Raw genomic sequence first — 55,915 nt, forward strand, 5'->3', positions numbered from 1 at the left:
GCGCGACGCCTTCCTCTTCAACTTCGTCGAGCTCTACAATCAGACCCGATTGCTATGCCTCGATCACAAGGCTCCCGCCGAACTCCTCGCCAAGCTCTCGGGACACAACACGAAGGCGGGGATCCAAGCCGCATTTCGGGATAGGGCGAGGCCGTGAGCGGCCCGCAGACTCAGCTTGGGTCCCCGCCTTCGCGGGGAAGGACGGACCAGAGGGGCGGCCGTCGATACTGTCGATCCGACCTAGATCCTCTCGGCCGCTTCGCGGCAGACCTCCAGCAGCCAGCCGTTGGGCGAGTCGGGGCCGTCGCTGGCCCGCATCACCGCGCCGAACGGGGTGGGCGGCGGCGGGGCCGGCGGCTCGATCATCACCACCTTGCCGCGCTCGGCGGCGGTTTCGGCCAGGCGCTTTGGCAGGATGCAGATCATGTCCGAGCGGCTGATCATGCTGAGCGCGCTGAACGAATCCTGCACCGAGAACGGCTGGTAGGAGTCGTCGCCCAGCGCGTAGCGCTCGCCCCACGAGGTCACGCGGCGCAGGCCGATGTGGCCCGCTGAGGTGCGGTCGGGATCGTCGTTGCCGCCGGTAACACCCAGCCGGGGCACGCGGGCCAGCGCCTCCAGGTCTATACCGTCGGCCACGGCCGGATGCCCGACGCGCACGACCCAGACGCCGGCCTCGTCGAACAGGCGGGTGTGGGTGAAGCGTCCCGGCACCGACTCGAAGCAGCCGATCACCATGTCGAGGCGCCCGGTGTCGAGGTCCTCGGTCATGCCGGCATAGAGGCTGCGGAAATGGACCTGCACGTTGGGGGCCACGGCCATCACCCGTTCGGCGATCAGCGGGCCGAGCACGTAGGAGATGTAGGTCCCCGCCGCGACGGTGAAGGCGTGCTGGTCGACGCGCGGGTCGAAGCGCTGGGCTGAGACGGCGGTCTCCAGCAGCTTCAGCGCCGTGCGGGCGGTGTCGGCGATCTCCATAGCGCGTGGCGTGGGGCGCAGGCCGGTCTGGCCGCGGACGAAGAGATCATCGCCGACCATCTCGCGCAGGCGCCGCAGGGCGTGGCTGACGGCCGACTGCGACAGGCCCAGGCGCTCGCCCGCACGCGTGGCGTTCTTCTCCTCCAGCAGGGTGACGAACACCCGGAAGAGATTGAGGTCGGCGGTTTTGAAATTCGCTGAATTCATGACTGACGTGAAGAGATATCATTTCCCTCATGACCGGCGGAGTCCTATTTCGCCGCTCAAGGTTCGCGATCGAACGGACCTCCCTTTCGATTCCCCGAAACTCGAAGACATGTGGAGCAGCGCGTGAGCGACGCTGAAGGTTACGACGCCATCGCCGAGGCCGAGGTCGAGGCTGCCCGCAAGCGGCAAGGCAGGACGCTGGGCCAGCGGCTGCGCCTGCCGCTGATGATCGGCGTGCCCGCGCTGATCCTGGCGGGCGTCGGCGTCGTGCTGCTGACCGGCGGCAAGTCCGAGGCCACCGACAACGCCTACATCCAGGCCAGCCGCACGGCGATCAGCGCCAGCATCGACGGCCGGGTGGTCAGCGTCGAGGTTCACGAGAACCAGGCCGTCAAGAAGGGCCAGGTCCTGTTCCGCCTTGATCCGGCCGACTACGAGGTCGCCGTGTCGGAAGCCGAGGCCGCCCTGGCCCAGGCGCGCTTCGACGTCCAGGCCCGCCGCGCGGTCTACGCCCAGCGCCTGGCCGACCTGGCCGCGGCCGAGGAAACCGCCGGCTACGCCAAGCGCGAGGCCGCCCGCCAGCGTGACCTTGCCGCCGCCGGCGTCGCCACCCAGGCCCAGGCCGACGAGGCCCGCCACGCCGCCGACCAGGCCCAGCGCCAGATCGCCGTCGTCCGCCAGCAGATCGCCACCGCCCTGGCCGACCTCGGCGGCTCGGCGGACGCGCCCACCGAGCGCCAGCCCAAGGTGCTGGAGGCCCAGGCCCGCCTCGAACGCGCCAAGCTCGATCGCTCCTATGCCGCCGTGGTCGCCCCGACCGACGGCGTGGTGGCCAAGGTCGAGCAACTTCAGGTCGGCGCCCGGGTCAGCGCCTCGCAGGCGGTGTTCTGGCTGGTCTCGGGCAAGCCCTGGGTCGAGGCCAACTTCAAGGAAGACCAGCTGGCCCACATGCGCGTCGGCCAGCCGGCCAGCATCAAGGTCGACGCCTACGACGCGCCGCTCAAGGCCCACGTCGCCAGCTTCAGCCCCGGCACCGGCTCCAGCTTCGCCCTGCTGCCGGCCGAGAACGCCAGCGGCAACTGGGTGAAGGTGGTCCAGCGCGTGCCCGTACGCCTGACCCTGGACGACGCCGCCCCGGCCAACCTGGGCGCGGGCCTCAGCGCCAAGGCCACCGTGGACGTCCGTTCGGGTCGCGAGTGATGAGCGCCGCGCGGGCCCTTTCCGGCCACGACCGCGACGTCGCCAACCGCGGACCGATCACCGTGTCGGTCATGCTGGCGACGATCATGATCTCGCTGGACACCACGATCGCCAACGTCGCCCTGCCGCACATCCAGGGCAGCGTCTCGGCCTCGGCCGACCAGATCACCTGGGTGCTGACCTCCTATATCGTGGCCGCCACGATCATGACGCCGCTGACCGGCTTCATGACCGAGCGCCTGGGCCGCAAGATGGTGCTGAACGTCTGCATCATCGGCTTCACCATCGCCTCGATGCTGTGCGGCATCGCCACCAGCCTGGCCGAGATCGTCATCTTCCGCCTCTTGCAGGGCCTGTTCGGCGCGGCGCTGATCCCGCTGTCGCAGGCCGTGTTGCTCGACATCAACCCGCCCCACCGCCATGGCCAGGCCATGGCCGTCTGGGGCGCCGGCGCGGTGCTGGGGCCGATCCTGGGCCCGGCTCTGGGCGGCTGGCTGACCGACAATCTCGACTGGCGCTGGGTGTTCTTCATCAACCTGCCGGTCGGCATCCTGGCCTTCTGCGGCGTGTTCTTCTTCCTCTCCGAGAAGAAGGGGACCGAGAAGAAGCGCTTCGACATCCTGGGCTTCGCCAGCCTGGCCATCGCCATCGGCGCCTTCCAGCTGATGCTCGACCGGGGACCCGGCGAGGACTGGTTCGGCTCGGCCGAGATCTGGACCTACCTGGTGATCTGCGTGATCTGCGTGTGGATCTTCGGCGTGCAGCTGGCCACGGCCGACAAGCCGTTCATCTCGCGGGCGCTGCTGGCCGACGCCAACTTCGTCACCTGCTGCATCTTCGGCTTCTTTATCGGCATCCTGCTCTACAGCACGCTGGCCCTGCTGCCGCCGATGATGCAGACGCTGCTGGGCTATCCCGTAGCCTTCACGGGGCTGGTCTCCATGCCCCGGGGCCTCGGCTCGTTCATCGCCATGTTCGCCGTCGGCCAGTTGGTCGGGCGGATGAACATCAAGCTGATCCTGACCATCGGCATGGCCATCAGCGTCGTGTCGCTGTGGCAGATGAGCCAGTTCAGCCTGGGCATGGACACCCACCTGATCATCGTCTCGGGCTTCCTGTCGGGGGCTGGGACGGGCCTGATCTTCGTGCCGCTCAGCACCATCGCCTTCGCCACGGTGAAACCGGAACTGCGGGCCGAGGGCGCGGGCCTGTTCACCCTGGTGCGCAACATCGGCTCGGCGGCCGGCATCTCGATCATGCAGGCCCTGTTCGTCAGCGGCATCGAGAAGCACCACGCCGTGCTGGTCGAGCACGCCCGGCCCGACAATCCGGTCTACCAAGCCTACGCCAAGAGCGTGTTCCTGACCCAGAACGCCATGGCCGCGTTCAACGGCGTCATCAACCGCCAGGCCTCGATGCTGGCCTATCTCGATGACTTCCGCCTGATGCTGCTCATCACCGTGGCCTGCTCACCGCTCATCCTGCTCATGCGAACCCCGAAAGCCAAAGGGGGCGAGACCGTTCATGTCGCCGACCACTAAGACCGCCCGCCGTCTCGCCGCCCTGGCCGGGGCTGTCAGCCTCGCCGCGCTAGCCAGCGCCTGCACCACGGTGGGTCCTGATTTCCAGGCTCCGGAAGCGCTCAGGACCAACGCCTATGTCGGCAAGGACGAGGCGCTCCCGGCCATGGCCGGGCTCGACCGCACGGGCGTTGGCCCGTGGTGGAGGGCGCTGGGTTCGCCCGAACTCGACGCCGTGATCCGCCAGGCCCTGACCGACAACCCGTCGCTGGCGCAGGCCGACGCCACCCTGGCCGGCGCCCAGTCGGCCCTGGCGGTCGCTCGCGGCCAGGCCGGCCCGCAGGCCAGCGCCAACGCCGGGATCGACCGCGAGCGGGCCAACCTGCAGGCCTTCGGCTTCACCGGCTTTGGCGACATCAAGCTCAGCAACCCGACCTTCAGCCTCTATTCGGTGGGAGCGGGCGTCGGCTACGACCTCGACCTGTGGGGCGGAAACAAGCGCCGCATCGAGGGCGCGACGGCGCGGGTCGAGGCTGAAGGCCGCCGCGCCGAGGCGGCCTACCTGTCGCTGACGGCCAATATCGCCTTGCAGGCGGCGACGATCGCCGCGCTGCAGGCGCAGATCGCCAGCGTCGAGCAGATGATCGCCGACGACGAGGCCAATATCGAGCTCGTCCGCAAGGCCGACGCCCTGGGCGGGGCCACCCGCCTGGCCGGCGTCTCGGCCCAGGTCCAGCTGGAGCAGGACCGCGCCCTCCTGCCGGACCTGCATGGCGAACTGGCGGCCGCCCGCCACGCCCTGGCGGTGCTGGTCGGCAAGGCGCCGGCCGACTGGGCCCCGCCGGCCTTCACGCTGGACACCCTGAAGCTTTCGGCGCCCGTGCCAGTCGTCCTGCCCTCGACCCTGGTGCGCAGGCGGCCGGACATCCTGGCGGCCGAGGCCGAGCTGCACGCGGCCACCGCCGACATCGGCGTGGCGACAGCGGATCTCTATCCGAACCTCAAGCTCAGCGCCTCGCTGACGCAGGGGGCGCTCAAGCCCGGTGACCTGTTCAGCTACGACGCCAGCGGCTGGGATGTGGGGGCGGGCCTGACCGCGCCGCTGTTCAACGGCGGCGCCCTGAAGGCGCGGCGCGAGCAGGCGAGGGCGGCGGCCCGCGTCGCCTCGGCCCGTTACCAGCAGACCGTGCTGACCGCCTTCGGCCAGGTGGCCGACGCGCTGGCGGCCCTGTCGGCCGACGAGGCCGCGCTCGAAGCGCAAGGGCGTGTCGAGCGCCAGGCAGGAGAGCGCCTGCGGCTGGCCCGCCTGGCCTTCGATCGCGGCGGCGGCACGATGCTGGAGGTGATCGACGCCCAGCGGACCCTGAACGCCGCCCGCCAGTCGCGGGCGCGGATCGAGGGGCGCAAGCTGGCCGATGCGGTGCGGCTGTTCGCGGCGACCGGGGCCGATTGGCGGACGGCCTGAGACCTCAGACCACCGTCAGACGGGGCCCCGCATCGCGCCACGGCGCCGGCAGGGCGTCGCAGCGCTCGACCTCGGCGTCGCGCACCCATTCGCGGAAGCGCCAGTAGACCGGCGCCAGGCGCTCGGGCGTGACGGCGATCGGGGTCATGCCCTTGGCGTCGTAGAACTCGAGCGCCAGGCCCGTTTCGAAGTCGACGATCCCGACCGACAGGTTGATCAGGCCGCGCTTCTGGAAGCCGCCGACGGCGGCCAGCAGGAAGGGAGCCAGGGCGTCCATCGTGGCGGACGTCTCGACATAGGCGAGGTTCCACCACCAGTCGGGCGCGTCCTCGGGATCCGGGCGCAGGCGCCAGGCCGGCTGGCGCGGCAGGTCGAAGCCCAGGTGCGACAGGCGCTTGAACGGCGGCTTTTCGTGGGAGCTCCAGCCCAGCTCCAGGGTCACGCGCTCGGAGCGGCCGAACATGGCGGCGACGACCGCGCGGGCGGTGTCGAGCTCGCGCAGCAGGCGGGCGGCAGGCGTGAAGGGCTGGGGAAGACGGTCGGGGGCCGTGGCGTCGGGGATCAGTTCGATCCGCGTCCAGGCCGGCCCCCGGAAGTCGTGCAGGCGCTCGACGCCGAAGACGTCGAGCATCCGCTGGCGGGTGGGATGGAGGCTGGCCTCTCCCACGGTCCGCCTCAGGCGATGTCGATGCGGTAGCTTTCGATGACCGTGTTGGCCAGCAGCTTCTCGCACATGGACTTGACCTCGGCCTTGGCGGCTTCGGCGTCCGTGGCGTCGAGGTCGAACTCGATGACGCGGCCGACGCGGGCGTCCTTCACCGACGGCCAGCCCAGACCATGCAGGGCGTTCTCGACGGCCTTGCCCTGGACGTCGAGCACGCCGGGCTTCAGGAACACGTGGACGGTGGCTTTCAACTTAAATTCCTCCCTCGCGAAGCGGGGGAGGGGGACCGCGAAGCGGTGGAGGGGGCGTGAGCCGTCCACGGCGATCGGGATCTTCCCCCTCCGTCGCCTGTCGGCGACACCTCCCCCTTCAGGGGGAGGATCAAATGACTAGTGCACGCCGCCTTGGATGACGGTGGGCATTTCCTTCATGATGCCGAGGCGGCGGGCCACCTCGGTGTAGCTCTCGATGACGTTGCCGAGGTCACGACGGAAGCGGTCCTTGTCGAGCTTCTCGTTGGTCGTCGAGTCCCACAGGCGGCAGCTGTCGGGGCTGATCTCATCGGCCAGGATGATCCGCGAGAAGTCGCCCTCGTAGACGCGGCCGAACTCGATCTTGAAGTCCACCAGCGTGATGCCGACGCCGCCGAACAGGCCCGAAAGGTAGTCGTTCACCCGCAGGGCCATGGCCATCATGTCGTCGATCTCCTGGGTGGCGGCCCAGTTGAACGCGGTGATGTGCTCCTCGGAGACCATCGGGTCGCCGAGCTTGTCGTCCTTGTAGTAGAACTCGATGATCGAGCGCGGCAGCGGCTGACCCTCGGTCAGGCCCAGGCGCGTGGCGATCGAGCCGGCGGCGATGTTGCGCACCACGACCTCGAGCGGAACGATCTCGACTTCCTTGATCAGCTGCTCGCGCAGGTTCAGGCGGCGGATGAAGTGGTTCTGGACGCCGATCGCGTTCAGGCGAGTCATGATGTACTCGCTGATACGGTTGTTGATCACGCCCTTGCCTTCGAGGACGGCCTTCTTCTGCGCGTTGAACGCAGTGGCGTCGTCCTTGAAATACTGGATGAGGGTGCCGGGCTCGGGGCCCTCGTACAGGATCTTGGCCTTGCCTTCGTAGATCTTCTTGCGACGGGTCATGGCTCTCGTCGAGGCCCTTCCTGCGAATAAGCGCGCCGTCCTTGCCCGGAAGACTCCCGAGAAAACGAAAAGCGCGCGCGGCGGATAGCTGCGCGCGGCGTTCGACTCAAGGCCGCTCACTGAAAAATGTCCGCCGGAACCTACCCGAACGCCGGCTTTTCCGCAAACACGGCCTGCCATCGTGGTAAACCTTCGCCCTGCGGCGTCGCGGGCGATTGCCCCCCGTCGCTGGGCGGGATATGGAGCCGCCACAAGAACACTTCGTCTCGCGGACACACCATGTTCGCAGGGGACGAAACCGAACTACTCTCTTACACTGGAGCGCCGTACTACCGCCCTGGGTTGCACCTTTCGGCGGTAGGCGTTTCGGGAAACTTGGGGCTTTCATGACGACCTTCGACGACCGCGAACAGGCTTTCGAACGCAAGTTCGCGAACGACCAGGAGCTGGAGTTCAAGGCCACCGCGCGCCGCAACCGCCTGCTGGGCGAATGGGCCGCCGGCCTGATGGGCCTGGCCACGGTCGAGGAATACGCCCGCGCCGTCGTGAAGTCGGACTTCGAGCAGCCCGGCGACGAGGACGTGTTCCGCAAGGTCTTCGAAGACCTGAAGGGCTCGGGCGTCGCGGCCTCGGAAGGCGAGGTCCGCATGAAGATGGCCGAACTGCTGGCCTTCGCCCGCGAGCAGCTGCGCGCCGGCGAATAAGCCGGTCCGCCGAAAGGCGACCACGAAGAGGCCCGGCCCGGTTCGCACCGGCCGGGCCTTTTTCTTTGGCCGCTATCGCGCATCTGTGAACTTGCGCACCTTTAGGTTGTCAAAAAACTGCAATCGTCCTCAGGCTTTATCGGGCGGCGAATTCGCCCGCGAGGCGCATCGTCGACAACGGGGCGGCGATCAAGCGACCGCTCCGATAACCGGAGGACGCAAACATGGCTGACGACGTCGGCAACCTGCATTCCCAATCGGCCGAGATCGGTCCGGTCGGCCTCTACCTGGTCAAGCTCGAGGTCGGTAACGTCGGCACGCCCGGCGCCCCGATCGTCAATCTGGCTCTCACCGTCGACGCGCCCTCGGGCAATGTCAGCGGCATCGCCGAGATCAGCCAGGCCATCGTTGGCGGCAATCACCGCTTCCCGGTCTCGGGCCACATCTATCAGACCGGCTTCGGTCAGGCCGAACTGCTGGTCTCGCTCACGGGCGAGTTCGTCTACAGCGTGCCGCCGCCGGCCATCGGTTCGTTCCTGGCCAAGTTCAAGGCGGCCCTGGTGGTCGACAAGAGCTGGAACGGCAAGGGCGGCTTCGACTATCTCAATGTGCACGTCGAGAACGTGCCGGTGAAGAACGTCAGCGCCTGATCGCGATTTTCTCCTCCCCCGTTTACGGGGGAGGAGAATTCAAGCCAGCCATGTCCTCAGCCGCAGCCAAGCCTCGTGCTTGGCCTCGAAGCCCATGGCCGCGTGAGCGGGGCTTGAGGAGGGCAGGGGGACGAGCGCCAGGCGTTCGGTGCGCCCCGCCAGCAGCCGCGCGCCGGCCTTGGCCGCGGCGGCCCCGTTGAACGCCACGGCCCGCAGTCGTGGCAAACTGTCCACCAGGCCCGTGAGGTCGTTGTCGGCGGCGTCCTTGATCGCCGCGTCCAGGCTGCCGGGGCGCATCGCCTCGGCGTGGACGTCCCACAGCCCGACGCCGGACGCCAGCAGCGCGGCCAGGCGCTCGTCATAGGGCAGGGCGGCCAGGTCGCGCTCGACCGCCGCGCCGATCAGCCGCCAGAAGCCGTTGCGGGGATGGCCATAGTATTGCGCGGCCGCCAGCGACGCGTCGCCAGGCAGGCTGCCCAGCACCAGCACGCGCACGCCGGCGTCGACCACCGGAGGAAAGCCGCGCTTGCGGACCTCTCCGGTCACGCCTGGCGGGGCTTGCCGGCCGGCGGGCTGTCCTTGAGCCAGCCGGTGACCATCAGCCGCGGCGCGCCGGCATAGGGCGCGACCGGCGCCACCGAGTGCTGCCTGGGCACCTTGAAGATGGTCATGGTGTTGAAGGCGGGCGCAAAGCCGCGCTCGATGTCGCCCTCGGCGTCGTGGAACAAGAGCTGGCCGCCCCAGTCGCTGCGCCATTCGCGGGTCAGGCTGATGGTGTAGGCGGCCCGTCGGTCGCCCTCGCCGGTGTCGTCGTGGCGGGTGAGGAAGTCGCCCGGTCGATACAGCGTGGCCTGGGCGTCGAGCTTGGTGATCCCCGGCGCGCCGATCACCTGGGCGCCGAAGGCGATCATCTCCGGCCCGTTGAGGAAGTCGGTCAGGTCGTGGATCGGGTGTCCCGGATTACGCCCGGTGAGGTAGGCGTTGATCATCGGGTAGCCGAGATAGACGTAGGCGAAGCCGGTGCGGGCCCGCAGGGTGGCGGCCTTTAGCTTCTCGCCGATGGCCGCTCCGCCCAGGCGCTGCACCGTCGCGCGGTCCAGCACCTCGGCCTTGCCGGTCTCGGTGGAGCAGATCACGTCCCACTCGATGCCCTGTTCGAGCATGCGGGCCAGGATGTCGGCCACGGCCGGCTCGAACAGTCCCGGGATGCGGACCATGCCGTCCCGGGCGTAGGCGGCCGCGAGGGCCGCCGGATCCAGCGCCGGATTGAGACGAAGGATCGGCGGCTCGCTCAACGGGATCAGGCCTGTTCGCCGAAGACGCGCTTGAAGATCACGTCGACGTTCTTGGTGTGGTAGCCGAGGTCGAACAGATCTTCGAGCTCGCTGTCGGTCAGGGCCTTGGAGACCACCGCGTCGGCCTTCAGGAAGTCGAGGAAGCGGCCTTCGCCGCGCCACACCTTCATGGCGTTGCCCTGCACGGCGGCGTAGGCGTCTTCGCGCGACACGTCCTTGTGCGTCAGGGCCAGCATGACGCGCTGCGAGAACACCAGGCCGCCGAGCTTGTCGAGGTTCTTGGCCATGTTGTCGGGATAGATGTTGAAGCGCTCGATGACGCCGGCCAGGCGACGCAGGGCGAAGTCGAGGTGGATGGTAGCGTCGGGGCCGATGCCGCGCTCGACCGACGAGTGGCTGATGTCGCGCTCGTGCCAGAGGGCGACGTTCTCCATCGCCGGCACCACGGCCGAGCGGACCAAACGCGCCAAGCCAGTGAGATTCTCGGTCAGGATCGGGTTGCGCTTGTGTGGCATGGCCGACGAACCCTTCTGGCCCGGATCGAAGGGCTCTTCGGCTTCGAGGACTTCCGTGCGCTGCAGGTGGCGGATCTCGGTGGCCAGGCGCTCGATCGACGAGGCCACGACGCCGAGCGCGGCGAAGTAGGCGGCGTGACGGTCGCGCGGGATGACCTGGGTCGAGACCGGCTCGACGGCCAGGCCCATCTTGTCGGCCACGTGCTGTTCGACGCGCGGATCGACATTGGCGAAGGTGCCGACGGCGCCCGAGATCGCGCAGGTGGCGATCTCGAACTTGGCCATCGCCAGGCGCTCCTTGGCGCGCTGGAATTCGGCGTAGTAGCCGGCCAGCTTCAGGCCGAAGGTGATCGGCTCGGCGTGGATGCCGTGGCTGCGGCCGACGCAGACGGTGAACTTGTGTTCCAGCGCGCGGCGCTTGAGGGCGGCCAGGACCAGATCGACGCCGTCGAGCAGCAGGTCGGTGGCGCGCGACAGCTGCACGGCGAAGCAGGTGTCCAGCACGTCCGACGAGGTCATGCCCTGGTGCAGGAAGCGGGCCTCGGGGCCGACGATTTCCGACACGTGGGTCAGGAACGCGATGACGTCATGCTTGGTGACGCGTTCGATCTCGTCGATGCGGTCGCTGTCCCAGACCGCGTCGCGGCCCTTCTCCCAGATGGTCTCCGCGGCGAGCTTGGGGATGACCCCAAGTTCGGCCATGGCGTCTGCGGCATGGGCCTCGATCTCGAACCAGATCTTGTACTTGGTCTGGCTGGACCAGATGGCGGCGGCTTCGGGGCGGGCGTAGCGGCTGATCATGGGCCGGGGGTTTCGTCGCGTGAGGCCGCTGAGTCAAGGGAAGCGGGTTATTACTTAGTGCCGCCGGATCCTCCCCCTGAATGGGGAGGTGGCCCGGAGGGGGAAGTTTCTGACGAGCTGGCGAACCTGTCGAAGGGAGTGGTCGCATCCCCCTCCGTCGGCTTCGCCGATACCTCCCCCTTCAGAGGGAGGGTCTTGAAGGTCACCCCCGCGACTTCATGTGCTTGACCATGCCGATGGCCGCCAGGGCGTAGTGCACGCCGGCCCAGGCGTAGAAGCACAGCGAGACGATGATGCCCTGCTGGGTGGCGCGGGCCATGGCGCCGCCGCAGGCCTTGGCCGCCTCGACCGGCGCGCCCTTGGGGGCGATGCCGCCGGGGCAGGCGCTCGCGAAGTCGATCGGGCCGGGCGAGAACATGCCGCCGAGGGCTGCGAAGATGCCGCCGGCGTCCGGATGGTTGAAGTGGAAGCCGGCCAGGTGGTCGATCAGCCAGCCGGTGAACACCGGCCCTCCGCCCAGGGCGATCAGGTTGAGGAAGAAGAACAGCAGGGCCGTGGCGGTGGCGCGGCGACGCGGCTCCACCGAGTTCTGCACCACCCCGAAGGTCGGGGCGAGATAGACGTAGTGGAAGACGCCTGGGATCAGCAGGATCAGCGCCGTCATCTGCCACTCGGTCTGCAGGTAGGCGATGATGTAGATCGGCGTGCAGACGATAAGGCCGATGGCCGGGGTCAGGGCGTACCACTTGGCGCTGCGCTTGCCGGCCCAGTCGCTGAGGAAGCCGCCGACCAGGGTGCCCAGGCCCGCCGAGAAGCCGCCGATCAGGCCGACGATCAGACCGACCTGCGCCAGGCCCAGGCCGAAGGCCCGCACGAAGTAGGGCGGCACGAACGCGCCCGAGCCGTAGGAGCCGAACGAGGCGATGGTCACGCCCAGCACCATGTGCAGCACCGGCCACTTGCCGAACAGGATCTTGGTCACGGCCCAGAGCTCGGAGAACTCCTTCTTTAGCGAGAAGGGCGGCTTGGCGGGCTCGACCGGGGTCACCGCTTCCGGCTCCAGGGGCGTCTCGACGACGTCGGAGTGGCCGCGCGGCGGTTCCTTGACGATCAGCTTGACCAGCAGGGCCAGCAGGATGCCCGGCAGGCCGACGATGACGAAAGCCGCCCGCCAGGACAGCTCCTGGGCCAGCCAGCCGCCCGCGACGGCGCCGAACATCGTGCCCAGCGGAATGCCGAAGCTGTAGATCGACAGGGCCGAGGCGCGCTGCTTGGGCGCGTAGTAGTCGCTGATCAGCGAGTGGCTGGGGGGCGAGCAGCCGGCCTCGCCGACGCCGACCCCGAAGCGATAGAGCGCCAGCTGGGCGAAGCTGGCCGCCGTGCCGCACAGCGCGGTGAAGCCCGACCAGATCACCAGCGAGATCGAGATGATGCTGACCCGGTTCCAGCGCTCGGCCAGGCGGGCGATCGGAATGCCGAGGATGGTGTAGAGCAGGGCGAAGTAGAGGCCGCCCAAGAGGCCAAGTTGGGTGTCGGTCAGATGCAGGTCGACCTTGATGGCCTGGCCGATGGTGGCGATGATCGTGCGGTCGATGAAGTTGAAGGTGTAGGTCGCCAGCAAGAGCGCCAGCACCGAGGCCTTGTATCCCTTGGAATAGAGCGGCTGCTCGCCGCCCGGCGCACGCGCCTGGCCCATACTGACTCTCTCCCTTCAAACGTTTGTTCTATTTGCGCCGACTGTGACCCAACGGCAGGGGGAGCGCCACCCCCTTTTCGAAGCTTCGGAATGGTGGCGGCTTTGCGGCGCGCGGATGAACCGCAGATAACAGGAGAGGGCGGGAAGGTTCAGGAAAGCGAGCGCCTACTAGCGTCACAAAAGGCCGGTCGAACGGCCGCCGCGTCGGAGGTCTCTCATGCAAGCCGCCCCCCGCAAGACTGAGCAGGAATCACCCGCCCGCGAGGCGAAGATCGTCTCGCTGGCCGAGTTCAACCACGCCCGCTCGATGAAGGCGCTCGACCGCTGGGACACCGGCGTCCCCGCCGACCCGTACCCCTTCGCCTACTGCTTCCCGAGGTCGGATCGCTAAACAAGATCCTCCCCCTGTGGGGGAGGTGGCCCGAAGGGCCGGAGGGGGGACGTTTTCAGCTTCCGCGGCGTCGGAAGTCACTCCCCCACCGATCGCTGCGCGATCGCCTCCCCCACAGGGGGAGGTTCGCTGACTACCCCACCATGTCCTCGCGGATGGTCTTGCGGGCCGCCCAGAACAGCGCGAACGCCACCAGGCCGAACATCGTCGAGACGATCAGCGCCCAGCGCACGCCCTGTGCCTCGCCCAGGCCCATCGGTCCGGCGAACATGTCGCTGAGGGCGCCGACGGCGACGGGGCCAAGGCCCAGCCCGATCAGGTTGATCACGAACAGCAGCACGGCCGAGGCGGTGGCCCGCATGGACGGATCGACGATGCTCTGGGCCGTGGCGTAGACGGGTCCGTACCACAGCGTGCCCAGAAGGATCGGGATGGTGAGGATGCCGATGGCGGCGGTCACCGAGTCCAGGCTGACGGCGGCGATGTAGAAGGGCAGGGTGACCAGCGAGGCGATTGCCGGCACGGTGACGTAGGCCCTCAGGTCCTTGGCTCCCATCTTGTCGGCCAGTTGCCCGCCCAGCCAGGCGCCGATGACGCCGGCCGTGCCGCCGATCAGGCCCAGCGCCAGGCCCAGGAAGCCGGCCGACTTCAGCCCGAACTGCGCGGCCAGGGCGGCGACGTCGGCGCCGTGGTTGCGGAAGAAGTACGAGGCGATGAACGGCGCCTGGCCGTAGCCGACGAAGGCCTTGATCGAGGCGGCGAAGGCCACCAGCCAGAAGGTTTTCTTGGTCATCAGCACGGCGAGCGCCGCGCCGAAGCTGACCTGGTGAGCGGCGCGGCCGGCCAGATCGGCGGCCAGCTGCTTGCGGGGCTCGACCAGGGTGAAGGCCGCGATGATGGCGAACAGCACGCCCGGCGCGCCGGCGACCATGAAGGCCGCGCGCCAGCCGTAGGCGTCGGCGATCAGCCCGCCCATGGCCATGCCGGCCAGCGTGCCCAGCGGCGTGCCGATCGAATAGAAGGCGATGGCGCTGGCCCGCTTCTCCTTCGGGACATAGTCGGTGATCAGCGAGTGGGCCGGCGGGGTGCAGCCGGCCTCGCCGACGCCCACGCCGATGCGGGCGGCGATCAGCTGCCAGACGTTCTGGGCGAAGCCGCACAGCACGGTGAAGGCGCTCCAGGCCAGGATCGAGGCGGCGATGATCCGCGGCCGGTTCTTGCGCTCGGCCAGGCGCGCGATCGGGATGCCCAGCACGGTGTAGAAGATTGCGAAGGCCAGGCCCGTCATCATGCCCAGCTGCCAGTCGGCCAGCCCCAGATCCCGCTTGATCGGCTCGGCCAGGATGTTGACCACCTGCCGGTCGAGGAAGTTCAGCGTGTAGATGATCAGCAGCACCCAAAGGGCATAGCGGCGATAGCCGCTCGACACGGGCGCGATCACCGGCGACGGGGTTGCCGTCTCCGCCATGGGCGTTCCTCCTCGAACAGTTGTTCTAATCGTTGAGGCGACTGTAGACGCGCGTTAAGCCGGAAGGCCAGTCTGCATCGAACAGGAGACCGTCATGGAACTCGTCATCGGCACCAAGAAGTGGTCGACCTGGTCGCTGCGGCCCTGGCTGGCGCTCAAGCGGACCGGCGCGCCGTTCAAGGAGATCGAGATCGAGCTGCGACGCGGCGACGCCACCGAGGCCGACATCGCCAAGCACTCGCCCAGCAAGCTGGCTCCCGCCCTGAAGGACGGCGACCTGGTGGTCTGGGACTCGCTGGCGATCTGCGAATACCTGGCCGAGAAGTTCCCCGAGGCCAAGCTGTGGCCGGAGGATCCAGAACTGCGCGCCCTGGCCCGCTCGGCGGCGGCCGAGATGCATTCGGGCTTCTCGTCGCTGCGCGGCGAGTGCCCCATGGACCTTGGCCTGATCAAGCACGCCGACCTGTCGGAAGCCACGCAGAAGGACGTGCGCAAGATCACTGAGCGCTGGAACCAGCTGCTGAAGCGCTCGGGCGGGCCGTTCCTGCTGGGCGAATGGTCGATCGCCGACGCCTTCTACACCCCGGTCGCGACCCGCTTCCGCACCTACGGCGTGCACCTGTCGGACTACGGCGACGCCGGCGCGGCGGGCGCCTACTGCGAGCGCCTGCTGGAGACGCCGGAATTCCTGGCCTGGGAGGCCGGGGCCTAGGGGCCGTACTCAATTGCCTTGGCTATAAAGATCGTCATCCCGGCCGGAGGTCCGCGTAGCGGGCCGCTTATCCGGGATGACGATCGGTTAAGTGCTGATCTCAAGGGCTTTTCTCTCCTGTCTGGACTTTAGGCCGTCGGGAAGAAGTGCATGTAGGGCTCGGCCTCCTTCAGCGTGCGCGCATAGGAGGGCCGGGCCTTCAGTCGTTCCAGATAGGCCGCGGCGTTGGGGCGCTGCGGCGCCAGCGGCATGACCTTGTCGGCGTAGAACATCGCCGGCGCGGTGGCGCAGTCGGCCATCGAGAACGCCTCGCCGGCCGCCCAGGTGCGCCCCTCCATGTCGCGTTCGACGATGTCGAGGGCGGTGGCAAGGTGGGCTCTCGCCTCAGCCAGGCCATGCGGGTCCTTGGCGTCGACTGGCCGGATGCGGTCGTTGACGATCTTCTGCATCGGGACCTGCACCGACAGATCGAAGAAGCGGTCCCTGGCCCGCACTTCCAGCGCCAGGTCCGGATCCTGCGGGATCAGGGAGGCGGCGCCCCGGTGATGGATTTGCAGGTACTCGATCAGGATCGAGCTCTCGGGCACGACCGCGCCGCGGCCCGTATCCTCCAGCACCGGCATGCGCGCCATCGGCCATAGGGCGCGGAGCGCCTCCGCCGAGGCTTGGTCGCCGAAGTCGACCATGCGCAGCTCAAACGGCAGGTCCAGTTCGTACAGCGCCACCAGCGCCTTGTGGCAGAACGACGAGAGCGGGTGGGCGTGCAGGATCAGCGCCATCGGTTTCCTCCGTTGGCGCATTGGCGCGGAAACGGAGAGCGTCGTCTACAGCCCGAACGCCTTCAGCAGCCGGTCGGCGGCGGCCGAGGCCGGCAGATCGCCGGCCCGCACAGAGCCTTCGGTTTCGTCCACCAGCGCGGCCACGGCCGGCGCGGCGCGGAAGGCCTCGGCCAGGCGGTCGTTGACCATGGCCCACATCCAGCGGGCGTCCTGGTCGGCGCGGCGGGCGGCTCTCGCGCCATTGGCGGTCATCACCTCACGGTGGCGCTGGACCTGGCCCCACAGTGTGTCGAGACCGGACCCGGTCAGGCCCGAGGCGGTCAGCACCGGCGGCGTCCAGTCGAGATGGGCGGGCGTGAGGATGTGCAGGGCGTTGCGATAGTCGCGGGCCGAGCGCTCGGCCTTCGTGGGATCGGCGTCGGCCTTGTTGATCACCAGGAGGTCGGCCAGCTCGATCAGACCCTTCTTGATGCCCTGAAGTTCGTCGCCGCCGCCAGGGATCAGCAGGGCGACGAAGATGTCGACCATGTCGGCGACGACGGTCTCGGACTGGCCCACGCCCACGGTCTCGACGATCACCACGTCGAAGCCGGCCGCCTCGCACAGCAACATGGCCTCGCGGGTCTTGCGCGCCACGCCACCCAGCGCCCCGCCGGACGGGGAGGGGCGGATGAAGGCGTTCGGATCGACGCTCAGCCGCTCCATCCGCGTCTTGTCGCCGAGGATCGAGCCGCCGTGGCGGCCGGACGACGGATCGACCGCGAGCACCGCCACCCTATGGCCGGCGGCGGTCAGGGCGCAGCCCAGGCTCTCGATGGTGGTCGACTTGCCCGCGCCGGGGACGCCTGTGATCCCCACGCGCTGGGCGCCGCCGGTGCGCGGCATCAGGCGCTGGAGAAGCTCGCGGGCGGCGGCCTGATGATCGATCCGGCGGCTCTCGACCAGGGTGATGGCGCGGGCCAGGGCCGCGCGCTCGCCAGCCAAGAGGCGGCGTTCGAGATCGGCGATGTCGAGGACGGGCGGAGGCACGCCTCCGACTTAGAGGACGACCGCCGTGCCGGAAACCGAAACCATCATCATCTGCCCGTTGGGGCCGACGGTGTTGTAGTCGAGGTCGACCGCCAGGATGGCGTTGGCGCCGACCTTCTGGGCTTCCTTCATCAGGCCCTTCAGGGCGTCCTCGCGAGCGCGTTCCAGCACCCGCTCGTAGGAGCTGGAGCGGCCGCCGATGAAGTCGCGGATCGAGGCCAGCAGGTCGAGCACGACGTTGGCGCCCAGGATCGCCTGGGAATAGACCGCACCCTTGTACTCCTTGACCGGACGGCCCTCGATGAACGGGGTGGTCGAGATCAGCATGCCTGCGGGTCCTTCGCTCATGGCGCATAGTTAAGCATAAACGGGGCGCGCCGCGAGGGGCTCCGGCGTTGCACGCGTGACGATACGGCGAAGTTTCCCCTCAGGCGGGAAACCGGCTTTCGGCAAGCCTGGCCTTGAGGCAGATTGCCCGCGCTGAAGCTGGGGGGGCTGGCCGTTGTTCTTCGCCAAATCGCATCTCGACCTGCACAACATCCGGGGCAGCGTCGAGCGCACGGTCAAGCTGTCCGACAACATCGTCGGCGTGGGACCCGTGGGCATCGGCCTGGACGGCATCCTCGCGTGGTTCGGCGGGGCGGGCTCGCTGTACTCGCTGGGCGCGGGCGGGGTGCTATTGTTCGACGGCGTTCGGGCCAGGGCCGCGCCGATGGTGCTGATCCAGATGACAGCCGTGCTGCTGATCGACGCCCTGCTGCCGCTGGGGCCGCCCGGCCTGGGCGCGGTGGCCGACACCCTGTTCACCGGCCAGAAGTGGGCCGGCGGCATGTTGATCAAGCACATGGACGACACGATCTACTTCGAGGGCGCGCGCAAGGAAGCCCAAGGCACGGCCGAATATCGCGACCTGCTCGAGCGGATCCGCTCGGGCAAGGAAAAGCGCCGGGTGGTGTTCCTGGGCTGACAACCAAGCTTGCGGCGAGGCGTTGAGACAGCATGACCGACGAAGCCGTACTGCAAGGCGAAGTAATCGATGAGGGCCCCGCCGGCCATCGACAGCGGGCGCACAAGGCCTGGCGCAACGCCGAGACGATCAAGCGATTGTCGGACCGGCTGATCGGCGTCGGCCCCATCGGCATCGGCCTCGACGGCGTGCTGGCCTGGGTGCCGGGCGCCAACACCGCCTACAGCCTGGGCGCGGCGGCCGTGCTTGGATATCACGCCTGGCAGGCCCGCGCCTCGCTGCCCACCGTGGCGCGGATGGCCGCCTACATGCTGTTCGACAGTTCGACCAGCGCCGTGCCCGTCGTCGGCTGGGCGATCGATACGCTGTTCCCCGGTCACCTGATGGCCGCCAAGGCCCTGCAAAAGGACATCGAGGCCCGCCACGGCGCGCCCGAGGACGTCGATCTCAAGCGCCGGAAGAAGAAGGCGAAGGCTGGAAAGCGCTAGTCGGTCAGCGGATCGGCGGCAGGTCGGCCAGGCAAAGGCTGAGCCCCGGCAGCACCACCGAGGTGATCGTGTCTCGCGCCGAATAACGCACGACGTCGCGATAGACGCCGCCGCTGAGGCTGCGGTGCACGACGATCTCGGCGCTGTTGACGTCCACTACCCAGTAGTCGCGCACGCCATGCTCGGCATAGAACTCCGCCTTCACCGAAAGGTCCTTGGCCATCGTGCTTTGGGCGATTTCGACGACCAAGCCGACATTGCGCCCGCCGATCGTGTTCAGCGGCAATCGGGCGTCATAGGCGTAAAGATCGGGGTCGGGTGCGTAGGTGGCCGAGAGCCGTAACGTCGAGGCCACGATCACTTCTATGGCTTGTCCGGCTTGAGCCAGGAACGCCTTGGCGATCTGCATCTTGACGCGCGTGTGCTCGGCGCCTTCCGAAGCCATCTCGACCAGCCCCCCGTCGATCAGTTCCACCCTGGCGTCGGCGTCGAGAATGCCGGCGTCCTGCATGCGCAGGACGTCTTCCAGCGTGAAGCGGTGCGGTTCTGAGGTTTCGAGCGCGCGGGCCAGGGCGTTCATGGCTGGACGATAGCACGGCCTTGGCGGGCGCGTAACGCCGTGCGCTCAGAGCACGAGACGGCTGCGGGGCGGCGGGGCTGCGGGTTTCAGCATCCATTGGCGGCCGTAGACGATCCACCAGACGCCCAGGCCGGTCAGCAGGCCGACGCCGATGCAGAGCGGCCAGGCGATCGGCAGGTCGAAGAAGAGACCGTCGCGAAACGAGAACCAGGCGACGCTCGCGCCGACGGCCAGGCCGGCGAGGGCGGCGGCCCACGGATGATGCTGGTCGATCTGGTCGAGGATAGCCCAGGCGGCCAGGCCGGCGGCGACGTAGGGCCAGCCCAAGATCAGGCCGAACACCGGCCCGGCCAGCATGGCGTTGAAGGGCTCGCCGTCGATCTCCGAGCCGCCGGGGACGAACAGGCCGTACACTGCGCCCAGGAACATCGACGGCGCCAGGTGGCAGAACAGGGCTCCCACGACCACCCTCGGCATGGTCGTCCGCGTCTTCGCCTGTCGCATGTCGCCCTCCTCGCTGTTGGCAAGGGCTAGGGGAAGGCGCGGGCGTGCAGCCCGCACGGCGCCTGCGATGGAGAAGCGATGCAGGCGGCCGCTAAGCCGCCTCGCCTTGGGTGTAGCCGAGCTGCTTGTTCAGCTTGTCGAGCAGCTCGATCACCGCCTCGGCGATCACCGTGCCGGGGGGGAAGATCGCCGCGGCGCCGGCGTCGCGCAGGGCCTGGAAGTCCTGCGGCGGGATCACGCCGCCGACCACCATCATGATGTCGGCGCGGCCCTGCTTGCCGAGCTCCGCCTTCAGTTCCGGGGCCAGGGTCAGGTGACCGGCCGCGAGCGAAGACGCGCCGACGATGTGGACGTCGTTCTCTACCGCTTGGCGGGCGGCCTCGGCCGGCGTCTGGAACAGCGGGCCGATGTCGACGTCGAAGCCGAGGTCGGCGAAGGCGGTGGCGATCACCTTCTGGCCGCGATCGTGGCCGTCCTGGCCCATCTTGGCGACCAGGATGCGGGGGCGGCGGCCGTCGGCCTGGGCGAAGGCCTCGACCATGGCCTTGGCGCGCGCGGTGGTGGGGTCGGAACCGGCTTCCTTCATGTAGACGCCCCGGATCGACTTGATCTCGGCCCGGTGGCGGCCGAACACGCGCTCGAGCGCGTCGCTGATCTCGCCGACGGTGGCCTTGGCGCGGGCCGCGTCGACGGCAAGGGCCAGCAAGTTGCCCGACCCGCGCGCGCCGTTCTCCAGCGCCTTCAGCGCCGCTTCCGTCGCCGCCGGATCGCGCTCGGCCTTCAGCCGGGCCAGCTTTTCGAGCTGCTGGTTGCGCACCGAGCTGTTGTCGACCTTCAGCATCGGGATGACGTCCGCCACCTCTGGCTTGTAGCGATTGACGCCGACCACGCTCTGGCGATTGGAGTCGATGCGGGCCTGGGTCTTGGCGGCGGCTTCCTCGATGCGCAGCTTGGGGATGCCCTGCTCGATGGCCTTGGCCATGCCGCCGGCGGCCTCGACCTCCTCGATGTGGGCCAGGGCCTTGACCGCCAGGTCGTGGGTCAGGCGCTCGACATAGAAGCTGCCCCCCCAGGGATCGGCGACGCGGGTCGTGCCGCTTTCCATTTGCAGGAACAGCTGGGTGTTGCGGGCGATGCGGGCCGAAAAATCGGTCGGCAGGGCCAGGGCCTCGTCCAGGGCGTTGGTGTGCAGGCTCTGGGTCTGGCCGTTGACGGCGGCCATGGCCTCTACGCAGGTGCGCGAGACGTTGTTGAACACGTCCTGCGCGGCCAGCGACCAGCCCGAGGTCTGGCTGTGGGTGCGAAGGGACAGCGAGCGGTCGTCCTTGGGCTCGAACTCGCGCTTCATCAGGCGGGCCCACAGCAGGCGGGCGGCCCGCATCTTGGCCACTTCCATGAAGTAGTTCATGCCGATGGCCCAGAAGAACGACACGCGCGGCGCGAAGGCGTCGATGCTCATGCCGGCCGCCACGCCCGCCCGGGCGTACTCGATGCCGTCGGCCAGGGTATAGGCCAGCTCCAGGTCGGCCGAGGCCCCGGCCTCCTGCATGTGGTAGCCGCTGATCGAGATCGAGTTGAACTTGGGCATGTTCGCCGAGGTGAAGGCGAAGATGTCCGAGATGATCCGCATCGAGGGCTCGGGCGGATAGATATAGGTGTTCCGCACCATGAACTCTTTGAGGATATCGTTCTGGATCGTGCCCGAGAGCTTGTCGGGCGAAACGCCCTGCTCCTCGGCGGCGACGATGTAGAGCGCCAGGATCGGCAGCACCGCGCCGTTCATGGTCATCGACACGCTCATCTTGTCGAGCGGGATGCCGGAGAACAGCGTGCGCATGTCGAGGATCGAGTCGATGGCCACGCCGGCCATGCCGACGTCGCCCTTCACCCGCTCGTGGTCGCTGTCATAGCCGCGGTGGGTGGCCAGGTCGAAGGCCACCGACAGGCCCATCTGACCGGCCGCCAGGTTGCGGCGATAGAAGGCGTTTGAATCCTCGGCCGTGGAGAAGCCGGCGTACTGGCGGATCGTCCACGGGTTGGTGACGTACATGGTCGGGTAGGGGCCCCGCACGAAGGGCGCGACGCCGGGGCGGCCGTCGGTGAAGTCCAGGCCCGCTGCATCCTGCGCGGTGAAGGCGGGGGCGACGTCGACGCCTTCGGGCGTGCTCCAGGCCTTGCCCGCTTCCGGCGCGGCGGCGGGTTCGGGCGTCTCGAAGGCGACATCGGCGAAGTCGGGGAACTTGCTCACGGCTCAGGCTCCCTCGAAGGCGGCGGCGAAGCGGATGGGCGTCAGGGCCGGGCAGCGGCTGTCGGGGCCGGGCAGGCGGGGGTCGGGACCGTCGACGGCGAAGGCGGCCGGATCGGGCGTCTCCACCTCCGGCGTCTTGTCGTCGGCATTGGGGAAGGCGGTGACGCCCAGGATCTTGCGGCTCTTGTCGGCGAAGGACGCCTCTTGCCCCTCGCGGGTTTCGGCGACGATGTCGGCGATCAGCCCGCTTTCCAGCGCCTTGATGATCCCGCCGTCGGCTTCGATGGCCTGGAAGCCGCCCCAGGCGGCGCGGGCCAGCTGGTCGGTCAGGGTGTCGAGATACCAGGCGCCGCCGGCCGGGTCGGCGACGCGGCCCAGGTGGCTTTCCTCCATCAGGACGAGCTGGGTGTTGCGGGCCTGGCGGCGGGCGAAGGCTGTCGGCAGGCCGATGGCGTCGGTGAAGTTTCCGAGGATGACCGTGTCGGCGCCGCCCACCGCGCCGGCGAAGCCCGCCGCGGTCAGGCGCAGCAGGTTGGTCCAGGCGTCGGCCCGGGCCAGCATGCGCTGCGACGAGCGGGCCTCGATGCGGGCGGGGAGGTCGACGCCGCAGGCGCGGGTCAATTGCGCCCACAGCGAGCGGACGGCGCGCACCTTGGCCACGCCCGTGAAGTATTCGCCGTCCAGGCTGACGCCCAGCACGATGCGCGACCAGGCCTCGTCCATCGACAGGCCCGAGCGGACCAGGGCCTTGGCGTAGGCCACCGCGCCGGCGGCCATGACCGCCAGCTCTTCGGCGTTGGAGCCGCCGGCCTCGTGCACGGCGCGGCCGCTGGCCAGGAACAGGCTGGCGACGGCGTAGGTTTCGGCGAGGCGCGCGCCGACTGTGGCGGCCGAAAAGACGTGGCTCTCGATCGGGCCGGGGCTGACGCCGGCCTGCATCCAGGCGGTCAGCGGGTCCATGTGGAAGGCCAGCGGCGCGTTGGGCGCGGCCTTGGCCAGGGCGGCCAGCCAGTCGGCGGCCTTGGGGCCCAGGAACCCGGCGTCCAGCGCCACGGGCGCCAGGTCCAGCAGCACGCCGTCCAGCACGCCGGCGAGGTCCTCGCGCGAACCGACGGCGACGCCGCCCTGACCGCTCGGATCCAGCGCCAGCAGCACCGAGGCCGCGCCGTTCTCCAGATCCTTCAGGATCTCGCCATTGGCGTGCTTGGCGTCAGGATGGGCGACCTTCGTGCGAAGGTCCCAGGGACGGTCGATGTCGCGGGCGCGCAGGTCGCGGGCCACGGTCACGGCGTCTTCGGCGGTGTAGAGCGGGCGGATGGCGACGCCGTCCGGCGTGGCGCGCACCAGGGTCTCGTCGAAATCGGCCCCTTTCAGGGTCTTCTCGACCAGTTTCAACCACTTGGCCTGCGCCAAGGCTTCGTCGGGCGGGCCGAAGTCGTCGGCCAGTTGGGCGGGCGCCTCGCTCACGACGGGGTTCTCCTGCGGTGCGGCATTCTTCTATTTTGACGCAGTTGCGCGCCTGCCGCCACGGAGGTCAAGCGCTTGCAAGTCCCATGAACAGGCGTTTAAGCTAACGCTGTTAACATGCGCGGCGCGTGACGTCGCGGAATGAGGAGACCCCCGTCCCATGGCCCTGCCGCCCATCCTGCGTGACCGTCTGCGCCTGCCGGTGATCGCCTCGCCGCTGTTCATCATCAGCAATCCGGACCTCGTCATCGCCGAGTGCAAGGCCGGCATCGTCGGCTCGTTCCCGTCGCTGAACGCCCGCCCGCTGTCGCAGTTGGACGAATGGCTGGCCCGGATCACCGAGGAGCTGGCCGCCTGGGACAAGGCCCATCCGGACATGCCCTCGGCCCCGTTCGCCGTGAACCAGATCGTCCACAAGACCAACAACCGGCTCGAGCAGGACATCGAGCTGTGCGTGAAATACAAGGTGCCGGTGGTGATCACCTCGCTGGGCGCGCGCGAGGACCTGAACCAGGCGATCCACTCGTACGGCGGCATCACCTTGCACGACGTGATCAACGACCGCTTCGCCCGCAAGGCCATCGAGAAGGGGGCCGATGGCCTGATTCCGGTGGCGGCCGGGGCCGGCGGCCACGCGGGCGCCATCTCGCCCTTCGCCCTGGTGCAGGAAATCCGCACCTGGTTTGACGGCCCGGTGGCCCTGTCGGGCGCCATCGCCAGCGGCCGCTCGATCCTGTCCGCCCAGGCCATGGGCGCGGACCTGGCCTATATCGGCTCGGCCTTCATCGCGACCGAAGAGGCCAATGCGCCCGAGGCCTACAAGCGGACGATCACCGAGGCCAACGCCAGCGACATCGTCTACTCGAACCTCTTCACCGGTGTGCACGGCAACTATCTGCGCCAGTCGATCGTCGCCGCGGGCCTGGACCCGGACAACCTGCCGGAAAGCGATCCGTCGAAGATGAGCTTCGGCTCGGGCGGCAACCAGGACGCAAAGGCCTGGCGCGACATCTGGGGCTCGGGCCAGGGCATCGGCGCGATCAAGGAAGTGCTCCCCGTCGCCGAACGCATCGCCCGCTTGGCGGAGGAATATGAGGACGCAAAGGCCGAACTGGCCGCCAAGACCGCGCTGACGGCCGGCAACCGCCTGGCTTTCGCCGCCGAGTAGGACGGGGACAGACCCGGGGACGAAGGCGGCTTCGTCCCCGGCGACTCCGGCGCGGCGATCCTTGGCGGGTTCGAAACCGCCAGGAGCGCCCGATGTCCGACGCCGCCACGCCCCGCCTTTCGCTGCCCTACGTGGCCGCGGGGCAAGCCCAGAAGCATGTCACGGTCAATGAGGGCCTCGCGCGCCTCGACGGCCTGGTCCAGCCGTGCGTCGTCAGCCGTACGCTCACCGACCAGCCGCCAGCGCCCGCCGACGGCGCGATGTGGATCCGTCCCGCCGCCGCGACCGGCGCTGACTGGGCCGCCGCGCCTGCCCATAGCCTGATGCGGTTCGAGGCCGGGGCCTGGGAGGCGATCGCGCCCTCCGCCGGCTTCACCGCCTGGATCGCCGACGAAGGCTAGATGGCCGTGTTCACCGGCTCGGCCTGGGTCGCGCTGTCGTCGACCTTCCGGAGCCTGACCGCCGCCCGCTCGCCGTTCGGGGCCGAGGTGCGCGTCGAGATCGTCGAGGCCGAGGCGACCTTGAGCGGCGCGTCGGTGACCACGGCGGCCGTCATCCCGGCCCGCGCGATCGTGCTGGGCGTTTCGACCCGCACCAGCGCGGCCGTCACCGGCGCGATCTCCTACAACTGCGGAATCGCCGGCGAGACCGGCAAGTTCGGCAGTGCGCTGGGCGTCGCCTTGAACGCCAGCAACATCGGAGTCGTCGGACCCAGCGCCTTCTACGCCGACACGCCGGTGGTGATCACCGCGGCGGGCGGCAGCTTCGTTTCCGGCAAGGTGCGGGTGGCGATCCAACTGCTGCGGTTCGAAGCGCCGGTGGCGGAGTAGGGGCGTGCGTGATCCTCGTCCTTCGACAAGCTCAGGATGAGGATCATGGCAGGCGCGGACAGATGAAAAACCTCACCCTGAGCTTGTCGAAGGACGAGGTTTTCGCCCCCGGCAAGATCCCCGCCAGCCGATCACCCCGCCACTTGCGAATGGCTCTCTGCTTGATCAGGGCGGCGGCTGCGGGTACACGCCGCGCATCCCTTGGGGAGTAGCCGCCCGCGCCTATCAGCGGGGCCCCCGTCAACACACTTGTTCTTCGGAGCATGGCGCGGGCGAAGGAAGCACCGACAGCTTTCTTGGCGAGACCAATGGCGTCGTTTTCCGTCCGGGCTGGGCGGGGAAACGGTCGCTGTTGTCTTGTCTGCGCTCGGCCCCGCAACGGTGTTTCAATGGAATCCCTGCTCGTCTCGACCCTGGTCGTGGCCATCGCCGAGATCGGCGACAAGACCCAGCTTCTGGCCATCATCCTGGCCACGCGGTTCAAGAAGCCGATCCCGATCATCCTGGGCATCCTGGTCGCCACCCTGCTGAACCACGCCCTGGCGGCGCTGGCCGGCTCGCTGGTCGCCCAGTACCTGCAAGGGGCCTGGTTCCAGTGGCTGATCGCCATCTCGTTCATCGCCATGGCCGCGTGGGCGCTGATCCCCGACAAGGCCGACGACGAGGACGGCGGCGCGGTCGGCCGTTACGGCGTGTTCGCCACCACGGCCATCGCCTTCTTCCTGGTCGAGATGGGCGACAAGACCCAGATCGCCACCGTGGCCCTGGGCGCCCAGTTCCACAACGTCACCCTGGTGGCCGCCGGCACCACCCTGGGCATGATGCTGGCCAACGTGCCGGCCGTGTACCTGGGCGAGGCCGCCACGAAGATCGTGCCTCTGAAGTATGTGCGGATCGGCGCGGCGCTGATCTTCCTTGGCTTGGGCCTGTGGGGGATCGCGAGCCTGCTGGGCCTCTTCGGGTAATGACGTAGGCGGGGGCGGGAGCTATTCACGGGTCGAACGATCCGGAGTTTCCCGCCTCATGACCCAAGACACGCTGTCCGCGACCGGCTGGGAATTCTGGATCGATCGCGGCGGCACCTTCACCGACGTCGTCGCGCGCCGGCCGGATGGTCGCCTCGTCACCCACAAGCTGCTGTCGGAAAATCCCGAGCAGTACGAAGACGCCGCCGTCGCGGGGGTCCGCGCCCTGCTCGAACAGGGTGGCGGCGGGACGGTCGACGCTGTGAAGATGGGCACCACGGTGGCCACCAACGCGCTGCTGGAACGCAAGGGCGAGCCGACGGTCCTGGCGATCACCCAGGGCCATGCCGACGCCCTGCGCATCGGCCAGCAGGCCCGGCCCAAGCTGTTCGACCGCAACATCGTAAAGCCCGAAGCGCTCTACACCCGCGTCATCGAGATCGACGAGCGCGTCGGCGTCGACGGCGAGGTGGTGCGGCCGCTGGACGAAGCCGCCGCCCGAGAAGGCCTCAAGGCCGCGTATGACGCGGGCTTCCGGGCGGTGGCGATCGTGCTGCTGCACGGCTTTCGCTTCACCGACCACGAGGCGCGGGTCGCCGCCATCGCCCGTGAGGTCGGCTTCACCCAGGTTTCGGCCAGCCACGAGGTCAGCCCGCTGATGAAGCTGGTCGGGCGGGGCGATACGGCGGTGGTCGACGCCTATCTGTCGCCGATCCTGCGCCGTTACGTCGACCAGGTGGCCTCGCGGCTGGGGCAGGAAACGCGCCTGTTCTTCATGCAGTCGAACGGCGGCCTGACCGACGCACGGGCCTTCCGCGGCAAGGACGCCATCCTGTCCGGCCCCGCCGGCGGCGTGGTCGGCATGGCCAGGACGGCGGCCGAAGCTGGCTTCACCCGCGTCATCGGCTTCGACATGGGCGGCACCTCGACCGATGTCTGCCACTATGCCGGCGAGTACGAGCGGGCCTACGAGACGGTGGTGGCGGGCGTGCGGATGCGCGCGCCGATGATGAACATCCACACCGTGGCGGCCGGCGGCGGCTCGATCTGTTCGTTCGACGGCGCGCGGCTGCGGGTGGGCCCGGCCTCGGCCGGGGCCAATCCGGGTCCGGCCTGCTATCGGCGCGGCGGGCCGCTGACGGTGACCGACTGCAACGTCATGCTGGGCAAGCTGCAACCCGAGTTCTTCCCGCACGTCTTCGGGCCCGACGCCGACCAGCCTCTGGACCGCGACGTGGTGGTCGAGCGCTTCGCGGCCTTGGCTAGCGAGATCGCGGCGGCCACCGGTCGCGTCATGAGCCCGGCGCAGATCGCCGAGGGCTTCCTGACCATCGCCGTCGAGAACATGGCCAAGGCCGTCCGGCAGATCTCGATCCAGCGGGGCTACGACGTCACCCGCTACGTGCTGGCCTGCTTCGGTGGGGCGGGCGGGCAGCATGCCTGCCTGGTGGCCGACGCCCTGGGCATGAAGACCGTGATGATTCACCCATTCGCCGGGGTGCTCAGCGCCTATGGCATGGGCCTGGCCGACCTGCGCCTGCTACGCGAGACCACGGTCGAGCAGCGCCTCGACGAAGCCGCCGCGACCCTGCCGGCACGGGCCGCCGCCCTGGCCGCCGAAGCCGAGGCGGCCCTCCGCGCCCAGGACGCGCCGCTGGTGACGGTCGAGACCGAGGCCGCCCTGCTGGTGAAGTATGCCGGGACCGACACCCCGCTGCGGGTTCCGTTGACCGATGCGGAAGGCGTCAAGGCGGCCTTCGAGGCGCTGCATCAGCGCCGCTTCGGCTTCGTCTCGCCGGCGACGGCTCTGGTGGTCGAGACCCTCAGCGTCGAGGCGATCGGTCATGCCGACGCCGGTTCGGCGCTGGAACCTAAATCCAGTGCGTCTACGCGAGCGCCAAAGCGTCTTGCCGAGGTCGATGTCAGATTGGCCGGATCGTCATATGCGACGCCTGTCTTCGATCGGGACGAGATGCCGATTGGCGCCGAGGTCGCCGGTCCGGCCGTCATCCGCGAGAGCACCGGCACCACCGTGGTCGAGCCCGGCTGGCGGGCCAAGGTCGATGCGCACCTGAACCTGATCCTCGACCGCGTCGAGGCCCTGGCCCCGCGCCGCGCGGCCGGTACGGAAGCCGATCCGGTCATGCTGGAGGTGTTCAACAACCTCTTCATGGCCGTGGCCGAGGAGATGGGTTTCGCCCTCCAGAACACCGCCTATTCGGTGAACATCAAGGAGCGGCTCGACTTCTCCTGCGCCCTGTTCGACCGCGACGGGAACCTGATCGCCAACGCCCCGCACATGCCCGTGCACCTGGGCTCGATGGGCGACAGCGTGCGGGCGATCCGCGATGGGCGTACCGGCGACGGCCGGGGCATGAAGCCGGGCGACGTCTACATGCTCAACGCCCCGTATGCCGGCGGCACCCACCTGCCGGACGTGACGGTGGTCATGCCGGTGTTCGATGCGAACCAGGCCTTGCTGTTCTACGTCGCCGCGCGTGGGCACCAGGGCGACATCGGCGGGATCACGCCGGGCTCGATGCCGCCGGGCAGCAAGACCGTCGAGGAGGAGGGGGTCCTCATCGAGAACTTCCTGCTGGTCGAAGGCGGGCGGTTCCTGGAAGCCGAAACGCGGGCGCTGCTGGCCTCCGGCAAGTGGCCGGCGCGCAATCCCGACCAGAACATCGGCGACCTCAAGGCCCAGGTCGCCGCCTGCGCCCGCGGCGCCGAGAGCCTGACCGGCCTCGTCGCCGAGTTCGGCCAGGACGTGGTCGAGGCCTACATGGCCCACGTGCAGGACAACGCCGAGGAGGCCGTGCGCCGGGTGCTGGCCAGGCTGTCGGACGGCGCGTTCGCCTATGAACTCGACGACGGCAGCGTGGTGAAGGTGGCGATCACGGTCGACCAGGCCGCTCGCACCGCTCGCGTGGACTTCACCGGCACCAGCGACCAGGTGCCGACCAACTTCAACGCCCCGGCCTCGATCTGCCGGGCGGCGGCGCTGTACGTCTTCCGCACCTTGGTGGACGACGAGATCCCGATGAACGACGGCTGCCTGCGGCCGGTCGAGCTGGTCATCCCCGAAGGTTCGATGCTGAAGCCGCGCTATCCGGCGGCGGTTGTGGCCGGCAATGTCGAGACCAGCCAGGTGGTGGTCGACGCCCTCTATGGCGCGCTCGGCGTGATGGCCGCGGCGCAGGGCACGATGAACAACTTCACCTTCGGCGACGAGCGGCGGCAGTATTACGAGACCATCTGCGGCGGGGCCGGGGCGGGGGCGGATTTCGACGGCGCCGACGCCGTCCAGACGCACATGACCAACAGCCGCCTGACCGATCCGGAAGTGCTGGAAAGCCGCTATCCGGTGCGGGTCGAGGCCTTCTCGATCCGGCGCGGCTCGGGCGGCGCCGGCGAGCATCGGGGTGGCGATGGGGTGGTGCGCACCATCGGCTTCCGCGAGCCGATGACCGTGACCTTGCTGTCCAACCGCCGCCGCGTGCCGCCGTTCGGCCTGCACGGCGGGGCCAGCGGGGCTCTGGGCCTGGCGCGGATCGAGCGGGCCGACGGCGGCGTGCAGACCCTGGCGGCGACCGACGAGGCGCAGGTGTCGGCCGGCGATCGCGTGGTCATCGAGACGCCGGGCGGCGGGGGGTGGGGGAAGGTCTGAGCGGCGAAACCTCTTCCTTCGACAAGCTCAGGATGAGGTTTCTAGTGACGGCCTCGCCTTTTACGGCTCACACCGCTTGCCTTGATCCTCATCCTGAGCTTGTCGAAGGACGAGGATCACGCACCACAGACCAGGACGCCCACCATGACCGATATCGCCCGCCGCACCCTGATCGGCGCCGCCGGTCTCGTCGTCGCGACGCCCGGCCTGGCCCTGGCCGCCGGCAAGCCGCGCGTGGCGATCCAGACCAGCGCCGGCCTGATCGTTGTCGAGCTGGAAGACAAGAAGGCCCCGATCACCTCGGCCAACTTCCTGCGCTATGTCGACGGCAAGAAGTACGACGGCGGGACCTTCTATCGCGCCTCGCGCACCAAGGGCGTCAAGGGCGCGGGTTCGATCCAGGGCGCTCCGCCGCCACGCGCGCGCCGCTTCGCGCCCATTGCTCACGAAAGCACGACCAAGACGGGCATCCGCCACAAGCCGGGCGTGATCTCCATGGCCCGCAACGCGCCCGGCACGGCCACCTGCGACTTCTTCATCTGCGCCAGCGCCATGCCCTATCTCGACGCCCATCCGGGCGGGAAAGGCGACAACCAGGGCTTCGCCGCCTTCGGAACCGTCGTCGAGGGGCTGCCGATCGTGAAGAAGATCCTGGCCATGCCCACCGGCGGCCCCGCCTATACCGAGGCGATGAAGGACGAGATGCTGAAGGCGCCGGTCCAGATCCTGAGCATGAAGCGGGTGGGCTAAGGCGAGCATCTGATCGCCTGTCGGTCACGTAGCTACCTCCGGGGACCTTTCCTGGAGGCGCCGTTGCGGACGCTATCGATCCTGACACTGGTCTTCTTCGGCGCGTCGCCGGTCGCGGCCTTCGACCTGTCGCCGCAGGCCCAGGCGACGCTGTCCCGCGGCGAGGCCCATGCCGAGGTCGCGCCTGATCCGGCCGGTGCGACCGGCGGTCGGGTCCGCGGCGTCGTCGACATTCCCGCGTCGCCGGACAGGGTATGGGCGGTGCTGACCGATTGCGCGAGCGCGGCGCGGATGATCACCAATCTCGAACGCTGCGCGGTGTTGTCGGGTGACCAGAAGCAGGGCTGGGACGTGCGCGAGCACGTCACGCGCAAGAGCCTGTTCTTTCCGCGCATGCGCATCGTCTTTCGGTCGGACTACGACGCGCGGCGGCGCATCCGGTTTCGCCTGGTCGAGGGCGATCTGAAGGCCGAGGAGGGGGAGTGGCGCCTCCTGCCCCTGAACGGCGGCGCCAGCACGCGGGTGTTCTACGAAAACCGCCTGGCCGTCGACTGGGCGATCCCCAAGGCCATGCTTCGCGCAGGACTGCGCAAGGATACGCCCAAGGCCCTGGCCAGGCTGCGCGAAGCCTGTCTGGCGGTGGCCTAGTCTCGTTCGGCGAGCTTGGCTTCCAGCCGCGCCAGCGTCGCCTTGATCTCTTCCTGCTCGGCGTGGCTGAACTCGTTGGCGTCCTTGATGCAGCGCGAGCAGATGGTGCCGATCAGCAGCGGCAGGATCAGCAGCAGGGTGACGTGCATCAGGATGACGGCGACCACCCGCCCGCCGGGCGTCGCCGGGTAGAAGTCGCCGTAGCCGACGGTGGTGGCTGTGACGCAGGCCCACCAGATGGCGTCCAGATAGGGCTTGCCCTCGAAGAACGCATAGGCGCCGGCGGCGGCCAGCAGGATGACGACATAGACGACGAGCAGTTCGCGGACCGTGTCGAGGTACTTCATCATCGTGGAAGGTCCTGGCTGGAGCGGTTCAGGGGCCGACCACCCGCCGCGCACGGATGGCGGTCTGGCCGTCGATGTTCATCAGGTAGCTGCCGGCGGCGGCCTTGCGGATCTCGACCTTCGAGCCGGCCTTGGGCGGCGAGGACAGGTCGCGGTCGTCGGCCTGGCGCCAGGTGGCGCCGTCGGCCAGGGTCAGGATCCAGCGGCCGTCGGCGCCGCGCACGGCCTTGGTCACTTGCCCGGCGATGCGGTCGACCTCCTCGGGCTTGTCGCCGCGGTCGAAGACCGACAGGGCCGATAGATCGAGGCCGAAGGCCTGGCGGCGGGCGGCCTGGGCCTGCTGACGATCGACGATGATCACGTCGCCCTTCTTCTCGGCGGCGGTGATCGTGTCGACGGCCGTGTCGTAGCAGGCCAGGCGCTTGTCGCTTTCGGCGATCTTCCGGCAGTCGAGCAAGGCCTTCAGGGCGGGGGCGACGTCGCGGACGACCGGCGCGGCCGCCTGGGCGGCGCCCACGGCCAGCGCGGCGGCGAGGCTCGTGGCCGCGAGGGCGCGGCGCGAGGGAAGGCGGATGGGCGGCATCATGGCGCTCCGGGTTCGTCGATCAGCCAGCCGGTGACCGACAGGCGCTTGGCGGCGGCGTAGGCGGCGACCGGCGCCACCGAGTGGGGGCGCGGCACGCGGAACAGGGTCAGCACGTTGAAGCCGGGCAGGAGGCCGCGCTCGATCTGGCCCTCGGCGTCATGGAACAGCAGCTGGCCGCCCCAGTCGGGACGCCAGCCCTGGGTGAAGCCCAGCGTGAAGGCCGCCAGGCGCGTGTCGCGGCCGTGCTTGTCGTCGTGCAGCGTCAGGAAGTCGCCGGGCCGGTAGTTCGAGGCCTGGGCGCGAACGCCGGCGACGTGCGGGACGCCGATCACCTGGGCGCCGAAGTCGAGGAAGGCCCGGCTCTGCACCAGTTCGGTGAGGGCGTGGACGGGCGGGGAGGGGTCTCGCGCGTACTCGTCCTGCATCGGGTAGGACAGGTGGATGAACGAGAACCCCCGCGAGGCGCGTTTCAGCGCGCTCTGCAGGAACTGGCGCACGGCCGCGTCGCCGAACTTGCGGATGGCCTCGTTGGTGATGACCAGGGTCTCGTTCTTTTCGTCGGGCGCGACGATGGCCCAGGACGAGATCCCCTCCAGCAGATCGCCGGCGGCGGTCGCGTCGATGGGCTCGAGAAAGACCGGAATCTGGACCACGCCCTCGCAGGCGAAGGTGTCGGCGAAGGTCGCGGGATCGAGATCAGCGCGGATGCGCAAGGTCGGTCTTGCGGCCGTCATCGGGTGATGTGGTGCACGGCGAATCTCCCCCGTCGCGGCGGAGGCGGCGACGGGTTCTAGCTAACAGATCGATGTTCGCCGGTTCAATCGCCCCTCGCTGGACACAGGGTGCTGGCGCCGAAAAAGCAGGCGCCGGCTCGCGACGCATGGCGCGCGAGGCGCCGGATGCTGTCCATTTGTCGCCAAATCGCAATGTTCTGCGATGGGGCAGCTTGAGTTTAAATCTGGCGAACCGTAGTTTTCGTATACCGTCGACTACGCAAAGTTTGACCATTCAGCGGCTAGTTAAGCTGCAACAAACGCCCACCGATGCTTGAGACGCCTTCTAGGTGGGTGTTTTCGATTATCGATAAGAAATGTTTCTCTTACAGCAACAATTCAACGTCCTTTTCGACCATAATGGGCGATAAGGTGGCTATATATGGCGCATTTGGGGCAGAGTGCGTCCCATTTGTTACAGTGTGAACTAAATGTAACCCGGCCCTCCCGGGCAAGATTGACCCCGGTTCGTCAAACGACGTTCATGCGCGCAGACCCGCTTCGAGCCCGATGCGGGGGGGCAAAATGCGCCGCGCGGGGGAACACGAGCGGCGCCGCGATAAGTTTTTGGAGGTCTGATGTTGCACGCCTTGTCCATGCGTAAGCGTTTGCTTGCGTCCACCCTGCTCTGTGGCGTGATCGCGCCCGCCGTGGTGGCCTCGCCGGCTTTCGCGCAGGAAGAACCTGCCGCGGTCGAGGAAATCGTCGTCACCGGTTCGCGCATCGCGCGTCCTGACCTGACCTCCAGCAGCCCCGTCGCCGCCGTCGGCGAAAAGGAACTGCAACAGTCGGGCGTGGTGAACACCGAAAACCTGATCAACACCCTGCCGCAGGCCGTTCCGGGCATCACCTCGACGGTCAACAACGGCAGCAACGGCACCGCGACCGTCAGCCTGCGCGGCCTTGGCTCCAACCGCACGCTGGTGCTGGTGGACGGCAAGCGCCAGACCCCGACCACCCAAGCCGGCTCGGTTGACATCAACCTGATCCCGCCGGCCCTGATCAAGCGCATCGAAGTGCTGTCGGGCGGCGGTTCGGCCGTGTACGGCTCGGACGCCATCGCCGGCGTCGTCAACTTCATCCTGAAGGACGACTTCGAGGGCATGGAAGTGTCGGCCGGCTATCAGGCCACCGACAAGGGCGAAGCCCCGATCTATTCGGGCTCGATGACCTTCGGCGCCAACTTCGGCGGCGACAAGAAGGGCAATGTCGTCCTCAGCCTGGGCTACAACAAGCGTGAAGCCCTGACCCAGGGCGAGCGCGGCGGCATGCTCAGCACCGCCTGGGGCGACAACGCCGCCCGCACGGGCCTGGTCCCCAGCGGGTCAGGCTCGAACGAGCCGGGCCAGGTCGGCGCCTTCGTCGCGGGTCGCTTCGTGACCCTGCCGGGCGTGGCCAACAACACCGCCAACACCGCGCTGTTCCTCAGCAACGGCAACGTGCGCCTCTACAACGCGGCGACCGACACCTACAACTTCGCCCCGGTCAACTACGTCCAGACCCCGCAAGAGCGCTACTCGGTCACCTCGCTGGCCAGCTATGAGCTCAAGCCGGGCCTGACCGCCTACGCCAAGGGCAACTTCGTCAGCAGCAAGGTCGTCACCCAGCTGGCGCCGACCCCGATCGGCAACCGCACCTTCCGCTTCACGCTGGACAACAACCCGTTCCTGACGGCCGCCGCCAAGACCGCGCTGAACAGCCTGGGCTCGAGCACCGCCTACACGATCCCGTCGAGCGCCTCGTGGACCGCCGGCACCTTCACCGACGTCGACAGCGACGGCGACGGCCTCTACGACACCGTCACCGGCGTCTTCAACCGCCGCCTGTCGGAAGTCGGCCCGCGCGTCTCGCGCTTCGACTTCAGCGGCTTCCAGGTCCAGCTGGGCCTGAAGGGCGAGATCGAGGCCATCAACGGCGGCTTCGACACCTACTTCCAGTACGGCAACACCCACGGCAGCAACTCGCTGCTGGGCGACACCAGCCTGGCCCGCATCCAGCAGGCCCTGCTGCTGAACGCCACGGGCACCGGCTGCCTTGACCCGTCGGGCGGCTGCGCGCCGATCAACCTGTTCGGCCAAGGCAACATCTCGGCCGCCGCCGCCAACTTCATCAAGACCCGCATCAACTCGTCGCAAGACTACGAGCAGCTGTATGCCGGCCTGGTGTTCAACGGCGACACCAGCAACATGTTCTCGCTGCCGGCCGGCCCGATCGGCTTCGCCGTCGGCGCCGAGTATCGCGCCGAAGACTTCGCCTTCAACCCCAGCCAGGACCTGGCCACCGGCAACCTGACCGGCTTCAACGCCAGCCCGCCGGTCTCGGGTCGTTTCGACGTCTACGAAGCCTACGCCGAACTGGCCGTGCCGATCCTGAAGGACCTGCCGCTGGTCAAGTCGCTGGACCTGGAACTGGCCGGCCGTATCTCGGACTACACCACCCAGCCCGACCCGGTTAAGACCTACAAGGTCGCCGGCACCTGGAAGCCCATCGACGACGTGATGGTCCGCGTGTCGTACAACAGCGCCATCCGCGCTCCGTCGATCGGCGAACTGTACGCTCCGCAGAGCAACGGCTTCCCGACCTCGACCGACCCCTGCTCGGCGCGCGCCAACCCGAACGCCCAGGTCCGCCAGGCCTGTATCAATTCGGGCGTCGCGGCGGCTCAGGTCGGCGTGCTCAACGCCAACCAGCAGACCCAGACCCTGTCGGGCGGCAACCCGAACCTGAAGCCGGAAAAGGGCGAAACGACCACGGTCGGCATCGTCTACACCCCGCACTTCGTGTCGGGCCTGTCGCTGACCCTCGACTACTTCAAGATCGAGCTGAAGGACGCCATCGACACCTTCGGCGGCGGTACGGCCAACCTGATGGCGGTCTGCTACGGCCCGATCGTCAACGGCAACCCGAACTCGCCGTACTGCCAGGCCATCAACCGCCTGGGCAACGGCTCGATCGACTACGTCTCGTCGATCAACCAGAACGTCGCGGCGCGTAACCTCGAAGGCTTCGACTTCGGCGTCACCTACCGCACGCAGCTGGAAGACCTCGGCCTGCCGGATTGGGGTTCGCTGGCGGTTCGCTCGCTGTACACCAACACCTGGGAATACACGATCATCCCGGACGAGATCTCGCAGCCGATCAAGTGCGCCGACAAGTTCGGCACGCGCTGCTCGGGCGCCGGCGTCAACCCGATCCCGCGCCACAAGATCAGCACCTCGGCCAACTGGCGCTTCAAGCAAGTCGGCGTGAACCTCGTCTGGAACCACCTGGACGACGTGATCGACGATGCTCCGGCGACCCGTTACACGGTCGAGAAGATCGGCGCGAAGAACTACTTCGACCTGTCGGCCGACTGGGACGTCAACGACAACCTGGCCTTCACCGGCGGCGTCAAGAACCTGACCCAGGAAGCCTATCCGATCCTGGGCGGCAACGCCTCGCCGTCGAACAGCGGCTATCCGGCCGTCTACGACGTGCTGGGCCGCGTGTTCTTCCTGAACGCGCGCCTGCGCTACTGATCCTGGACGGCGCGCCTCTTCGAGGGGCGCGCCGGACCTGACGTTTCGAAAGCCGGCGGCCTCGCGGTCGCCGGCTTTCTGCGTTTCGGGCTCAGCCGCGCCGGGCGGCGGCCGAGGCCAGATAGAGTTCGAGATTGGTGTAGCCCGAGCCGTCCTTGGCCGGGGCCGCGCCGTCGGCGGGGGTCTTGGGGTCGAGGCCATGGGCCTTTTCCCAGGCGTCGGGCATGCCGTCGCCGTCGCTGTCCTTCGCGACCTTGCCGGCCGGCAAGACGGGCCAGCCGCCGACGTCCTTCTGGCTGTTGATCACCTTGCCAGTGCGGTCGCGCACGCCGGCGACGATGCGGGCGTCGACGCTGTCGCGGAACACCGAGGCCCCGGCCTGCGCCAGCACCCGCTCATAGGCCAGCGGGGCGGGATCGGACTTGACCGGGGCGACGTCGACCGGTGCGGGCAGGCGATAGCCCGCCGGCTCGGGAATGGTGAAGGTCACCAGGCTCCAGGGATCGGCCGGCACGTTGGTCAGCATGCTGTTGCCGGCGAAATAGGCGCGGGCCAGGCTGTTGCTTTCCTGGAAAGCCACCGCCTTGGCGCTCTGCGGACCCATGATGTAGGCGTTGTCGACGAAGTTGTAGGCGACGACCGCGGCCTTGTCGGCGTCGTAGCCGGCATAGCCCTTGCCCCAGTTGTAGAAGACGTTGGAGCGGAAATCGAACAGGGCCCCCACCGGGTCCTTGTCGGCGCCGTCGTAGTTGCCGGGGCGGGGCATGCGGGCCATGTGGTTGGCCCAGAGATTGTGGTGGAAGCTGATCTTCGAGCCCCTGCCGCCGCGGATCAGGCTGCCGTAGCCGTGGTCGCCCTTGGCGTGCAGCGACCGGGCCATGGACTCGGCGATGATCGACCACTGCACCGTCAGGTCGAAGAAGCCCTGGCCCTCCTCGCCGTAGCGGGCCGAGGCCGACAGGGTCTCGTCCACCGACCAGCTGGCCGAGACGTGGTCGAGGATGATCCGCCGGCCGTTGTTGATCCAGATGGCGTCGCTCTCGGTCTTGCTCTCGTCGCCCAGGCGCGAGCGGATGAAGCGGATGACCACGTCGTCGGCCGAGACGACGAGGGTATGGTCGCGCAGGGTGATCCCGCCGCCGGGCGCGGTCTGGCCGGCGATGGTGATGCGCGGCTCGCTGATCTTCAGGTCCGACTTCAGTTGGATGACGCCGGCGACCTCGAAGACCACTGTGCGCGGGCCCTTGGCCTCGACGGCGGCGCGCAGCGAGCCGGGCCCGGCGTCGTCCAGGTTGGTGACCTTGATCACCGCGCCGCCGCGGCCGCCCTGCGAGAACCGGCCCGCGCCCTCGGCGCCGGGAAAGGCCAGGGTCTTGGCGGCCATCTGGGGTGACGCCTGTCCGGCGAGACCGAGCAGGGCGAGGGCGGCGGCGCCGGCCAGCAGGCGGCGCGAGCGAAGGCGGATCATGACGCGGTTCTCCCCGAGGCCGGCGAGCATCGTGCGCGCATCGTCCGGATGCTGCGACCCTGCCCGGCAGACAGAAAAATGTCCACCGGTGTCATTCTTGCGGGAGCCGTGACGGGATGTGGCGGTAACCCTACAAAGCACGTGGGCTTGCTGCGCCCGTGATCAAATCGTGCTCGATATCCGGGCGATGTGGGTGATCGCCTTGCGATCAAACGCCGACAGGCGAAGTTTTCTTCCGAAAATGGGCGGTCGAACCTGACGCTGGTGTCAACCTTACCGGATTGCCGTCGATTCGCGTCCCGGGGGGGAAGCACGCCATGTCCGCCGAAGAAGCCAGCCTCCGTCCGGAGCGCATCCTCGACCTGTCCGAACGCCTCAGCGTGGTGGCGGGGCAGAAGATCGGCGAGATCTCGACCGTCAACCGCGCCGCCAAGATGCTGGCCATCAACGCCCTGATCGTGGCCGCCCGCGCGGGCGAGGCCGGCAAGGGCTTCGCCATCGTGGCCGAGGAGTTCAAGAAGATCTCGACCCAGATCGACGAGGTGGCCGGGGCCCTGGAGAGCCAGGTGCGCGCCGACCTCGACGAGCTGACGGCGATCGGCGGAGCGATCCTGTCGCACCTGCGCGGCCAGCGCCTGGCCGATCTGGCCCTGAACGCCATCGAGATCATCGACCGCAACCTCTATGAGCGGACCTGCGACGTGCGCTGGTGGGCGACCGACAGCGCTGTTGTGGACTGCGCCATGGCGCCCTCGCGCGAGGCGGCCGACTACGCCAGCCAGCGGCTGAAGGTCATTCTCGACGCCTACACCGTCTATCTGGACCTGTGGATCTGCGACGCGGCCGGACGGGTGATCGCCAGCGGCCGGCCCGACAAGTATCGCGGCGTGCAGGGCGCGTCGGTGGCCAACGCCAGCTGGTTCCAGGAAGCGCTGCGCACCAAGAGCGGCGATGATTTCGCCGTGGCCGACATCGCCCGCCAGCGGCTGCTGGACGAGGCGCCGGTGGCCACCTACGCCACGGCCATCCGCGAGGGCGGCCAGGCGCGGGGCAAGGTGATCGGCGTGCTGGGCGTTCATTTCGACTGGCGGCCGCAGGCCCAGGCCATCGTCGACGGCGTGCGCATGACCGACGAGGAGAAGGCCCGCTCGCGCGTGCTGCTGCTGGACCAGAACCACCGGATCCTGGCGGCTTCGGACGGGCAGGGCGTGCTGACCGACAGCTTCAAGCTCGACACCTCGCATGGGAGCATGGGCAGCTATGCGCAGGGCGACCGCACGATCGGCTACGCCCTGACCCCGGGCTACGAGACCTACAAGGGCCTGGGCTGGTACGGCTGCCTGGTGCAGCGCCAGGCGGTGGATGCGCCGCTGCCGGTGGCCGAGCGGGTCGTGGACAATGTGCTGCGGCTGAAGGCCTAGAGCGAACTTCCCCCTGTGGGGGGAAGCGATCGCGTCAGCGATCGGTGGGGGGGAGACTTTACGGCGCAGCGGAAGCTGAGAACGGCCCCCCTCCGTCCGCTTCGCGGACACCTCCCCCAGAGGGGGAGGATCTTGGGGTGCGGGTTTGCGGCCTCGCGCCTTGGCTGCGAGTTGATCGAAGGGGTGCGGGGCGCCCGGGCGACGCCCGGAAGCTGTTTCAGCAAGTTACCGTTTCGACGAAGCCGAGCGCTCCGCGCCGCCGTTTTCCGTCCGCCTCCGGCCGGCGGCGCTGTTGACGCCTTGCCGGAGCGCGCCCGCCGGTTTCCCGAAAGGCGCGCCGCGGGGCGGGGATGTCCTGGGTAGGAGCGTCTCTCCCGTCTGTCCCCGACGAAGCCGACGGCGGGCGGGCCTGGCCAGCGCCAGGTCCCCGAGCGTCCGGTTTTCCCGACCGGACTCGTTCCCGCTCGACTGCATCCCGCCGCCGCATGGTCGCTGGCCTTGCGCCCCTTCGGTGCGGCGAGACGGGTAGATTGTACGGTGGGTTCGAGCGCGTCTGATCGACGGACGTGAGAAAGTCGTAGGGCGTTGAGTTCGTGGAACTCTTTTCGGCGAGCGCCGGGGATCAACGCTGCTCTATCCCCTTCGGCGCGTCTTCTCCCTTCCCCCTTGATGGGGGAAGGGCCGGGGTTGGGGGTGGTTGCGGCGGTCGGGCTTGAAGCGGCGGTGCAAGCGGAACGGCCGGCGTCACCCCTATCCCAACCCTTCCCCCATCGAGGGGGAAGGGCTTAGGGGCGCCACGGTCAGCGTCGCGGAAGCTGAAAACGTCCCCCCTCCGGCCTTCGGCCGCCTCCCCCAGAGGGGGAGTGGCCTATTCCACCGCAGCCAGCACCTTGCGGATGGTATCGACGATCTGGTCGATCTGGCCCTCCTCGATGATCAGCGGCGGCGACAGGGCGATGATGTCGCCGGTGACGCGGATCAGAAGGCCCTGGTCGAAGGCGGCCTCGAAGGCTTCCATGGCCCGGGCCGTCGGGGCGCCGGGGCGGGGGGAGAGTTCGATGCCGGCGATCAGGCCGAAGTCGCGGATGTCGATGACGTGGCGGGCGTCGGCCAGCGAATGGATTGCGGCGCGCCAGTAGGGCTCCAGCGCCAGGGCCCGCTCGAACAGGCCTTCGCTCTTGTAGATCTCCAGGGTCGCCAGGCCGGCCGCGCAGGCCAGCGGGTGGCCCGAATAGGTGTAGCCGTGGAAGAGCTCGATCGGCGCGTCGGCGCCGTCGAGCATGGTCTCGTAGATGGCGGTGCTGGCGGCCACCGCCCCGGCCGGCACGGCGGCGTTGGTAAGGCCCTTGGCCATGCACAGCAGGTCGGGCGTGACGCCGAAGCGGTCGGCGGCGAAGGGCGCGCCGACCCGGCCAAAGCCGGTGATCACCTCGTCGAAGATCAGCAGGATGTCGTGCTTGTCGCAGATCGCCCGCAGCTTCTGAAGGTAGCCGTCGGGCGGCACGAGCACGCCGGTCGAGCCGGCGACGGGTTCGACGATGACGGCGGCGATGTTGGAGGCGTCGTGCAGGGCGACGATGCGTTCCAGGTCGTCGGCCAGATGCGCGCCGTGCCGGGGCAGGCCCTGGCTGAACAGGTTCTCGAGGATGCCGTGGGTGTGAGGCAGGTGGTCGACGCCGGTCAGCAGGGACCCAAAGTACATGCGGTTCTTGGGAATGCCGCCGACGGAAATGCCGCCGAAGCCGACGCCGTGATAGCCGCGCTCGCGGCCGATCAGCCGGGTCTTGGTCCCCTTGCCGCGGGCGCGATGATAGGCCAGCGCGATCTTCAGGGCGGTGTCGACCGACTCCGAGCCCGAGTTGGTGAAGAAGATGCGGTTCAGGCCCTTCGGCGTCACCTGGGCCAGGCGCGACGCGAAGGAAAAGGCCAGCGGGTGGCCCAGATTGAAGCTGGGCGCATAGTCCATCTCGCCGGCCTGCCTGCGGATGGCCTCGGTAATCGCCTCGCGCCCGTGGCCGGCGTTGACGCACCACAGGCCCGAGGTGGCGTCGAGGATCTGTCGCCCGTCCGGCGTGGCGTAGTGCATGCCCTTGGCGCCGGCGAGCAGGCGCGGATTGGCCTTGAACCGCCGGTTGGGCGTGAACGGCATCCAGTAGGCGTCGAGGTCGTTGGCGCCGAAGTCGGGCATCTCGCGCTCCCGGGTCTGAGACCTTGCATTGTGATCGCAATTATCGACTAGCTGGCAACCCCAAGATTGCATCGGACAGAGGAGGGGACATGGCCGAGCCGAAACCGCGTCGTCCCCTGGCCGATTCCACGGCGGTGCATGACCAGGTCTACGACTCCATTCGCCAGGCCCTGATCACAGGCAAGATCGCGCCGGGCGTGGGCGTGTCCTTGCGCAGCCTGGCCGCCGAGCTGGGGGTCAGCCCCATGCCGGTGCGAGACGCCGTGCGGCGCCTCGTGGCCGAGCGGGCCTTGGCCATCAACCCGGCCAACAAGCGCCTTAGCGTGCCCTCTCTGAGCGCCGAACGGCTGGAACAGCTGGAGCTGGCGCGTCAATGGATCGAGCCGGAGCTGGCCGCCCGCGCCGCGCCCAGGGCCGACGAGGCCTTGGTGCGCAAGCTGAAAGCCATCGACCAGGACCTGGAAGAAGCCCTGCGGGTTGGCGATGTCGACCGCTACATGGTGGCCAACCACGCCTTCCATTTCGCCATCTACGAGCGGGCGGGGGCCGAGGTGCTGCTGGCCATGGCCGGCGGGCTCTGGTTGCAGATCGGGCCGTTCATGCGGGTGGTGTTCGGGCGCGTGGGTACGGGCAGCCTGCCGGCCGACCGCCACGCGCAGGCCATGGACGCCCTGAAGGTCCGCGACGCCGAGGGCGCCCGCCGGGCCATCGCCGCTGACCTGTCCGAAGGCATGGACAAGATGCGCGCGGCGGTCGAGGCCGGCGCCGGCTTGACAGTCGCTCCGACGGGGCAAACTGTGATCACAGTTTCATGAGGCAGGACGTGAGCGTTCCCGCATCCATCTCCGAGCACCTGCGCCGCCTGGCCCTTCCCGGCCGGGCGGTGATCGACGGCGCGCTGGTCGGCGCGGCCTCGGGCGGGACCTTCGACAATGTCGGGCCGCGCGACGGGGCGGTGCTGAACGCCGTGGCCGCCTGCGACGTCGCCGACGTCGAGCGCGCCGTGGCCGCAGCCCGCGCCGCCTTCGAGGACGGCCGCTGGCGCGACCTGCATCCGCGCCAGAAGAAGAAGGTGCTGTTCCGGCTGGCCGAGCTGATGGAGCGCGACGCCGAGGACCTGGCGCTGCTGGAGAGCCTGGACGTCGGCAAGCCGATCCGCGACGCGCGGGCCGTGGATGTGCCGCTGGCGATCAACACGACCCGCTGGTACGCCGAAGCCCTGGACAAGGTCTATGGCGAGGTCGGCGCCTCGCCGGCCGATCGCCTGTCCTTCGCCACCCACGAGCCGCTGGGCGTGATCGGGGCGATCGTGCCGTGGAACTTCCCGCTGCACATGGCGATGTGGAAGGTCGCGCCGGCCCTGGCCATGGGCAATTCCGTCGTCCTCAAGCCGGCCGAGCAGTCGCCGCTGACGGCGCTGAAGCTGGGCGAACTGGCCCTGGAGGCTGGGCTCCCGGCAGGGGTGCTGAACGTGGTTCCAGGCTTTGGGGCGATCGCCGGCCAGGCCCTGGCGCGGTCGATGGACGTCGACATGATCGCCTTCACCGGTTCGGGCCTCACCGGCCGACGGCTGATGGAGTACGCCGCGCAGAGCAACCTCAAGCGCGTGTCGCTGGAGCTGGGCGGCAAGTCGCCCCAGATCGTCTTCGCCGACTGTCCCGACCTGGATGCGGCGGCGCAAGCGGCCGCCTGGGGCGTGTTCTATAACCAGGGCGAGGTCTGTACGGCCGCCTCGCGCCTGCTAGTCGAGGCCTCGATCAAGGACGCGTTCCTCGAGAAGGTGGTCGCGGTGGCCCGGACCATCCAGGTCGGCGATCCGCTGGACCCCGACACCGGCTTCGGGGCCATGGTCAGCGAGCGGCAGATGCAGACCGCGCTCAGCTATATCGACAAGGCCCGGGAAGAAGGCGGCGCGCCTGTGCTGGGCGGATCGCAGGTGCGCATCGAGACCGGCGGCTTCTATGTGGAGCCGACCATCTTCGACGGCGTGCAGCCGAGCCACAGGCTGGCCCGGGAAGAGGTGTTCGGGCCGGTCCTTGGCGTCATGAGCTTCACGGGCGAGGACGAGGCCTTCGCCCTGGCCAACGACACGGTCTATGGCCTGGCCGCGGGCCTGTGGACCAGCGACATCAATCGCGGCCTGAAGGGGGCTCGGAAGCTCAAGGCGGGCCTGGTCTGGGTCAACGGCTGGGACGCCTGCGACATCACCATGCCGTTCGGGGGCTTCAAGCAGTCGGGTTTTGGCCGCGACCGCAGCCTACATGCGTTGCACAAGTACGCCGACCTGAAGTCGGTGTCCGTAACGCTGAGGTAGCCTGCCATGACCCTGAATCTCGTTGAAACCGAAGCCTTCATCGACGGCCTGTGGATCGAGGGCGAGGCGACCTTCGAGGTGACCAATCCGGCCGACGGGACGGTGATCGCCAAGGTCGCGGACCTGGGCGCGGGCGAGACGCGGGTGGCCATCGAGGCGGCGCACCGGGCCTTTCCGGCCTGGGCGGCCAGGACGGCCAAGGAGCGCGGGGCGATCCTGCGCAAGTGGAGCGACCTGATGCTCGCCCACGCCGACGACCTGGCCAGGCTGATGACGGCCGAGCAGGGCAAGCCGCTGGCGGAGTCGAAGGGGGAGGTGGCCTACGGGGCCAGCTTCATCGACTGGTTCGCCGAGGAGGCCAAGCGCGGCTACGGCCACACCATCCCGACGCCCGATCCGAAGAAGCGGCTGGCCTCGATCAAGCAGCCGATCGGGGTGTGCGCGGCCATCGCGCCGTGGAACTTCCCGATCGCCATGATCACCCGCAAGGTCGGACCGGCCCTGGCGGCCGGCTGCACCGTGGTGGTCAAGCCGGCGGCCGAGACGCCGCTGTGCGCCCTGACCATCGCCCGCCTCGCCATCGAGGCCGGCGTGCCGGCGGGCGTGCTCAACGTCGTCACCGGCACGGACGCCAGCGCCATCGGCAAGGCCCTGTGCGAGGACGGCCGGGTGCGCAAGCTGTCGTTCACCGGCTCGACCCCGGTGGGCAAGGTGCTCTACGGCCAGTGCGCCGGCACGATGAAGAAGCTCAGCCTGGAGCTGGGCGGCAACGCGCCCTTCATCGTCTTCGACGACGCCGACCTGGAGGCCGCCGTCGACGGCGCGATCGCCAGCAAGTACCGCAACACCGGCCAGACCTGCGTCTGCGCCAACCGCCTGATCGTGCAGGCCGGCATCCACGACGCCTTCGCCAAACGCCTTTCCGAAAAGGTGGCGGCGATGAAGGTGGGCGCAGGCACGGGCGAGGGCGTGGTGATCGGCCCGCTGATCAACGACAAGGCCATCGTCAAGGTCGAGGCCCTGGTCAAGGAGGCCGTCGCGGCCGGCGCCCGGGTCGAGGTCGGGGGCGAGCGCCACGAACTGGGCGGCCTGTTCTACCAGCCCACGGTCCTGACCGGCGCCACGGCGGACATGCGCCTGTTCAACGAGGAGATCTTCGGCCCCGTCGCGCCGATCGTGAAGTTCGAGACCGAGGACGAGGCTATCGCTCTCGCCAACGCCACGCCGTTCGGCCTGGCGGCCTATTTCTACAGCCGCGACGTCGGCCGCTGCTGGCGCGTGGCCGAGGCCATCGAGGCCGGCATGGTCGGCATCAACGAAGGCCTGATCTCCACGGAAGTGGCGCCGTTCGGCGGGGTCAAGGAGTCGGGCCTGGGCCGCGAGGGATCGTCCGAGGGTCTCGATGAGTATTTCGAGACCAAGTACCTGTGCTTTGGCGGGGTGGCATGAGCGAGGCCTTCCCGCATATCTCAAATAGCCCGTCATTCCCGCCCTTGTGGCGGGAACCCCTCTGTCCGCCGCAAGGGCAGTGGGGGCGGACCGCTGGCGGTCCGCTGGCGGCGCACCTGCGAGCTGAACCAGGGGTTCCCGCCACAAGGGCGGGAATGACGGGAGTAGGGGGAGAGGGCGCATGATCGCCGAACTCTCCCGCTCCAGCACCCTGACCGACCTGATCGCCGCCGAGCGCGCGCGGTTCCTGGCCGAGCATCCGCGCAGCGTGGCGATGGCCAAGGCGGCCGCCGCCGTGTGGCGGGGCGGGGTTCCGATGCACTGGATGGGCGACTGGGCCTGCCCCAGCCCGATCTTCGCCGCCCAGGGCGTGGGGGCGCAGGTCACCGACGTCGACGGCAGGCTTTATGACGACTTCTGCCTGGGCGACACGCCGTCGATGTTCGGTCATGGCGAGCCTTCCGTGGCGGCCGCCGTCGCAGACCAGGCCAGGCGGGGCGCGGGGTTCATGCTGCCGACCGCCTCGGCGGTGATCGTCGGCAAGCTCTTGGCCGAGCGGTTCGGCCTGCCGCTGTGGCAGGCGGCGACCACGGCCAGCGACGCCAACCGCGCGGCCATCCGCTGGGCGCGGGCGGTGACGCAGCGGCCGGTCGTGCTGGTGTTCGACGGCTGCTACCACGGCATGGTCGAGGACGCCTTCGTGGTGCTGAAGGACGGCGCGCCCGCGATGAAGCCCGGCCTGCTGGGCCAGGTGCAGGACCTGACGGCCACCACCCGCGTTGCGCCGTTCAACGACCTGGCGGCGCTGGAAGCCGCCCTGGCCCCCGGCGACGTGGCCGCCGTGCTGGCCGAGCCGGTGATGACCAACTGCGGGATGATCCTGCCCGATCCCGGCTTCCACGACGCGCTGCGCAGGCTGACGCGCGAGGCGGGGGCGCTGCTGATCATCGACGAGACCCACACGATCTCCACCGGTCCCGGCGGCTACACCCGCTCGCATGGGCTGGAGCCCGACGTCTTCGTGCTGGGCAAGGCCGTGGCCGGCGGCGTGCCCGCGGCCGTCTGGGGCGTGACGGCGGAACTGTCGGCGCGGATGGACGAGGCCCAGGCGCGCATCGGTCCTGGCCAGTCGGGGATCGGCACGACGCTGTCGGGCAATGCGCTGGCCATGGCGGCCATGCGGGCCATGCTGTCCGAGGTGATGACCGACGCGGCCTATGCGAAGATGCTGGCCGGGGCGCAGCGGCTGGTGGCGGGGCTGGAGGGCGTGATCGCCGCGCGCGGCCTTGCGTGGTCGGTCGCGCATGTGGGCGCGCGGGTGGAGCTCGTTTTCGCCGATCCGCCGCCGCGCGACGCCGCCGCGATGCGGAAAGTGCTGGACCAGGATGCGGTGGAAGCGCTGCATCTGTGGCTGATCAACCGAGGGGTGCTGATCGCGCCCTTCCACAACATGATGCTGGTCTCGCCCGTCACCGAGGACGCGGCGGTGGACCGGCTGGTCGCGGCGGTCGATGCGTTCGCCGTGGCTGTCGGGGAGGTGAACTGATGGTGAGGTCGCTTATCGGGACCCTCTCCCAGAGGGAGAGGGAGGGGCCCGGCGCGAAGCGCTGGGAGGGTGAGGGGTTACGCTCTCAACCGGAGCGCCGGCACGCCGTCGGGCGCCTTACCCCCTCACCCTCCCATGCTGCGCATGGGCCCCTCCCTCTCCCCATGGGAGAGGTTGAATGAGTGTCGCCTCTTCCGACGAATGCCGCGACTTCCTGGCGGCCCATCCGCAGGTGAAGTTCGTCGAGGTGTTCTTCACCTCGATGACCGGCGTGCCGCGCGGCAAGCGGTTGCGGGTGCATGAGTTGCAGGCGATCTACGACTATGGCCGGTTCCTGCCGGGCTCGATCCTGGTGGTCGACACCGTCGGCGCCGACTGCGAGGAGACCGGCCTGGTCTGGGAGGACGGCGACGCTGACCGCCGCGCGCGGCCCGTGCCGGGCACGCTGACCCTGGCGCCGTGGCTGGGTCCCGACGTCGCCCAGGTGATGCTGTCGCTGTACGAACTGGATGGCACGCCCAACGACCTGGACCCGCGCCACGTGCTGCAACGGGTGCTGGACCGCTACGCCGCCGATGGCCTGACGCCGGTCGCGGCCTGCGAGCTGGAATACTACCTCGTCGACATCGAGCGCGGTCCGAACGGCGAGCTCCTGCCGGCAAAGTCGGTGCTGACCGGCCAGCGGCCGACCGGCATCCAGGTCTATGGCCTGCCCGAACTGGAGGCCAACGCGCCGTTCCTGCGCGAGCTGTGGGACACCGCCGACGTGCTGGGCGTGCCCCTGGAAGGCGCGATCTCGGAGTTCGCCCCGGCCCAGGTGGAGCTGACCCTCAAGCACAAGCCCGATGCGCTGCGAGCCGCCGATGACGCGGTGCTCTACAAGCGCGCCGCCAAGGGGGTGGCGCTGCGCCATGGCTGCGAGGCGACGTTCATGGCCAAGCCCTGGGCCGATAGGGCTGGCAACGGCTTCCACGTGCATGTCAGCTTCAACGACCACAACGGTGTGAACTTGTGCGCCGCCGAGGATCCGGAAGGCTCGGAACTGCTCAGGCACGCCATCGGCGGCATGAAGGCGCTGCTGGGCGAGGGCATGGCGATCCTGGCACCCAATGCCAACAGCTATCGCCGCTTCAAGGCCAATTCCTACGCGCCCGTCGCCCCGACCTGGGGCGTCAACAACCGCACGGTGTCCTTGCGCGTCCCAGCCGGACCAGCGCCCACGCGGCATGTGGAGCACCGCGTGGCCGGGGCCGACGGCAATCCATACCTGGTGATGGCGACGCTGCTGGCGGCGGCGCACCACGGGATCACCAACCGGATCGATCCTGGCCCGGCGGTGGTCGGCGACGGCTATGCCGCCGCGGCCAAGGAGAACGTGCGCCTGCCGTCCAACTGGTTCGCCGCCGTCGACCTGTTCGAGAAGTCCGAAGTGTTGGCCGACTACCTGGGCGAACGCTTCGTGGAGATGTTCGTGTCGGTGAAGCGCACCGAGCAGGCGCGGTTCTTCGAGGTGGTCGGGCAGCTCGACTATGACTGGTATCTGCGCAACGCCTGACGGCATGGCGCGGGGAGTAAGCTTTGGGTTGAACCGGCGGCGGGGAAGGGGCCTCGTCCGCTTCATGCGAACGAAAGAGGGAGTTTCGAGGCCATGAGCACCAACCACTTCCGGGGGGCCTCGCGCCGCTCGCTGCTGACCGCGTTCGGCGCGGCGGCCATCGGCCTGTCGTTCACCGCCTGCGGCGAGAAGCCCGCGCCGTCCGAGGGCGGCGAAGAGGCCAAGCTGAACTTCTACAACTGGGACACCTATATCGGCGAGACCACGCTGGGCGACTTCAAGAAGGCCAGCGGCGTCGACGTGAACATGAGCCTGTTCGCGACCAACGACGAACTGTTCGCCAAGCTGAAGGCGGGCAATCCGGGCTTCGACGTCATCGTGCCGTCCAACGAGTTCGTCACCCGCATGGCCCAGGCCGGCATGCTGGAGGCGCTGGACCACGCCAAGGTCCCCAACATCAAGAACATCGATCCGACCTTCATGAACCCGGACTTCGACCCGGGCCGGAAGTTCTCGCTGCCCTATACCTGGCTGGTGCTGGGCATCGGCTATCGCAAGAGCAAGGTCAAAGGCGTTCCCGACAGCTGGAAGTACCTGTTCGACAGCAACCAGTACGCCGGCAAGATCGCCCTGCTGTCGGAAAGCGCCGACCTGGTGCGCCTGTCGGCCAAGTACCTGGGCCATTCGGTCAACGACATCCCGGCCGACATGCTGCCGAAGATCGAGCAGATGCTGATCAAGCAGAAGCCGTTCGTGAAGGCCTTCCACGACGACAACGGCCAGGACCTGCTGCTGTCGGGCGAGGTCGACGTCGTGCTCGAATACAACGGCGACATCGCCCAGGCGATGAAGGACGACGACGACGTCGACTTCGTGGTGCCCAAGGAAGGCAGCCTCATCAACTCGGACTGCCTGTGCATTCCGAAAGGCGCGCCGCGTCCGAACAACGCCCACAAGTTCATCAACTACCTGCTGGACGCCCAGGCCGGCGCCGAGATCAGCAAGACCATCCTCTATCCGACGCCCAACGCGGCGGCCAAGGCGCTGATGCCGGACGACTACAAGAACAATCCGGTGATCTTCCCGCCCGCCGACATCATGTCGAAGTGCGAGTACGGGGCCTTCGAAGGGGCGGAAAAGGCCAGCCTCTACGAAGAGATCATCACCCGCGTGCGGGCGGCGTAGGGCGTTGGAAATCCTCCCCCTCTGGGGGAGGTGGCCCGGAGGGCCGGAGGGGGGACGTTTTCAGTTTCCGCTGAGCGTCTCACCCTTGCGGCCATACCCCCCTCCGTCGCCTTCGGCGACACCTCCCCCAGAGGGGGAGGATCTTGGAGCGCTCGATGGAACAGAGCTGGAAGAAGGCCAAGGCGGTGTTCGCCGCCGCGCTGGGACCGCCGCTGGTCTGGCTGGTGGTGTTCTTCGTCGCGCCGATGGCGATCGTCTGGGCCTACAGCTTCGGCCACAATGTCGGGCTGACCGAGATCTCGTTCACCGGCACGATCGCCAACTACGCCCGGGCGCTGGAGCCGCTGTACCTGAAGATCTTCGTCAAGTCGGCCTGGGTGGCGGCGTTGACGACGGCGCTGTGCCTGGTGATCGGCTTCCCCGTGGCGCTGGCCATCACCTTCGCCTCGCAGAAGGCCAAGACCTGGCTGCTGCTGCTGGTCATGCTGCCGTTCTGGACCAACCTCCTGATCCGCACCTATGCGCTGATCGCGGTGCTGCGGACCGAGGGCTACGTCAACCAGGGCTTCGAGTGGTTCTGGAACATCGGGGCCAAGGTCGCGCCGCTGGGCGCCTACCAGCCGCTGGAGCTGCTGCACAACAACTTCGCGGTGATCCTGGGCCTCGTCTACGTGCACCTGCCGTTCATGGTGCTGCCGCTCTATTCGGCGCTGGACCGTCTGGACAAGTCGCTGCTGGAGGCCAGCCTCGACCTCGGCGCCGGGCACCTGCGCACCCTGTTCCGCATCGTCGTGCCGCTGGCCCTGCCGGGCATCGCCTCGGGCATACTGATCACCTTCATCCCGGCGCTGGGCGCCTATCTGACGCCCGACCTGCTGGGCGGACCCGACAGCCAGATGATCGCCAACGTCATCGAGCGCCAGTTCAAGCGCGCCAACGACTGGCCGTTCGGCGCGGCCCTGTCGTTCCTGCTGATGTACCTGACCTTCATCGCCATCGCCGTGCAGGCGCTGCTGTCGAAGGGCCGGAAGAAGGAGGGCGTGGGATGATCTCGCCGCTTCTTTCTTCTCCCTCCCCCTTCGCTGGGGGAGGGGCTGGGGTGGGGGTGACGCCGTCGGCGGGCTTGAGCTCGGCCGCGCCACATCCTGAACCGCTGTCACCCCCATCCCCGGCCCTTCCCCTATCGAGGGGGAAGGGGGAGGCTTTCCGATGAGCAAGCGCAGCCCGCCGGGGCCTCTTGAATACCTGCGCCGCTGGCCGATCCGATTGTGGCTGCTGGCGGTGGGGGTGTTCCTCTATGCGCCGCTGATCGCCCTGATGGCCTTCAGCTTCAACGACAGCCGGCGCAACATTGTCTGGAAGGGCTTCACGCTCAAATACTACGAGAAGGCCTTCAACAACGACGGCCTGATCGAGGCATTCGCCAACAGCCTGACGATCGCGGCGGTCTCGACCCTGCTGAGCGTGGTGCTGGGCGCCATGGTGGCCCTGGCCCTGTGGCGCTTCCGGTTCCCGGGCAAGACGGTGGTGGACGGGGCGCTGGCCCTGCCGATCGTGGTGCCCGAGATCTGCATGGGCGTGGGCATGCTGGTGTTCTTCGCCAAGGTGCTGCCCTGGCCGCAGGGCCTGGTCTGGCCGCTGAACCTGGGGGCGATCATCATCGCCCACGTGACCTTCTCGTTCCCGTTCGTGGCGGTGGTGGTGCGCGCGCGCATGGCCAGCTTCAACCGCGAGCTCGAGGAAGCCGCGCGCGACCTGGGGGCGGGAGAGTTCCGCACCATCAAGGACGTGATCCTGCCGCACATGACCCCGTCGCTGGTGGCCGGGGCCCTGCTGGCCTTCACGCTGAGCCTCGACGACTTCGTCATCACCTTCTTCACGGCCGGGCCCGACACCGTGACCTTCCCGGTGAAGGTCTATTCGATGGTGCGCTTCTCGGTGACGCCCGAGGTCAATGCGGCCTCGACCATCCTGATCGTGCTGACCGTGATCCTGACCGCCGTGGCGCTGAAGCTGCAAGGCGATCCGGCGGCGGCGGCCGGGGCGCATGGGGGGGACAAGGCATGATGTTCGCCGCACTGGAACCTCCCCCCTTGGGGGAGGCGGCCGAAGGCCGGTGGGGGGAAGTTCTCAGCTTCCGCGGGGGTGCCGCAGTCACGCCCCCCACCGATCGCTGCGCGACCGCCTCCCCCAGAGGGGGAGGTTCCACGTGGGCCGAGGAGCCCAGGCCGCTGACGTATTCGGGGGGAATGACGAAGTGACCGAAGCCAAACCCATCATCACCTTCGAGAACGTCACCAAGCGCTTCGGCAAGCTGGCGGCGGTCGACAACGTGTCGCTGAGCATCCGGGAGGGCGAGTTCTTCGCCCTCTTGGGACCGTCGGGCTGCGGCAAGACCACCCTGCTGCGGATGCTGGCCGGGTTCGAGACGCCGACCGAGGGGCGGATCCTGATCGACGGCCAGGACATCTCGAACGTGCCGCCCAACAAGCGGCCGGTGAACATGGTGTTCCAGTCCTACGCGGTGTTCCCGCACATGACCGTGGCCGACAACGTCGCCTACGGCCTGAAGGTCGACCGGGTGAGCAAGGCCGAGCGCGACCGGCGGGTCGAGGAGGCGCTGGAGCTGGTGCAGCTGGGCGGCCTTGGCCAGCGCAAGCCCGACCAGCTGTCGGGCGGCCAGCGCCAGCGCGTGGCCCTGGCCCGGGCGCTGGTCAAACGGCCGCGGGTGCTGCTGCTGGACGAGCCGCTGTCGGCCCTGGACGCCAAGCTGCGCGAGCAGATGCGCACCGAGCTGTGCACCCTGCAGGAGAAGGTGGGGATCACCTTCATCATGGTCACCCACGACCAGGACGAGGCTCTGGCTCTGGCGACGCGCTGCGCGGTGATGAGCAAGGGCCTGCTTCAGCAGGTGGCCGCGCCCAACGACCTCTACGAGTTCCCCAACAGCCGCTTCGTGGCCGACTTCATCGGCAGCGTGAACCTGTTCGAGGGCGTGCTGGCGGTGGACGAGCCGAGCCACGCGGTGATCCGCTCGCCGGGGCTGCCGACCGACATCTTTCTCGACCACGGCGTGACCGGTCCGCGCGGCGGCACGGTGTGGGCGGCGATCCGGCCCGAGAAGATCGAGCTGCACAAGCGCCCCGACGACGGCGAGCCGCCGAACATGGGCGACGCGCCCAAGGGCACGAACGCGGTGGCCGGCGTGATCAGGCACGAGGCCTATCTGGGCGGCGTGTCGACCTACGAGGTGGAGATAGAAGGAGGCCGCCGGGTAAAGGTGCAGCGCCCCAACCTGACCCGCTGGGACCAGGAGGACTTCCGGCTGGGCGAGGCGGTGTGGATCGCCTGGCACGCCTGCTCGCCGGCGGTGCTGCTGTCGTGATGTCATGAGACCCGTCGCCGGCGTCATCTGCTGCACCCGCACCGTTGGGATCGAGCCGGCCCAGGCGGTGATGAACCGCTATGTCGAAGGCGCGATGAGATACGCCGACGCCGCGGCCCTGCTGGTGCCGTCGATGCCGGGGCTGATGAAGGCCTCGGAGGTCGCGAGCCGGCTGGACGGCCTGATGCTGACCGGCAGCCCCTCGAACCTGGATCCGGCCTTCTACGACGAGGCCGTGGAGGATGCGCCGGGGCCGTTCGACCGCGATCGCGACGCCATGACCCGCGACCTGATCAAGGCCATGCTCGACCTGGGCCGGCCGGTGTTCGGGGTGTGCCGGGGCTTCCAGGAGATCAACGTCGCCTTCGGCGGCACCCTGCGGCGCGACATGGCGACCAGCGCCGAGCTGATCGCCCATCACGCCCCCGACGAGGTCGACTTCAACGGCATGTTCGACCACCGCCACCCGGTCGACCTGACCCCCGGCGGGGTGCTGGCCACAGCCTTCGGGACCGAGCGGGCGGTGGTCAATTCGGTGCACTACCAGGGCGTCGACCGGCTGGGCGTGGGCCTGGCCGTCGAGGCCCGCGCCCAGGACGGCGTCGTCGAGGCGGTGTCGGCCAGCGTGGACGGCGCGCCGGTGCTGGCCGTGCAGTGGCATCCCGAGTGGAAGCCGGAGGCCAACCCGCAGTCGCAGGCCTTCTTCAGCCTCTTTGGCCAGGCCTTGCGAGGTGAATTCGAGTTTCCCCTCCCCCTTGATGGGGGAGGGGCCAGGGGTGGGGGTGGTTACGGCGGTTCGGCTCGCGCCGGACCCTGAACCGCTGTCACCCCCATCCCCGACCCTTCCCCCATCAAAGGGGGAAGGGAGAAAAGAAACGCACGGGAAACCCAGACATGACCGCCCCCCTCCGCAACCACGACATCGCCGAGCTCAAGCGCCTGGACCTGGCTCACCACCTGCCGGCCCAGGCCGATCACAAGGTCATCGCCGAGCAGGGCGGCAGCCGGATCATCACGCGGGCCGAGGGCGTCTACATCCACGACGGCGAGGGCCATCGGATCCTCGACGGCATGGCCGGGCTGTGGTGCGTGAATGTCGGCTACGGCCGCACGGAGCTGGCCCAGGCGGCCTACGACCAGATGCTGGAGCTGCCGTACTACAACACCTTCTTCAAGACGGCCTCGCCGCCGCCGATCCAGCTGGCGGCCAAGATCGCGCAGAAGATGGGCGGGCATCTTTCCCACGTCTTCTACAACTCGTCGGGGTCGGAGGCGAACGACACGGTCTTCCGCCTGGTGCGCCATTACTGGAAACTGAAGGGGGAGCCGCAGCGCACGGTCTTCATCAGCCGCTGGAACGCCTATCACGGCTCGACCGTGGCCGGCGTCAGCCTGGGCGGCATGAAGCACATGCACAAGCAGGGAGACCTGCCGATCGCCGGCGTCGAGCACGTGATGCAGCCCTACCTGTTCGGCGACGGCTTCGGCGAGGACCCGGCCGCCTTCCGCGACCGGGCGGTGCAGGCGATCGAGGACAAGATCCTCGAGGTCGGCCCCGAGAACGTCGCGGCCTTCATCGGCGAGCCGGTGCAGGGGGCGGGCGGGGTGATCATTCCGCCGGACGGCTATTGGCCGGCGGTCGAGGCCCTGTGCCGCAAGTACGGGATCCTGCTGGTCTGCGACGAGGTGATCTGCGGCTTCGGGCGGCTGGGCGCGTGGTTCGGCCACCAGCACTACGGGATCAAGCCCGACCTGATCGCCATGGCCAAGGGCCTGTCGTCCGGCTACCTGCCGATTTCGGCCGTGGGCGTGGCCGACCACATCGTCGCCGAGCTGCGCGAGAAGGGCGGCGACTTCATCCACGGCTTCACCTATTCGGGCCACCCGACGGCGGCGGCCGTGGCGCTCAAGAACATCGAGATCATGGAGCGCGAGGGTCTGGTCGAGCGCACGGCCACCGAGACCGGCCCCTACCTGGCCCAGGCGCTGGCGTCGCTGAACGACCATCCGCTGGTGGGCGAAACCCGGTCGCTGGGCCTCATCGGCGCGGTCGAGATCGTGCGCGAGAAGGGGACCAACCATCGCTTCCTCGACAAGGAGGGCGAGGCCGGGCCGATCGTGCGGGATCTCTGCATCAAGAACGGCCTGATGGTGCGGGCCATCCGCGACAGCATCGTCTGCTGCCCGCCGCTGATCATCACCAAGGCCGAGATCGACGAGCTGGTCGGCATCATCAGGAAGTCGCTCGACGAGGCCGAGCCGGTGCTGCGGGCGCTGAAGCCGAAGGAGGAGGGGTGAGTATCGCCTCAGTCCGGCCGGCGCGCGCCGTGCCGGACTTCCAAAATCAGCACCTGCTCAGCCTTGATCCGATAGCGGATCAGGTATGGAGGGACGATGGCCAGTTCGCGGCGACCGCGCTTTATCGGCCGGCCGCGATCGTGATTGGTCGCCAGCGTGTCGCCTGTCGTGAGCAAGCGCTGGGCGAGACGTTGGGCGGCGATAGGGCTATGCTGGCCGACGATATAGGCGACGATGGCCTCAATGTCGGCCAGCGCCCTGTCGGTCCAGACTACTTCCGCCACGAATATGGGGTCGGCTTCTGGTTCGGCGTGCCGACCGTCTTGAGCCACTCGCGCACGCGCTCGTGCGGAACGACACGACCGGCTTCAACGTCGGCGT

52 protein-coding genes, 1 pseudogene and 1 riboswitch (1 of these 54 cut by a window edge) are annotated in these 55,915 nt (G+C 68.7%); of the genes and pseudogenes, 30 read left to right on the forward strand and 23 right to left on the reverse strand.

Annotation, left to right across the window (positions count from 1 at the left end; translation table 11 throughout):
* Positions 1-240 precede the first annotated feature (240 nt).
* Complete coding sequence (locus SGCZBJ_RS16995; protein ID WP_101719172.1) at positions 241-1,185, reverse strand: LysR family transcriptional regulator; 945 nt, start codon at positions 1,183-1,185, stop codon at positions 241-243.
* A 123-nt stretch (positions 1,186-1,308) separates the two neighbouring features.
* Here SGCZBJ_RS16995 and SGCZBJ_RS17000 point away from each other — a divergent pair, with 123 nt between their 5' ends.
* Genes SGCZBJ_RS17000 through SGCZBJ_RS17010 form a run of 3 tightly spaced genes read left to right on the forward strand, consistent with a single transcriptional unit; the run spans position 1,309 to position 5,370 of the window.
* Positions 1,309-2,385 carry an HlyD family secretion protein gene (locus tag SGCZBJ_RS17000; RefSeq protein WP_101719219.1) on the forward strand — a complete coding sequence of 359 codons (1,077 nt, stop codon included), beginning with the start codon at positions 1,309-1,311 and terminating at the stop codon, positions 2,383-2,385.
* Positions 2,385-3,926, forward strand: a complete 1,542-nt coding sequence (locus tag SGCZBJ_RS17005; protein ID WP_101719173.1) for an MDR family MFS transporter — start codon at positions 2,385-2,387, stop codon at positions 3,924-3,926. Before SGCZBJ_RS17000 ends, SGCZBJ_RS17005 begins: the two co-directional genes overlap by 1 nt.
* Positions 3,910-5,370: an efflux transporter outer membrane subunit gene (locus tag SGCZBJ_RS17010; protein WP_101719174.1), complete on the forward strand. Its 1,461-nt coding sequence runs from the start codon at positions 3,910-3,912 to the stop codon at positions 5,368-5,370. The genes SGCZBJ_RS17005 and SGCZBJ_RS17010 overlap by 17 nt, the downstream gene beginning before the upstream one ends.
* 4 nt (positions 5,371-5,374) lie before the next feature.
* Here SGCZBJ_RS17010 and SGCZBJ_RS17015 read toward each other — a convergent pair whose 3' ends face one another.
* The 3 genes from SGCZBJ_RS17015 to purC form a co-directional block, all read right to left on the reverse strand.
* The gene (locus SGCZBJ_RS17015) at positions 5,375-6,037 is read right to left on the reverse strand and encodes a DUF3885 domain-containing protein (protein WP_133149280.1); all 663 of its coding nucleotides are present in this window, start codon (positions 6,035-6,037) and stop codon (positions 5,375-5,377) included.
* A gap of 8 nt (positions 6,038-6,045) precedes the next feature.
* Positions 6,046-6,285 (reverse strand): phosphoribosylformylglycinamidine synthase subunit PurS, encoded by a 240-nt coding sequence (purS, locus tag SGCZBJ_RS17020; RefSeq protein WP_058350003.1) that lies wholly within the window; start codon positions 6,283-6,285, stop codon positions 6,046-6,048.
* Positions 6,286-6,423: 138 nt separating this feature from the next.
* Entirely contained in the window at positions 6,424-7,179 is a 756-nt protein-coding gene (gene purC / locus SGCZBJ_RS17025; protein ID WP_101719176.1) for a phosphoribosylaminoimidazolesuccinocarboxamide synthase, read from the reverse strand.
* Between the two features lie 386 nt (positions 7,180-7,565).
* On the opposite strand from purC, the gene SGCZBJ_RS17030 reads away from it, so the two are divergent.
* The gene (locus tag SGCZBJ_RS17030; protein WP_101719177.1) at positions 7,566-7,883 is read left to right on the forward strand and encodes a DUF1476 domain-containing protein; all 318 of its coding nucleotides are present in this window, start codon (positions 7,566-7,568) and stop codon (positions 7,881-7,883) included.
* 224 nt (positions 7,884-8,107) lie between these two features.
* Positions 8,108-8,533, forward strand: coding sequence for a DUF1842 domain-containing protein (locus tag SGCZBJ_RS17035; RefSeq protein WP_101719178.1), 426 nt, complete (start codon positions 8,108-8,110; stop codon positions 8,531-8,533).
* A 39-nt stretch (positions 8,534-8,572) separates the two neighbouring features.
* On the opposite strand, the gene SGCZBJ_RS17040 is transcribed toward SGCZBJ_RS17035, so the two are convergent.
* The 4 genes from SGCZBJ_RS17040 to SGCZBJ_RS17055 form a co-directional block, all read right to left on the reverse strand.
* Positions 8,573-9,079 (reverse strand): DNA-deoxyinosine glycosylase, encoded by a 507-nt coding sequence (locus SGCZBJ_RS17040; protein ID WP_101719179.1) that lies wholly within the window; start codon positions 9,077-9,079, stop codon positions 8,573-8,575.
* Positions 9,076-9,828: a 2OG-Fe(II) oxygenase gene (locus tag SGCZBJ_RS17045; protein WP_101719180.1), complete on the reverse strand. Its 753-nt coding sequence runs from the start codon at positions 9,826-9,828 to the stop codon at positions 9,076-9,078. Before SGCZBJ_RS17045 ends, SGCZBJ_RS17040 begins: the two co-directional genes overlap by 4 nt.
* A 5-nt stretch (positions 9,829-9,833) precedes the next feature.
* Positions 9,834-11,144, reverse strand: coding sequence for an adenylosuccinate lyase (purB, locus tag SGCZBJ_RS17050; protein WP_101719181.1), 1,311 nt, complete (start codon positions 11,142-11,144; stop codon positions 9,834-9,836).
* A gap of 202 nt (positions 11,145-11,346) precedes the next feature.
* Positions 11,347-12,840, reverse strand: coding sequence for a spinster family MFS transporter (locus tag SGCZBJ_RS17055; protein ID WP_101719182.1), 1,494 nt, complete (start codon positions 12,838-12,840; stop codon positions 11,347-11,349).
* Between the two features lie 217 nt (positions 12,841-13,057).
* Here SGCZBJ_RS17055 and SGCZBJ_RS25710 point away from each other — a divergent pair, with 217 nt between their 5' ends.
* Positions 13,058-13,231, forward strand: a complete 174-nt coding sequence (locus SGCZBJ_RS25710) for a hypothetical protein (protein WP_165799351.1) — start codon at positions 13,058-13,060, stop codon at positions 13,229-13,231.
* Positions 13,232-13,364: 133 nt separating this feature from the next.
* Here the strand turns inward: SGCZBJ_RS25710 and SGCZBJ_RS17060 are convergent, their stop codons facing one another.
* Positions 13,365-14,699, reverse strand: coding sequence for a spinster family MFS transporter (locus SGCZBJ_RS17060; protein WP_101719183.1), 1,335 nt, complete (start codon positions 14,697-14,699; stop codon positions 13,365-13,367).
* Between the two features lie 94 nt (positions 14,700-14,793).
* Here SGCZBJ_RS17060 and SGCZBJ_RS17065 point away from each other — a divergent pair, with 94 nt between their 5' ends.
* A complete protein-coding gene (locus tag SGCZBJ_RS17065; RefSeq protein WP_101719184.1) occupies positions 14,794-15,411 on the forward strand; it encodes a glutathione S-transferase family protein in 618 nt (205 codons plus the stop codon).
* 128 nt (positions 15,412-15,539) lie between these two features.
* Here the strand turns inward: SGCZBJ_RS17065 and SGCZBJ_RS17070 are convergent, their stop codons facing one another.
* Genes SGCZBJ_RS17070 through SGCZBJ_RS17080 form a run of 3 tightly spaced genes read right to left on the reverse strand, consistent with a single transcriptional unit; the run spans position 15,540 to position 17,546 of the window.
* Positions 15,540-16,190, reverse strand: a complete 651-nt coding sequence (locus tag SGCZBJ_RS17070; protein ID WP_101719185.1) for a glutathione S-transferase family protein — start codon at positions 16,188-16,190, stop codon at positions 15,540-15,542.
* A 45-nt stretch (positions 16,191-16,235) separates the two neighbouring features.
* Positions 16,236-17,219 (reverse strand): methylmalonyl Co-A mutase-associated GTPase MeaB, encoded by a 984-nt coding sequence (gene meaB / locus SGCZBJ_RS17075; protein ID WP_101719186.1) that lies wholly within the window; start codon positions 17,217-17,219, stop codon positions 16,236-16,238.
* A gap of 9 nt (positions 17,220-17,228) precedes the next feature.
* Positions 17,229-17,546: a heavy metal-binding domain-containing protein gene (locus SGCZBJ_RS17080; RefSeq protein ID WP_101719187.1), complete on the reverse strand. Its 318-nt coding sequence runs from the start codon at positions 17,544-17,546 to the stop codon at positions 17,229-17,231.
* A gap of 175 nt (positions 17,547-17,721) precedes the next feature.
* Here SGCZBJ_RS17080 and SGCZBJ_RS17085 point away from each other — a divergent pair, with 175 nt between their 5' ends.
* A complete protein-coding gene (locus SGCZBJ_RS17085; protein ID WP_101719188.1) occupies positions 17,722-18,186 on the forward strand; it encodes a DUF4112 domain-containing protein in 465 nt (154 codons plus the stop codon).
* A gap of 32 nt (positions 18,187-18,218) precedes the next feature.
* On the forward strand, positions 18,219-18,674 hold the full coding sequence (locus SGCZBJ_RS17090; RefSeq protein WP_101719189.1) for a DUF4112 domain-containing protein: 456 nt from the start codon (positions 18,219-18,221) through the stop codon (positions 18,672-18,674).
* A 4-nt stretch (positions 18,675-18,678) separates the two neighbouring features.
* On the opposite strand, the gene SGCZBJ_RS17095 is transcribed toward SGCZBJ_RS17090, so the two are convergent.
* From SGCZBJ_RS17095 to SGCZBJ_RS17110, 4 genes are all read right to left on the reverse strand, one after another.
* Entirely contained in the window at positions 18,679-19,254 is a 576-nt protein-coding gene (locus SGCZBJ_RS17095) for a Uma2 family endonuclease (protein ID WP_101719190.1), read from the reverse strand.
* Positions 19,255-19,299: 45 nt separating this feature from the next.
* Positions 19,300-19,758 carry a hypothetical protein gene (locus SGCZBJ_RS17100; protein WP_133149281.1) on the reverse strand — a complete coding sequence of 153 codons (459 nt, stop codon included), beginning with the start codon at positions 19,756-19,758 and terminating at the stop codon, positions 19,300-19,302.
* 91 nt (positions 19,759-19,849) lie between these two features.
* Entirely contained in the window at positions 19,850-22,006 is a 2,157-nt protein-coding gene (gene scpA / locus SGCZBJ_RS17105) for a methylmalonyl-CoA mutase (RefSeq protein WP_101719192.1), read from the reverse strand.
* A gap of 3 nt (positions 22,007-22,009) precedes the next feature.
* On the reverse strand, positions 22,010-23,452 hold the full coding sequence (locus SGCZBJ_RS17110; RefSeq protein WP_101719220.1) for a methylmalonyl-CoA mutase family protein: 1,443 nt from the start codon (positions 23,450-23,452) through the stop codon (positions 22,010-22,012).
* A gap of 181 nt (positions 23,453-23,633) precedes the next feature.
* Here SGCZBJ_RS17110 and SGCZBJ_RS17115 point away from each other — a divergent pair, with 181 nt between their 5' ends.
* The 7 genes from SGCZBJ_RS17115 to SGCZBJ_RS17140 all read left to right on the forward strand — a co-directional run bounded on the left by SGCZBJ_RS17115 (position 23,634) and on the right by SGCZBJ_RS17140 (position 31,501).
* Positions 23,634-24,641 carry an NAD(P)H-dependent flavin oxidoreductase gene (locus tag SGCZBJ_RS17115; RefSeq protein ID WP_101712541.1) on the forward strand — a complete coding sequence of 336 codons (1,008 nt, stop codon included), beginning with the start codon at positions 23,634-23,636 and terminating at the stop codon, positions 24,639-24,641.
* Positions 24,642-24,733: 92 nt separating this feature from the next.
* The gene (locus SGCZBJ_RS26175; RefSeq protein ID WP_240621547.1) at positions 24,734-25,042 is read left to right on the forward strand and encodes a DUF2793 domain-containing protein; all 309 of its coding nucleotides are present in this window, start codon (positions 24,734-24,736) and stop codon (positions 25,040-25,042) included.
* On the forward strand, positions 25,043-25,471 hold the full coding sequence (locus SGCZBJ_RS26180; protein WP_240621548.1) for a hypothetical protein: 429 nt from the start codon (positions 25,043-25,045) through the stop codon (positions 25,469-25,471). It begins immediately after the preceding gene.
* Between the two features lie 198 nt (positions 25,472-25,669).
* Positions 25,670-25,798, forward strand: a riboswitch (yybP-ykoY riboswitch).
* A gap of 62 nt (positions 25,799-25,860) precedes the next feature.
* Positions 25,861-26,436 carry a TMEM165/GDT1 family protein gene (locus SGCZBJ_RS17125; RefSeq protein ID WP_101719193.1) on the forward strand — a complete coding sequence of 192 codons (576 nt, stop codon included), beginning with the start codon at positions 25,861-25,863 and terminating at the stop codon, positions 26,434-26,436.
* A gap of 73 nt (positions 26,437-26,509) precedes the next feature.
* A complete protein-coding gene (locus tag SGCZBJ_RS17130) occupies positions 26,510-30,103 on the forward strand; it encodes a hydantoinase B/oxoprolinase family protein (RefSeq protein ID WP_101719221.1) in 3,594 nt (1,197 codons plus the stop codon).
* A 144-nt stretch (positions 30,104-30,247) separates the two neighbouring features.
* Positions 30,248-30,853, forward strand: a complete 606-nt coding sequence (locus tag SGCZBJ_RS17135) for a peptidylprolyl isomerase (protein WP_101719194.1) — start codon at positions 30,248-30,250, stop codon at positions 30,851-30,853.
* A gap of 63 nt (positions 30,854-30,916) precedes the next feature.
* Positions 30,917-31,501, forward strand: a complete 585-nt coding sequence (locus SGCZBJ_RS17140; protein ID WP_101719195.1) for an SRPBCC family protein — start codon at positions 30,917-30,919, stop codon at positions 31,499-31,501.
* Here the strand turns inward: SGCZBJ_RS17140 and SGCZBJ_RS26385 are convergent.
* Genes SGCZBJ_RS26385 through SGCZBJ_RS17155 form a run of 3 tightly spaced genes read right to left on the reverse strand, consistent with a single transcriptional unit; the run spans position 31,498 to position 33,147 of the window.
* Positions 31,498-31,851 carry a potassium channel family protein gene (locus SGCZBJ_RS26385; protein WP_101719196.1) on the reverse strand — a complete coding sequence of 118 codons (354 nt, stop codon included), beginning with the start codon at positions 31,849-31,851 and terminating at the stop codon, positions 31,498-31,500. The genes SGCZBJ_RS17140 and SGCZBJ_RS26385 overlap by 4 nt on opposite strands.
* A gap of 25 nt (positions 31,852-31,876) precedes the next feature.
* A complete protein-coding gene (locus SGCZBJ_RS17150; protein ID WP_133149282.1) occupies positions 31,877-32,431 on the reverse strand; it encodes a hypothetical protein in 555 nt (184 codons plus the stop codon).
* A complete protein-coding gene (locus SGCZBJ_RS17155; protein ID WP_338065461.1) occupies positions 32,431-33,147 on the reverse strand; it encodes a 2OG-Fe(II) oxygenase family protein in 717 nt (238 codons plus the stop codon). Before SGCZBJ_RS17155 ends, SGCZBJ_RS17150 begins: the two co-directional genes overlap by 1 nt.
* A 638-nt stretch (positions 33,148-33,785) precedes the next feature.
* On the opposite strand from SGCZBJ_RS17155, the gene SGCZBJ_RS17160 reads away from it, so the two are divergent.
* Positions 33,786-36,725, forward strand: coding sequence for a TonB-dependent receptor domain-containing protein (locus tag SGCZBJ_RS17160; protein WP_101719199.1), 2,940 nt, complete (start codon positions 33,786-33,788; stop codon positions 36,723-36,725).
* A 91-nt stretch (positions 36,726-36,816) separates the two neighbouring features.
* Here SGCZBJ_RS17160 and SGCZBJ_RS17165 read toward each other — a convergent pair whose 3' ends face one another.
* On the reverse strand, positions 36,817-38,193 hold the full coding sequence (locus tag SGCZBJ_RS17165; protein ID WP_101719222.1) for a pectate lyase: 1,377 nt from the start codon (positions 38,191-38,193) through the stop codon (positions 36,817-36,819).
* A gap of 317 nt (positions 38,194-38,510) precedes the next feature.
* On the opposite strand from SGCZBJ_RS17165, the gene SGCZBJ_RS17170 reads away from it, so the two are divergent.
* Entirely contained in the window at positions 38,511-39,614 is a 1,104-nt protein-coding gene (locus SGCZBJ_RS17170) for a methyl-accepting chemotaxis protein (protein WP_101719200.1), read from the forward strand.
* Between the two features lie 868 nt (positions 39,615-40,482).
* Here SGCZBJ_RS17170 and aptA read toward each other — a convergent pair.
* Entirely contained in the window at positions 40,483-41,802 is a 1,320-nt protein-coding gene (aptA, locus tag SGCZBJ_RS17175; protein ID WP_101719201.1) for an omega-aminotransferase AptA, read from the reverse strand.
* Positions 41,803-41,891: 89 nt separating this feature from the next.
* On the opposite strand from aptA, the gene SGCZBJ_RS17180 reads away from it, so the two are divergent.
* The 12 genes and pseudogenes from SGCZBJ_RS17180 to SGCZBJ_RS17230 all read left to right on the forward strand — a co-directional run bounded on the left by SGCZBJ_RS17180 (position 41,892) and on the right by SGCZBJ_RS17230 (position 55,534).
* Positions 41,892-42,617 carry a GntR family transcriptional regulator gene (locus SGCZBJ_RS17180; RefSeq protein ID WP_101719202.1) on the forward strand — a complete coding sequence of 242 codons (726 nt, stop codon included), beginning with the start codon at positions 41,892-41,894 and terminating at the stop codon, positions 42,615-42,617.
* An 8-nt stretch (positions 42,618-42,625) separates the two neighbouring features.
* Positions 42,626-44,116 carry an aldehyde dehydrogenase gene (locus tag SGCZBJ_RS17185; protein WP_101719223.1) on the forward strand — a complete coding sequence of 497 codons (1,491 nt, stop codon included), beginning with the start codon at positions 42,626-42,628 and terminating at the stop codon, positions 44,114-44,116.
* Positions 44,117-44,122: 6 nt separating this feature from the next.
* Positions 44,123-45,565 carry an NAD-dependent succinate-semialdehyde dehydrogenase gene (locus tag SGCZBJ_RS17190; RefSeq protein ID WP_101719203.1) on the forward strand — a complete coding sequence of 481 codons (1,443 nt, stop codon included), beginning with the start codon at positions 44,123-44,125 and terminating at the stop codon, positions 45,563-45,565.
* A gap of 30 nt (positions 45,566-45,595) precedes the next feature.
* A pseudogene (locus SGCZBJ_RS25715) lies at positions 45,596-45,724 on the forward strand (hypothetical protein); the annotation flags it as partial.
* 22 nt (positions 45,725-45,746) lie between these two features.
* Complete coding sequence (locus SGCZBJ_RS17195; RefSeq protein ID WP_101719204.1) at positions 45,747-47,111, forward strand: aspartate aminotransferase family protein; 1,365 nt, start codon at positions 45,747-45,749, stop codon at positions 47,109-47,111.
* A 178-nt stretch (positions 47,112-47,289) separates the two neighbouring features.
* Positions 47,290-48,666, forward strand: a complete 1,377-nt coding sequence (locus SGCZBJ_RS17200) for a glutamine synthetase family protein (RefSeq protein WP_101719205.1) — start codon at positions 47,290-47,292, stop codon at positions 48,664-48,666.
* 93 nt (positions 48,667-48,759) lie between these two features.
* Positions 48,760-49,851, forward strand: coding sequence for an ABC transporter substrate-binding protein (locus SGCZBJ_RS17205; protein ID WP_101719206.1), 1,092 nt, complete (start codon positions 48,760-48,762; stop codon positions 49,849-49,851).
* A gap of 143 nt (positions 49,852-49,994) precedes the next feature.
* Positions 49,995-50,900 (forward strand): ABC transporter permease, encoded by a 906-nt coding sequence (locus SGCZBJ_RS17210; protein ID WP_165799353.1) that lies wholly within the window; start codon positions 49,995-49,997, stop codon positions 50,898-50,900.
* 160 nt (positions 50,901-51,060) lie between these two features.
* Entirely contained in the window at positions 51,061-51,918 is an 858-nt protein-coding gene (locus SGCZBJ_RS17215) for an ABC transporter permease (RefSeq protein WP_101719208.1), read from the forward strand.
* A gap of 190 nt (positions 51,919-52,108) precedes the next feature.
* Positions 52,109-53,236: an ABC transporter ATP-binding protein gene (locus tag SGCZBJ_RS17220; protein ID WP_101719209.1), complete on the forward strand. Its 1,128-nt coding sequence runs from the start codon at positions 52,109-52,111 to the stop codon at positions 53,234-53,236.
* Between the two features lie 4 nt (positions 53,237-53,240).
* A complete protein-coding gene (locus SGCZBJ_RS17225; RefSeq protein WP_101719210.1) occupies positions 53,241-54,053 on the forward strand; it encodes a gamma-glutamyl-gamma-aminobutyrate hydrolase family protein in 813 nt (270 codons plus the stop codon).
* A 77-nt stretch (positions 54,054-54,130) separates the two neighbouring features.
* Complete coding sequence (locus tag SGCZBJ_RS17230; protein ID WP_101719211.1) at positions 54,131-55,534, forward strand: aspartate aminotransferase family protein; 1,404 nt, start codon at positions 54,131-54,133, stop codon at positions 55,532-55,534.
* A gap of 8 nt (positions 55,535-55,542) precedes the next feature.
* Here SGCZBJ_RS17230 and SGCZBJ_RS17235 read toward each other — a convergent pair whose 3' ends face one another.
* Together SGCZBJ_RS17235 and SGCZBJ_RS17240 are read right to left on the reverse strand one after the other, a co-directional pair.
* Entirely contained in the window at positions 55,543-55,818 is a 276-nt protein-coding gene (locus SGCZBJ_RS17235; protein WP_165799354.1) for a type II toxin-antitoxin system RelE/ParE family toxin, read from the reverse strand.
* Positions 55,806-55,915, reverse strand: the 3' portion of a protein-coding gene (locus SGCZBJ_RS17240) for an antitoxin (RefSeq protein ID WP_240621549.1). 94 nt of this gene lie beyond the right edge of the window; the window shows 110 of its 204 coding nt (coding positions 95-204); the start codon falls outside the window, past its right edge; the stop codon is at positions 55,806-55,808. The genes SGCZBJ_RS17235 and SGCZBJ_RS17240 overlap by 13 nt, the downstream gene beginning before the upstream one ends.

It is taken from the genome of Caulobacter zeae, from assembly GCF_002858925.1.
Classification (GTDB): domain Bacteria; phylum Pseudomonadota; class Alphaproteobacteria; order Caulobacterales; family Caulobacteraceae; genus Caulobacter; species Caulobacter zeae.

Coding starts and splice junctions, on each gene's coding strand:
- SGCZBJ_RS17070 (WP_101719185.1), bottom strand. CDS start 16,190: ATGGCGCTGATCCTGCACGCCCACCCGCTCTCGTCGTTCTGCCACAAG.
- SGCZBJ_RS17035 (WP_101719178.1), top strand. CDS start 8,108: ATGGCTGACGACGTCGGCAACCTGCATTCCCAATCGGCCGAGATCGGT.
- SGCZBJ_RS17195 (WP_101719204.1), top strand. CDS start 45,747: ATGATCGCCGAACTCTCCCGCTCCAGCACCCTGACCGACCTGATCGCC.
- SGCZBJ_RS17060 (WP_101719183.1), bottom strand. CDS start 14,699: ATGGCGGAGACGGCAACCCCGTCGCCGGTGATCGCGCCCGTGTCGAGC.
- aptA (WP_101719201.1), bottom strand. CDS start 41,802: ATGCCCGACTTCGGCGCCAACGACCTCGACGCCTACTGGATGCCGTTC.
- SGCZBJ_RS25710 (WP_165799351.1), top strand. CDS start 13,058: ATGCAAGCCGCCCCCCGCAAGACTGAGCAGGAATCACCCGCCCGCGAG.
- SGCZBJ_RS17180 (WP_101719202.1), top strand. CDS start 41,892: ATGGCCGAGCCGAAACCGCGTCGTCCCCTGGCCGATTCCACGGCGGTG.
- SGCZBJ_RS17160 (WP_101719199.1), top strand. CDS start 33,786: ATGTTGCACGCCTTGTCCATGCGTAAGCGTTTGCTTGCGTCCACCCTG.
- SGCZBJ_RS17100 (WP_133149281.1), bottom strand. CDS start 19,758: ATGCGACAGGCGAAGACGCGGACGACCATGCCGAGGGTGGTCGTGGGA.
- SGCZBJ_RS17095 (WP_101719190.1), bottom strand. CDS start 19,254: ATGAACGCCCTGGCCCGCGCGCTCGAAACCTCAGAACCGCACCGCTTC.
- SGCZBJ_RS26385 (WP_101719196.1), bottom strand. CDS start 31,851: ATGATGAAGTACCTCGACACGGTCCGCGAACTGCTCGTCGTCTATGTC.
- SGCZBJ_RS17200 (WP_101719205.1), top strand. CDS start 47,290: ATGAGTGTCGCCTCTTCCGACGAATGCCGCGACTTCCTGGCGGCCCAT.
- SGCZBJ_RS17010 (WP_101719174.1), top strand. CDS start 3,910: ATGTCGCCGACCACTAAGACCGCCCGCCGTCTCGCCGCCCTGGCCGGG.
- SGCZBJ_RS17115 (WP_101712541.1), top strand. CDS start 23,634: ATGGCCCTGCCGCCCATCCTGCGTGACCGTCTGCGCCTGCCGGTGATC.
- SGCZBJ_RS17005 (WP_101719173.1), top strand. CDS start 2,385: ATGAGCGCCGCGCGGGCCCTTTCCGGCCACGACCGCGACGTCGCCAAC.
- SGCZBJ_RS17165 (WP_101719222.1), bottom strand. CDS start 38,193: ATGATCCGCCTTCGCTCGCGCCGCCTGCTGGCCGGCGCCGCCGCCCTC.
- SGCZBJ_RS17170 (WP_101719200.1), top strand. CDS start 38,511: ATGTCCGCCGAAGAAGCCAGCCTCCGTCCGGAGCGCATCCTCGACCTG.
- SGCZBJ_RS17190 (WP_101719203.1), top strand. CDS start 44,123: ATGACCCTGAATCTCGTTGAAACCGAAGCCTTCATCGACGGCCTGTGG.
- SGCZBJ_RS17030 (WP_101719177.1), top strand. CDS start 7,566: ATGACGACCTTCGACGACCGCGAACAGGCTTTCGAACGCAAGTTCGCG.
- SGCZBJ_RS17065 (WP_101719184.1), top strand. CDS start 14,794: ATGGAACTCGTCATCGGCACCAAGAAGTGGTCGACCTGGTCGCTGCGG.
- SGCZBJ_RS26180 (WP_240621548.1), top strand. CDS start 25,043: ATGGCCGTGTTCACCGGCTCGGCCTGGGTCGCGCTGTCGTCGACCTTC.
- SGCZBJ_RS17230 (WP_101719211.1), top strand. CDS start 54,131: ATGACCGCCCCCCTCCGCAACCACGACATCGCCGAGCTCAAGCGCCTG.
- purB (WP_101719181.1), bottom strand. CDS start 11,144: ATGATCAGCCGCTACGCCCGCCCCGAAGCCGCCGCCATCTGGTCCAGC.
- SGCZBJ_RS17055 (WP_101719182.1), bottom strand. CDS start 12,840: ATGGGCCAGGCGCGTGCGCCGGGCGGCGAGCAGCCGCTCTATTCCAAG.
- SGCZBJ_RS26175 (WP_240621547.1), top strand. CDS start 24,734: ATGTCCGACGCCGCCACGCCCCGCCTTTCGCTGCCCTACGTGGCCGCG.
- SGCZBJ_RS17215 (WP_101719208.1), top strand. CDS start 51,061: ATGAGCAAGCGCAGCCCGCCGGGGCCTCTTGAATACCTGCGCCGCTGG.
- SGCZBJ_RS17205 (WP_101719206.1), top strand. CDS start 48,760: ATGAGCACCAACCACTTCCGGGGGGCCTCGCGCCGCTCGCTGCTGACC.
- SGCZBJ_RS17125 (WP_101719193.1), top strand. CDS start 25,861: ATGGAATCCCTGCTCGTCTCGACCCTGGTCGTGGCCATCGCCGAGATC.
- SGCZBJ_RS17090 (WP_101719189.1), top strand. CDS start 18,219: ATGACCGACGAAGCCGTACTGCAAGGCGAAGTAATCGATGAGGGCCCC.
- SGCZBJ_RS17135 (WP_101719194.1), top strand. CDS start 30,248: ATGACCGATATCGCCCGCCGCACCCTGATCGGCGCCGCCGGTCTCGTC.
- SGCZBJ_RS16995 (WP_101719172.1), bottom strand. CDS start 1,185: ATGAATTCAGCGAATTTCAAAACCGCCGACCTCAATCTCTTCCGGGTG.
- purC (WP_101719176.1), bottom strand. CDS start 7,179: ATGACCCGTCGCAAGAAGATCTACGAAGGCAAGGCCAAGATCCTGTAC.
- SGCZBJ_RS17150 (WP_133149282.1), bottom strand. CDS start 32,431: ATGCCGCCCATCCGCCTTCCCTCGCGCCGCGCCCTCGCGGCCACGAGC.
- SGCZBJ_RS17080 (WP_101719187.1), bottom strand. CDS start 17,546: ATGCTGATCTCGACCACCCCGTTCATCGAGGGCCGTCCGGTCAAGGAG.
- SGCZBJ_RS17225 (WP_101719210.1), top strand. CDS start 53,241: ATGAGACCCGTCGCCGGCGTCATCTGCTGCACCCGCACCGTTGGGATC.